54 protein-coding genes and 1 other annotated feature (2 of these 55 running past the window's edge) are annotated in these 57,671 nt (G+C 54.9%); of the genes, 15 read left to right on the forward strand and 39 right to left on the reverse strand.

The genetic code is table 11. The features are described 5' to 3' along the window. Positions 1-615, reverse strand: the beginning of a protein-coding gene (locus tag HC757_RS06175) for an alanine/glycine:cation symporter family protein (protein ID WP_169563442.1). It extends 849 nt beyond the left edge of the window; 615 of the gene's 1,464 nt are visible here — the first part of the coding sequence; the start codon lies at positions 613-615; its stop codon lies off the left edge, out of view. 714 nt (positions 616-1,329) lie between these two features. On the opposite strand from HC757_RS06175, the gene HC757_RS06180 reads away from it, so the two are divergent. The 4 genes from HC757_RS06180 to HC757_RS06195 all read left to right on the forward strand — a co-directional run bounded on the left by HC757_RS06180 (position 1,330) and on the right by HC757_RS06195 (position 5,678). Continuing rightward, positions 1,330-2,442, forward strand: a complete 1,113-nt coding sequence (locus HC757_RS06180; RefSeq protein WP_169563443.1) for an OmpA family protein — start codon at positions 1,330-1,332, stop codon at positions 2,440-2,442. Between the two features lie 253 nt (positions 2,443-2,695). Beyond that, entirely contained in the window at positions 2,696-3,652 is a 957-nt protein-coding gene (gene tal, locus HC757_RS06185) for a transaldolase (RefSeq protein ID WP_169563444.1), read from the forward strand. 18 nt (positions 3,653-3,670) lie between these two features. After that, positions 3,671-5,308 carry a glucose-6-phosphate isomerase gene (gene pgi, locus HC757_RS06190; protein WP_169563445.1) on the forward strand — a complete coding sequence of 546 codons (1,638 nt, stop codon included), beginning with the start codon at positions 3,671-3,673 and terminating at the stop codon, positions 5,306-5,308. 184 nt (positions 5,309-5,492) lie between these two features. Next, positions 5,493-5,678, forward strand: coding sequence for a DUF3545 family protein (locus tag HC757_RS06195; RefSeq protein ID WP_169563446.1), 186 nt, complete (start codon positions 5,493-5,495; stop codon positions 5,676-5,678). 60 nt (positions 5,679-5,738) lie between these two features. Here HC757_RS06195 and HC757_RS06200 read toward each other — a convergent pair whose 3' ends face one another. The 4 genes from HC757_RS06200 to thrA form a co-directional block, all read right to left on the reverse strand. Then, positions 5,739-6,278, reverse strand: coding sequence for a hemerythrin domain-containing protein (locus HC757_RS06200; protein ID WP_169563447.1), 540 nt, complete (start codon positions 6,276-6,278; stop codon positions 5,739-5,741). 247 nt (positions 6,279-6,525) lie between these two features. Next, a complete protein-coding gene (thrC, locus tag HC757_RS06205; protein WP_169563448.1) occupies positions 6,526-7,812 on the reverse strand; it encodes a threonine synthase in 1,287 nt (428 codons plus the stop codon). A gap of 37 nt (positions 7,813-7,849) precedes the next feature. After that, a complete protein-coding gene (thrB, locus tag HC757_RS06210) occupies positions 7,850-8,788 on the reverse strand; it encodes a homoserine kinase (protein ID WP_169563449.1) in 939 nt (312 codons plus the stop codon). Next, the gene (gene thrA / locus HC757_RS06215) at positions 8,785-11,250 is read right to left on the reverse strand and encodes a bifunctional aspartate kinase/homoserine dehydrogenase I (protein ID WP_169563450.1); all 2,466 of its coding nucleotides are present in this window, start codon (positions 11,248-11,250) and stop codon (positions 8,785-8,787) included. The genes thrB and thrA overlap by 4 nt, the downstream gene beginning before the upstream one ends. 621 nt (positions 11,251-11,871) lie before the next feature. Here thrA and HC757_RS06220 point away from each other — a divergent pair. Then, entirely contained in the window at positions 11,872-12,387 is a 516-nt protein-coding gene (locus HC757_RS06220; protein WP_169563451.1) for an FKBP-type peptidyl-prolyl cis-trans isomerase, read from the forward strand. 117 nt (positions 12,388-12,504) lie between these two features. Here HC757_RS06220 and trpR read toward each other — a convergent pair whose 3' ends face one another. Then, positions 12,505-12,780 carry a trp operon repressor gene (trpR, locus tag HC757_RS06225; protein WP_169563452.1) on the reverse strand — a complete coding sequence of 92 codons (276 nt, stop codon included), beginning with the start codon at positions 12,778-12,780 and terminating at the stop codon, positions 12,505-12,507. Between the two features lie 195 nt (positions 12,781-12,975). Here trpR and HC757_RS06230 point away from each other — a divergent pair, with 195 nt between their 5' ends. Further along, the gene (locus HC757_RS06230; RefSeq protein ID WP_169563453.1) at positions 12,976-13,425 is read left to right on the forward strand and encodes a c-type cytochrome; all 450 of its coding nucleotides are present in this window, start codon (positions 12,976-12,978) and stop codon (positions 13,423-13,425) included. Between the two features lie 72 nt (positions 13,426-13,497). Here HC757_RS06230 and HC757_RS06235 read toward each other — a convergent pair whose 3' ends face one another. Further along, a complete protein-coding gene (locus HC757_RS06235) occupies positions 13,498-14,175 on the reverse strand; it encodes a cytochrome b/b6 domain-containing protein (RefSeq protein ID WP_169563454.1) in 678 nt (225 codons plus the stop codon). A gap of 313 nt (positions 14,176-14,488) precedes the next feature. Between HC757_RS06235 and hpf the strand changes: the two genes are divergently transcribed. Beyond that, positions 14,489-14,851, forward strand: a complete 363-nt coding sequence (gene hpf / locus HC757_RS06240; protein WP_169563455.1) for a ribosome hibernation-promoting factor, HPF/YfiA family — start codon at positions 14,489-14,491, stop codon at positions 14,849-14,851. Positions 14,852-14,966: 115 nt separating this feature from the next. Beyond that, positions 14,967-15,088, forward strand: a sequence feature (Phe leader region). 42 nt (positions 15,089-15,130) lie between these two features. After that, positions 15,131-17,101, forward strand: coding sequence for a chorismate mutase (locus HC757_RS06245; protein WP_169563456.1), 1,971 nt, complete (start codon positions 15,131-15,133; stop codon positions 17,099-17,101). A gap of 16 nt (positions 17,102-17,117) precedes the next feature. Here the strand turns inward: HC757_RS06245 and HC757_RS06250 are convergent, their stop codons facing one another. From HC757_RS06250 to ffh, 9 genes are all read right to left on the reverse strand, one after another. Further along, positions 17,118-18,434 (reverse strand): cation:proton antiporter, encoded by a 1,317-nt coding sequence (locus HC757_RS06250; RefSeq protein ID WP_169563457.1) that lies wholly within the window; start codon positions 18,432-18,434, stop codon positions 17,118-17,120. 46 nt (positions 18,435-18,480) lie between these two features. After that, positions 18,481-18,816 (reverse strand): hypothetical protein, encoded by a 336-nt coding sequence (locus HC757_RS06255; protein ID WP_169563458.1) that lies wholly within the window; start codon positions 18,814-18,816, stop codon positions 18,481-18,483. Between the two features lie 149 nt (positions 18,817-18,965). Continuing rightward, positions 18,966-20,105, reverse strand: coding sequence for a bifunctional chorismate mutase/prephenate dehydrogenase (gene tyrA / locus HC757_RS06260; protein WP_169563639.1), 1,140 nt, complete (start codon positions 20,103-20,105; stop codon positions 18,966-18,968). Positions 20,106-20,210: 105 nt separating this feature from the next. Next, positions 20,211-21,302, reverse strand: a complete 1,092-nt coding sequence (locus tag HC757_RS06265) for a 3-deoxy-7-phosphoheptulonate synthase (protein WP_169563459.1) — start codon at positions 21,300-21,302, stop codon at positions 20,211-20,213. Between the two features lie 274 nt (positions 21,303-21,576). Next, positions 21,577-21,930, reverse strand: coding sequence for a 50S ribosomal protein L19 (gene rplS / locus HC757_RS06270; RefSeq protein WP_169563460.1), 354 nt, complete (start codon positions 21,928-21,930; stop codon positions 21,577-21,579). A 34-nt stretch (positions 21,931-21,964) separates the two neighbouring features. Next, positions 21,965-22,711, reverse strand: coding sequence for a tRNA (guanosine(37)-N1)-methyltransferase TrmD (gene trmD, locus HC757_RS06275; RefSeq protein WP_169563461.1), 747 nt, complete (start codon positions 22,709-22,711; stop codon positions 21,965-21,967). Between the two features lie 15 nt (positions 22,712-22,726). After that, positions 22,727-23,257, reverse strand: coding sequence for a ribosome maturation factor RimM (gene rimM / locus HC757_RS06280; RefSeq protein WP_169563462.1), 531 nt, complete (start codon positions 23,255-23,257; stop codon positions 22,727-22,729). A 20-nt stretch (positions 23,258-23,277) separates the two neighbouring features. Continuing rightward, positions 23,278-23,529, reverse strand: coding sequence for a 30S ribosomal protein S16 (gene rpsP / locus HC757_RS06285; protein ID WP_169563463.1), 252 nt, complete (start codon positions 23,527-23,529; stop codon positions 23,278-23,280). Between the two features lie 217 nt (positions 23,530-23,746). After that, a complete protein-coding gene (gene ffh, locus HC757_RS06290) occupies positions 23,747-25,120 on the reverse strand; it encodes a signal recognition particle protein (RefSeq protein ID WP_169563464.1) in 1,374 nt (457 codons plus the stop codon). A 284-nt stretch (positions 25,121-25,404) separates the two neighbouring features. Here ffh and HC757_RS06295 point away from each other — a divergent pair, with 284 nt between their 5' ends. Beyond that, a complete protein-coding gene (locus tag HC757_RS06295; RefSeq protein WP_169563465.1) occupies positions 25,405-26,196 on the forward strand; it encodes a cytochrome C assembly family protein in 792 nt (263 codons plus the stop codon). 100 nt (positions 26,197-26,296) lie between these two features. Further along, the gene (locus tag HC757_RS06300) at positions 26,297-27,574 is read left to right on the forward strand and encodes an HlyC/CorC family transporter (RefSeq protein ID WP_169563466.1); all 1,278 of its coding nucleotides are present in this window, start codon (positions 26,297-26,299) and stop codon (positions 27,572-27,574) included. Positions 27,575-27,634: 60 nt separating this feature from the next. On the opposite strand, the gene HC757_RS06305 is transcribed toward HC757_RS06300, so the two are convergent. The 12 genes from HC757_RS06305 to rpoE form a co-directional block, all read right to left on the reverse strand. Further along, complete coding sequence (locus tag HC757_RS06305) at positions 27,635-28,171, reverse strand: Mpo1 family 2-hydroxy fatty acid dioxygenase (RefSeq protein WP_169563467.1); 537 nt, start codon at positions 28,169-28,171, stop codon at positions 27,635-27,637. A gap of 201 nt (positions 28,172-28,372) precedes the next feature. Continuing rightward, positions 28,373-28,759, reverse strand: a complete 387-nt coding sequence (acpS, locus tag HC757_RS06310) for a holo-ACP synthase (RefSeq protein ID WP_169563468.1) — start codon at positions 28,757-28,759, stop codon at positions 28,373-28,375. Next, positions 28,759-29,496, reverse strand: a complete 738-nt coding sequence (gene pdxJ / locus HC757_RS06315) for a pyridoxine 5'-phosphate synthase (RefSeq protein ID WP_169563469.1) — start codon at positions 29,494-29,496, stop codon at positions 28,759-28,761. The genes acpS and pdxJ overlap by 1 nt, the downstream gene beginning before the upstream one ends. A gap of 113 nt (positions 29,497-29,609) precedes the next feature. Continuing rightward, on the reverse strand, positions 29,610-30,305 hold the full coding sequence (recO, locus tag HC757_RS06320; protein WP_169563470.1) for a DNA repair protein RecO: 696 nt from the start codon (positions 30,303-30,305) through the stop codon (positions 29,610-29,612). A gap of 42 nt (positions 30,306-30,347) precedes the next feature. Then, positions 30,348-31,361, reverse strand: coding sequence for a GTPase Era (era, locus tag HC757_RS06325; protein ID WP_169563471.1), 1,014 nt, complete (start codon positions 31,359-31,361; stop codon positions 30,348-30,350). Beyond that, positions 31,358-32,038 (reverse strand): ribonuclease III, encoded by a 681-nt coding sequence (gene rnc / locus HC757_RS06330; protein WP_169563640.1) that lies wholly within the window; start codon positions 32,036-32,038, stop codon positions 31,358-31,360. Before rnc ends, era begins: the two co-directional genes overlap by 4 nt. A gap of 2 nt (positions 32,039-32,040) precedes the next feature. After that, positions 32,041-32,958 (reverse strand): signal peptidase I, encoded by a 918-nt coding sequence (gene lepB / locus HC757_RS06335; protein ID WP_169563472.1) that lies wholly within the window; start codon positions 32,956-32,958, stop codon positions 32,041-32,043. A 173-nt stretch (positions 32,959-33,131) separates the two neighbouring features. Beyond that, a complete protein-coding gene (gene lepA, locus HC757_RS06340; protein ID WP_169563473.1) occupies positions 33,132-34,922 on the reverse strand; it encodes a translation elongation factor 4 in 1,791 nt (596 codons plus the stop codon). Between the two features lie 173 nt (positions 34,923-35,095). Continuing rightward, positions 35,096-35,569, reverse strand: a complete 474-nt coding sequence (locus HC757_RS06345; RefSeq protein ID WP_169563474.1) for a SoxR reducing system RseC family protein — start codon at positions 35,567-35,569, stop codon at positions 35,096-35,098. A 12-nt stretch (positions 35,570-35,581) separates the two neighbouring features. Then, the gene (locus tag HC757_RS06350) at positions 35,582-36,514 is read right to left on the reverse strand and encodes a MucB/RseB C-terminal domain-containing protein (protein WP_169563475.1); all 933 of its coding nucleotides are present in this window, start codon (positions 36,512-36,514) and stop codon (positions 35,582-35,584) included. Positions 36,515-36,526: 12 nt separating this feature from the next. Then, on the reverse strand, positions 36,527-37,132 hold the full coding sequence (locus HC757_RS06355; protein ID WP_169563476.1) for a sigma-E factor negative regulatory protein: 606 nt from the start codon (positions 37,130-37,132) through the stop codon (positions 36,527-36,529). A gap of 23 nt (positions 37,133-37,155) precedes the next feature. Continuing rightward, on the reverse strand, positions 37,156-37,734 hold the full coding sequence (gene rpoE, locus HC757_RS06360) for an RNA polymerase sigma factor RpoE (protein ID WP_169563477.1): 579 nt from the start codon (positions 37,732-37,734) through the stop codon (positions 37,156-37,158). Positions 37,735-37,921: 187 nt separating this feature from the next. On the opposite strand from rpoE, the gene nadB reads away from it, so the two are divergent. Continuing rightward, positions 37,922-39,532 carry an L-aspartate oxidase gene (nadB, locus tag HC757_RS06365; RefSeq protein ID WP_169563478.1) on the forward strand — a complete coding sequence of 537 codons (1,611 nt, stop codon included), beginning with the start codon at positions 37,922-37,924 and terminating at the stop codon, positions 39,530-39,532. 22 nt (positions 39,533-39,554) lie between these two features. Here the strand turns inward: nadB and HC757_RS06370 are convergent, their stop codons facing one another. From HC757_RS06370 to rppH, 9 genes are all read right to left on the reverse strand, one after another. Next, positions 39,555-39,971 carry a protein YgfX gene (locus tag HC757_RS06370; RefSeq protein ID WP_169563479.1) on the reverse strand — a complete coding sequence of 139 codons (417 nt, stop codon included), beginning with the start codon at positions 39,969-39,971 and terminating at the stop codon, positions 39,555-39,557. Beyond that, positions 39,952-40,200, reverse strand: coding sequence for an FAD assembly factor SdhE (locus HC757_RS06375; RefSeq protein WP_211164299.1), 249 nt, complete (start codon positions 40,198-40,200; stop codon positions 39,952-39,954). The genes HC757_RS06370 and HC757_RS06375 overlap by 20 nt, the downstream gene beginning before the upstream one ends. Positions 40,201-40,272: 72 nt before the next feature. After that, positions 40,273-41,184 carry a transcriptional activator NhaR gene (gene nhaR / locus HC757_RS06380; RefSeq protein ID WP_169563480.1) on the reverse strand — a complete coding sequence of 304 codons (912 nt, stop codon included), beginning with the start codon at positions 41,182-41,184 and terminating at the stop codon, positions 40,273-40,275. Between the two features lie 20 nt (positions 41,185-41,204). After that, positions 41,205-42,398 (reverse strand): Na+/H+ antiporter NhaA, encoded by a 1,194-nt coding sequence (gene nhaA, locus HC757_RS06385; RefSeq protein WP_169563481.1) that lies wholly within the window; start codon positions 42,396-42,398, stop codon positions 41,205-41,207. Between the two features lie 128 nt (positions 42,399-42,526). Next, positions 42,527-43,321, reverse strand: coding sequence for a thymidylate synthase (thyA, locus tag HC757_RS06390; RefSeq protein WP_169563482.1), 795 nt, complete (start codon positions 43,319-43,321; stop codon positions 42,527-42,529). After that, positions 43,318-44,127 carry a prolipoprotein diacylglyceryl transferase gene (lgt, locus tag HC757_RS06395; RefSeq protein WP_169563483.1) on the reverse strand — a complete coding sequence of 270 codons (810 nt, stop codon included), beginning with the start codon at positions 44,125-44,127 and terminating at the stop codon, positions 43,318-43,320. Before lgt ends, thyA begins: the two co-directional genes overlap by 4 nt. 43 nt (positions 44,128-44,170) lie before the next feature. Further along, a complete protein-coding gene (locus HC757_RS06400) occupies positions 44,171-44,971 on the reverse strand; it encodes a sulfite exporter TauE/SafE family protein (protein ID WP_169563484.1) in 801 nt (266 codons plus the stop codon). 54 nt (positions 44,972-45,025) lie between these two features. Then, complete coding sequence (gene ptsP, locus HC757_RS06405) at positions 45,026-47,260, reverse strand: phosphoenolpyruvate--protein phosphotransferase (protein WP_169563485.1); 2,235 nt, start codon at positions 47,258-47,260, stop codon at positions 45,026-45,028. A gap of 28 nt (positions 47,261-47,288) precedes the next feature. Further along, a complete protein-coding gene (gene rppH, locus HC757_RS06410) occupies positions 47,289-47,807 on the reverse strand; it encodes an RNA pyrophosphohydrolase (RefSeq protein ID WP_169563486.1) in 519 nt (172 codons plus the stop codon). Between the two features lie 690 nt (positions 47,808-48,497). Here rppH and mutH point away from each other — a divergent pair. Further along, positions 48,498-49,169 (forward strand): DNA mismatch repair endonuclease MutH, encoded by a 672-nt coding sequence (gene mutH, locus HC757_RS06415; protein ID WP_169563487.1) that lies wholly within the window; start codon positions 48,498-48,500, stop codon positions 49,167-49,169. 154 nt (positions 49,170-49,323) lie between these two features. Beyond that, on the forward strand, positions 49,324-50,406 hold the full coding sequence (locus tag HC757_RS06420; protein WP_169563488.1) for an adenylate/guanylate cyclase domain-containing protein: 1,083 nt from the start codon (positions 49,324-49,326) through the stop codon (positions 50,404-50,406). Here the strand turns inward: HC757_RS06420 and oxyR are convergent. Further along, the gene (oxyR, locus tag HC757_RS06425) at positions 50,403-51,305 is read right to left on the reverse strand and encodes a hydrogen peroxide-inducible genes transcriptional activator OxyR (RefSeq protein ID WP_169563489.1); all 903 of its coding nucleotides are present in this window, start codon (positions 51,303-51,305) and stop codon (positions 50,403-50,405) included. The genes HC757_RS06420 and oxyR overlap by 4 nt on opposite strands. Before the next feature lie 169 nt (positions 51,306-51,474). Between oxyR and HC757_RS06430 the strand changes: the two genes are divergently transcribed. Continuing rightward, positions 51,475-53,187, forward strand: a complete 1,713-nt coding sequence (locus HC757_RS06430) for a GGDEF domain-containing protein (RefSeq protein ID WP_169563490.1) — start codon at positions 51,475-51,477, stop codon at positions 53,185-53,187. Positions 53,188-53,192: 5 nt separating this feature from the next. Here HC757_RS06430 and HC757_RS06435 read toward each other — a convergent pair whose 3' ends face one another. Further along, positions 53,193-53,558, reverse strand: a complete 366-nt coding sequence (locus HC757_RS06435) for an Hpt domain-containing protein (protein WP_169563491.1) — start codon at positions 53,556-53,558, stop codon at positions 53,193-53,195. A gap of 620 nt (positions 53,559-54,178) precedes the next feature. Here HC757_RS06435 and gltB point away from each other — a divergent pair. Next, positions 54,179-57,671, forward strand: partial view of a glutamate synthase large subunit gene (gene gltB, locus HC757_RS06440; protein ID WP_169563492.1) — the 5' portion only. Its footprint extends 974 nt past the window's final position; the window shows 3,493 of its 4,467 coding nt (coding positions 1-3,493); its start codon is at positions 54,179-54,181; the stop codon falls past the right edge of the window.

The raw sequence follows: 57,671 nt of genomic DNA on the forward strand, positions 1-57,671 counted from the left end.
GGACACCCTGGCCACCTTACGCATGCCGCCTGTGATGACAAAACCACTGAAGACGACCAGGGCAAGACCCACATACATGGGATTGAAACCGAAGACTTTATCCATGGCACCTGTAATGGTGTTGGCTTGGACGGCATTGAAGACCAGGCCGAAGGCGAGGATCAGGAACAGGGAAAACAAGATCCCCATCCAACGTTGCCCCAGGCCCTTCTCCATGTAGTAGGCCGGCCCGCCACGGAATTGGCCGTCACTATCCTTCACCTTATAAATTTGAGCCAATGTCGACTCTATCATGGCCGTCGCCATCCCCAGTACGGCAATAAGCCACATCCAGAAGACGGCGCCCGGCCCGGCAGCCCCTATGGCAACCGCAACCCCGGCCATATTACCAGCGCCGACGCGGGCCGCCATGCTGGTACAGAAGACCTGAAACGATGACAGGCCACTCTCACAGCCGTCACGGCTCATGGCGAGCACTTTAATCGAATGACCGAAATGGGTTAGCTGAATGAATGCCAACCTGAGGGTGAAATACAAACCGGCTCCCACCAGCCCGTATACCAACAACTTGCCCCAAAGCAGCGCATTAAGAAAATTAACTATGGTTTCTAACATATTATTCTACTTCTTCCCGTAACAAATCCCGCCCAGGCTAGTGCCTGAACGACATTGGTGGTGAATGAATTCTTCTCATCTAACCTGGTGAATAGCGGCTGATTTATCTTTTAAGTTATACATCCGCGATCGGCAACGCCGAAATTCAAGCCATGGCGCCGCTAACCGGTCAGCAAAATAGCACAGTATTCGAAGCTGTCCATGTGATCAAGATCACACAAGAGCATTTGAGCAACATTCAAACAGAGCAAAATATACAAGTCCAAGTCGTTGTTAAACTTGTATTAACAATAACGTTACCCGGCTAATCTCCCAGTTCCGGACTCAAACATCCAATCAGGCGATACCCGACATAACGAGCTTGCCGACAAGTCGGTCCCGAACGCCTCCAGTCAAAGAGGCATTAAACCAAACCAAGCCTACACTAGGCCCAGGTCGACGGCAAACCCGGATGAGAGTGCCCCTTGGCGAGTCCGTCACTGCCACCCTGTTCGGCTTAGATTGGTTTTATGTAAACATTTGGTTCTTAAAGCGTAACAATATGCTGTTTCAATGAAATATTTCAGCCGTCGAGTGGCAAAATGCGCCGGCTCAATAGATAATTATGCCGGCTGGCGACTAAATCTAAGGATCCCCACACTAAGGGCCAGCGGTGTTTTGCAGCAAGTTGCAGAGCAGAAATGGCGGAGCAATATGATAATGGACTTGGAGATTATGATGAAGAATACCTTAAGAGCAGTACTGCTTTCCTCACTCTTGCCCCTCGCGGCAAACGCATCTCAAGAACTCAGCCCTTGGTATCTGGGCGCAGGTGTTGGCGTCAACAATTACGAGCCTAACTGCGATCAAAAAAGCATGAAAGTATGCGGTGAAGATGACCCTTATGCCTGGGACATATTTGCCGGTTACTTATTCAACGACTATCTGGGTGTTGAATTAGGCTACAGAGATCTGGGCAGAGCGGAATGGACCGACTATAGCGATAAGTTCAACGATGTGGGTGTCAAGGGCCCGACCCTGGGCTTGGTCGGCTTCTGGCCATTGGCCAATCGCTGGAGCCTATCGGCCGAAGCGGGTGCCATCAACTACCTCATATACAATGACAAGGCTCATGGCAGTGAGTATTACAGTGACACAGACCTTGCCCCCTACTATGGCGCCGGCGTAGGCTACAACTTTACCGACAACCTGAAGTTGCAGGCCAAGTATCGCCGCTATGAAGGCCTGGATGAAAACAAGTGGGACACCCTGGACATGGACAGCAACTACTGGGGTCTGGAACTGAGTTACCGTTTCGGTCACAAGGCCATGGCCGCCCCCGCTGCTCCGGCGCCAGCCCCTGTCGTCATGGCACCGATAGACACAGATAAAGACGGCGTGACAGATGATATGGATCTCTGCCCTGACACGCCCATGGGGCATAAGGTTGACGGCAAGGGCTGCTCCCTCTATTCGGAGATGACCCACAATCTGGCTATCGATGCCAAGTTCGGCAATGACTCGGCGGTGGTGAAAAACGATTCCTATGCCGAAGTTGAAAAACTGGCCAACTTCATGAAGCGTTTCCCCCATACCCAGGTCAAGATCGAGGGTCATGCTTCCAATGTGGGTGCAGCCGACTACAACATGATGCTGTCGCAGAAACGTGCCGATGCCGTCGCCAAGCTCCTGACCGACAAGTACGGCATAGAGCCGAGCCGGGTCACGACGCAGGGCTATGGGGTCACCCGACCTCTGATACCGGGTCGTTCCGCGGCCGCGAACGCGGCTAACCGCCGGATAGAAGCGCAGATCACAGTGAAAGAGACAGCCCCTCTGACCAAATAATGAGGCTCAACTCAGGCCTTGAAGTCGCTGCCATGCAGCGGCTTTTTTCATTTATGGGCCGGCTGCGGCAGATTAGAAATTATGCCCTACTGGGCGTACACTCAGGTTAGAAGCTATCCAAGACACAAATTGACCTCATTCAATCATTTTTGTAATTTTTTTACATTCAAGGTTGGAAAAGTCGATAAAATCGCTTCTAATACCCACAAGCAAATTATCGAGCTTAGGCTGTTACTTGAGAAGGATGTTTTCCATGGCTACTACACTAGAGCAACTCAAATCCCTGACGACCATCGTTGCGGATACCGGCGATATCGAAGCCATCAAACGCTATCAACCAGAAGATGCCACGACCAATCCGTCACTCATTTTAAAAGCGGCCCAAATTCCTGAATACTCGGCACTCATCGATGATGCTATCGCCTGGGCTCAATCCCAGAGCCAAGAGCTGGCACAACAGCTCGAAGATGCCGGCGACAAGCTTGCCGTTAACATAGGCGTGGAAATTCTCAAGTTGGTGCCGGGACGTATCTCGACCGAAGTCGATGCTCGCCTTTCTTTCGATAAAACCGCTTCGATAGCGAAAGCCCACAAATTGATCAAGTTATATCAGGATGCCGGGATAGATAAGTCACGCATTCTGATCAAGTTAGCCTCTACCTGGGAAGGCATCTGTGCCGCCAAAGAGCTGGAGAAAGATGGCATTAACTGCAACCTTACCCTGTTATTCAGCTTTGCCCAGGCCCGTGCCTGCGCCGAAGCCGGGGTTTATCTTATCTCGCCTTTCGTCGGCCGCATCCTGGATTGGTACAAGAAAGACACTGGCCTGGACTATAGCGCAGCCGAAGATCCGGGCGTGGTTTCCGTGACGGAGATTTATAACTTCTACAAACGCCACGGCTATCACACGGTCGTCATGGGCGCCAGCTTCCGCAACATAGGCGAGATCATCGAACTGGCCGGCTGTGACCGCCTGACGATAGGCCCTGCACTGCTCGAAGAACTGGCCAATAGCGATATTGACATAACGCAAAAACTCACCCCGGCCACAGAGACCGTCGCCCCGGGTGCCCAGCTGACCGAAGCCGAATTCCGCTGGGAATTCAACCAAGATCCTATGGCGGTAGACAAGCTGGCCGAAGGCATTCGCAATTTTGCCTTGGATCAGGGCAAACTCGAGGTTATGTTAACCGCCAAGTTAACCCGATAACACAGCTAGGACGGCAGAATGACGCACTTGACTGAAAGTTCCATCTGGCAGGCTTTAGCCAAACACAGCCTGCAATTACCTCATATGAGGGAAATGTTCGCCAAGGACTCTCAAAGATTCGAGGCCATGTCCTTGTCGGCCTGTGGTCTGTTTCTGGATTACTCCAAGAATAGGGCGACGACCGAGACCTTGGAGTTATTATTCAAGCTGGCCGAAGAGACTGAACTCAAAGATAAAATTTGCGCCATGTTTGCCGGCGATCTCATCAACACCACAGAACAGCGTGCCGTGCTGCATACGGCGCTCAGGGCCGATGCCGACCAGGAGATCCAGGCCGAAGGCCGGGACATAGTGCCTGAGGTGCAGCAAACGCTGGCCAAGATGGAGGCTTTCGTCGACTCGGTAGTCTCTGGACAATGGCGTGGCTATACGGGCAAAGCCATTACCGATATCGTCAGTATCGGCATAGGCGGCTCCTTCCTCGGCCCCAAGATCATCTCCCAGGGACTGCGGCCATACTGGAATACCGGCTTGGCATGCCACTTCGTCGCCAACGTCGATGGCACTGCCATCAGCGAGAAGCTGAAGCTGCTCAATCCGGAAACCACGCTGTTTGTGATGTCATCCAAGTCCTTCGGCACTCAGGAAACCCTGACAAATACCCTGTCCGCCAAGGCCTGGTTCCTGAAACTGGGTGGTTCGCAGTCGGAGGTGGCCAAGCACTTCGTCGCCGTGACCTCCAATGTCACCAAGGCGACAGAGTTTGGTATTGCCACGGATAACATCTTCCCCATGTGGGACTGGGTCGGCGGGCGCTATTCACTCTGGTCGGCCATAGGCTTGCCTATCGCGCTCCTGGTTGGCATGGATAACTTCCGGGCCTTGCTGCGTGGCGCCCATGAGATGGACGAACATTTCGCCAAGGCGCCGCTGAGAGAAAACATGCCCGTCATCATGGGGTTACTCTCCTTATGGTACGGTAACTTTTTCAATGCCCAATCACATGTGGTCTTGACGTACGATCACTACCTGAGGGGATTGCCCGCCTACTTCCAGCAGCTGGATATGGAGAGCAACGGCAAGTCGGTCACGCTCGATGGCACCCGGGTCGACTACAGCACTGGGCCCGTGATCTGGGGCGGCGAAGGTACCAACGGCCAACATGCCTACCACCAGCTGCTGCATCAAGGCACTGCCTTGATCCCGGCCGACTTCATCATGCCGTTGAATAGCCATAATCCTCTGGGCGAACATCATGCCCAGTTGGCGTCCAATTGCTTCGGCCAGACCCAGGCACTGATGCAGGGGCGCACCTTGGATGAAGCCATGGCGGAACTGGCGGGGGCGCAACTGAGCGATGAAGAGAAGCTGCTGATAGCCAAGCATAAGGTCATGCCGGGCAACAAACCCAGCAACACCCTGCTGATGGACAAGCTCACTCCGCAAACCCTGGGGGCGCTGATAGCACTGTATGAGCATAGAACCTTAGTTCAAGGTGCCATCTGGCAGATCAACTCCTTCGATCAATGGGGTGTGGAACTGGGTAAAAATCTCGGTAACGACGTACTGGCGCGCATAGGTGCACCTCAGGCGGCGACAGAACTGGACGCCTCCAGCAATGGGCTGATTAACTTGTACCGTCAGCGGCAGATTTAGCCAAATAGATAAAGACCGGCCCTGGCCGGTCTTTTCATTTCCCGGCTTTCCATGGCCCCCAGACTCCCCCCGACATCATCTAAATGTCACCCTCATTTAACACAATTGAAACATAATTCTTGCACCCTGTTTTGTAAATATGTTATTTAACTGATGACAAAAAATACAAAGACAGGAGGTTGCCATGGATCGCTTAGATTATGGTTGTGCGCTAGATGAAGTCATTGAAAGGCCCGGACGTTCACGAAGCTCCAACAAGAAACGCAAATGGCGTGAGATAGAAGCGTTAAAGGATAAACGCCGTCTACTCAAAGAGCTTCAGGACATAGATAATAATTTTGACTGTGATCTCGATGCTATCCTCTTATAGAGGTATCCGGCAACAGCCTGATTATCGATGAAAAGAGCGCCCTTGGCGCTCTTGTTATTCTTACTCTGCATTCAGCAGGTAATCCCTGAGCTCCTCGAACACTTGCTTGTCGTTGTCGCTGAAGAGAGGATCATCCACCAGCCTCTGCATAGATGACGCCGAGATATCCGCCCAATCCTGTGCATTCAAGTGTTCGGAAAATAACGGGAAAATCTCTGTTTCTTCAAACTCCATATGATGCCTTTGCAGTGCGACATAATTTTGTAAGTCGGCGATCAACTTATCCCTGGACATCACCACATCACTCAAGATCAAATTCAGACTCGCCATCAGCACGCTGGACGCCTCAAACAGGCGTTTATGCTCGGCAGCCAACTGCTCGGTTTCCACCGCCGCCGACACCTTATTCAGATAATATTCATAGACGATCTCTTCCAGGGGATGATGACTATGCTCGACATAGACTTGCATATATTCGAGTATGTCGCGGATCAGGTTGAAGTTAACCGCCTCACCATCGGCAAGCTTCATGCATTTTTTTTCTAATAAGCTTACCAAAATCCCTATATGCTTATGATCATTGATTAGCCTCTGCAACATAACCACCCCACAAAAAAACCGTCTAAGCCCGATGCCTTAATAGTAGTCAAACGAACTATTAATGCCCAATATGCCAAAAGGCTGCTGCCGGCGATATGCTGTGGGTCACAGAAAATGCCGGCAGGCTCGCAAGTTATCCATGTGATCTTGAACAGGAAGGCAAACGAGGAGGCATAGCCTCCCCACGGCTAACTATGATGGCCGAGCGGCCAAGACGCTAATGAGCCGCGCTAAAGCCTGCTGGGCACTAGCGTGACAAGCAGTCGAACATGTGGGCCTTGAGCGCTGCAAAATCGGCAGCGAGCCGCGCCGATAGCAGCGGCTTTTGCGCCACCGCCGCCAACTCAGGCGGCAGGGGTAAATCCAGTTGCAACTCCCGGTCCACCACATCCTTGAATTTTGCCGGGTGCGCGGTACCGAGAAAGATCCCCTGTTCAGCGGCGTCCAGGCTCAGCGACAAAGCCCTGGCTGCGATGGCCGCATGTGGCTCAGACAGATAGCCGTCGTCATGCAAGCGGGCCAGCGCCTCCGACGTCTCGGCCTCGGACAAGGCGACGCCCGTGATGTCGGTTAACGGCCAGCCCAGCTGCGCGCAGATGGCTTCGACCCGCGGCCAATTGCTCGGCTCGGAAACATCCATGGCATTGGACATGGTCGCCACCGTCGTTTCGGGTACCCAGTCCCCGCTCTTCAGGTAACGTGGCACCGTATCATTGCTGTTGGTGGCGGCAATGAAGCGTTTTATCGGTAATCCCATGGCCTTGGCCAACAAGCCAGCGGTCAGGTTACCGAAATTACCGCTGGGCACGGCAACCACAGGCTCGGCAAATCCCAGGGCTTGCGCCTGGGCAACCGCCTCGAAGTAATAACATACCTGCGCCAGCAGGCGGCTGATGTTGATCGAATTGGCCGAATTCAGATGCAGCCCTTCGCGTATGTCCTCGTCGTCGAAGGCCTGTTTCACCAGGTGCTGGCAGGCATCGAAGTCGGATGCGACCGCCACAGTATGTATGTTGCCGCCCAAGGTGGAGAACATCTTTTCCTGCAACAGGCTGATCTTACCCTCGGGATACAGCACCATCACCTTCACCTTCTCCAGCCCGAAGAAGGCATCGGCCACGGCGGCACCCGTGTCGCCCGAGGTCGCAGTCAATATGGTCAGCACCTTGTCGCCGGCGAGCCGGTTGATGCACTGGGCCATGAAACGGGCACCAAAATCTTTGAAGGCCAGAGTCGGGCCATGGAAGAGCTCCAGACAGGCGCGCCGCTCATCCACCTTGACCAGGGGCAAGGGAAAATTGAACGCCCCTTCAACCAAGGCATCCACCGCCGGCTGCCCCAGCTCTGACGCCAGCCAGGCACCGAGCACTTTCTTGCTGCGCTCGACGAAAGGCAATGCCAGCAGGCTATCCATGTCTTCCAGTACAGGGATCTCGGTCGGGAAGAAGAGTCCCCTATCCTTGCCCAACCCCAATTGTACCGCCTCACTGAAACTCACCAGCTGTTGCGGGTGTTTTAAGTTATATAACTGCATCTTATTGTATCCTATGTCTTATTCCGATAATCGAGACTCAATCCACCCTGCGGGCACCCTGTTTATCCAGGCGGCATATATGGCTGAAACCACCGGGGCCGGACAGGTAATGCTGCTCGAGCCAGTCCCTGGCCGCCTGTGCCGTCGCCAGGGTGTCGGTGACAGAAAACAGCGTAGGGCCGCTGCCGGAAATCCCGGTAGTCAACATGCCGAGCTCCGCCAAGCCCGCCCTCGCCTGGCGGTAACCTGGAATGGCATCGGCACGATAGGGTTCGGCCAACACATCCTTGAGCACCTCGATGGCCAGCGCAGCATCCTGTTTATAGGAGGCATGCACGAAGGCACTCAGGTAACGGCCAAAATCTATCGCAACGCTCCTGTCATAGTGTTCCGGCAGCAGGGCCCGCATCTTGGCCGTCGACAGGGAAATCCCCGGATAGGCCAGCACCCAATACCAGTCATCGAAGCCGGGAATGGTGTCGCATACCCTTCCCGGCACATTCAACATGAGTTGCATGCCGCCCAAATAGCAGGGCGCGACATTATCAAAATGCACCGAGCCGCTGATCTTGCCTTCGAACTCGCCCATCAACAGCAGCAGCTGTTGTGGCGAATAAGGCTCGTCGAAATACAGGTTGAGGGCGTACAGGGCCGCCACGACCGAGCTGGCGCTGGATCCCAGGCCACTGCCCACCGGCAGGTTCTTCTCCAGCGTCAAGGCCAGGCCGACAGAGGGTTTCCCCAGGGCCTCAAGAAAGAAACAGGCGCACTGATAGACGATATTCTGCTGCTGAGACTCGGGCAGCTTATGGGCCCAGGGACCGGTCAACGTCAGCTTGACCCCGGAAGGCGCCGCCTCGATGAAGACTCTGTCCCCCAGCAGACTGCCGTCGAGCGGTGCCAGGGCGGCGCCGAGCAGATCGAAGCCGACACCGACATTCCCCATGGAGGCGGGGGCGTATACCTTAATGCTCATAGGCTCACCTCGCGGGTCCAGTTCAGGGTCCTGAGCACGTCGGCGAAGGCACCGGCGGCGGTCACCTCGGTGCCGGCGCCATAGCCACGCAATACGAAAGGCAATGGCTGATAATAGCGACTGTAAAATGCCAAGGCATTCTCGCCCCCCTTGACGCTATAGAGAGGATCTGCGGCATCGACCTCGACGATGCGCACCCGGCAGCGCCCCTCCTCTATCTGGCCGACATAGCGCAGCAACTTGCCTTCGGTTTTAGCGGCAGCGACGCGCATCGCCATGGCATTGTCCAGTTGCGGCAGCCTTGCCATGAAAGCGTCGACATCACCCGAGGCATCGAAGTCCAGTGGCAACACAGACTCCACCTCCACATCATCCAGCTCGAGCTGCAACCCCACTTCCCGCGCCAGGATCAACACCTTGCGGGCCACATCCATGCCACAGAGATCGTCCCTGGGATCGGGCTCGGTGAAACACTTGTCCCTGGCGATGGCCGTCGCCTGCGACAGTGTCATCCCTTCATCCAGCATGCCGAAGATAAACGACAGGGAGCCGGACAATATGCCGTTGAACTGATGTAACTTATCGCCGGCAAACAACAGCTTCTTGAGGTTGTCTATGACAGGCAGGCCGGCACCTACCGTCGTCTCATACAGAAACTGACGCCTTTGTTTCAGTGCCGTCTGACGCAATGCCTGATAATAGCCAAAGTCACGGGTGTTGGCTTTCTTGTTGGGGGTCACCACATGCAGGCCAGCGTTCAGTACCTCGAGATAGCCGTCTGCAACCAGGCTGCTGGAGGTGCAATCGACCAGCACGGGATTGAGCAGCTGCTGCTCCCTGGCCCATGCCAGCATCAGGTTCAGATCATTGGCCTGCTGGCTGTCGGCAAGCAAGGACTGCCAACGGTTCAAATCTATGCCGGCGCTGTCGAGCAACATGGTGCGTGAATTGGCGATGCCGCACACCCGCATGCAGATGTGTTGTGCCTTGAGCATCTGGGCCTGCTGTTTGATCTGTTCCAGCAGCCCAGTGCCTACGTTGCCACAGCCGACCAGGAATACGTCCAGATACTGCAGCACATCGAAGAACCCCTGATGGCAGGCGCCTATGGCGTGCTTGGTCTTACGCTGCTCTATCACTGCCGAGATGGAGCGCTCAGAGGATCCCTGGGCGATGGCGATGATATTCACACTCGCCTGGGCCAGAGATTGGAAGAACTTGGCGGCAACCCCCTTATGGGTGCGCATGCCATCGCCTATCAGCGACACTATCGCCAGCTCATGGCGGCATTCTATCTGCTCTATGAGCTCACTCTTTATTTCCAACTCGAACTCTTGTTCCAGTGCCCATTTGACCTTGGCGGCATCCTGGGTCGCCACACAGAAACTGATGCTGTACTCGGATGAACTTTGGGTGATGAGGGATACGGATACCCCGCTGTGGGAAATGGCTGCCAGGGTACGGCTGGCCATGCCCACCATGCCCTTCATGCCAGGGCCCGAGATATCGAACATGCTCTGGCTATCGAGATTGGAGATGGCCTTGACCTGCAGCCCTGTCTCATCCGGCTGACTGGAGACCAGGGTGCCGGGCGCCTCTGGGTTGAAACTATTCTTGATATAACAGGGGATGTGATACTGGGCTATGGGGGTGATGGTCTTGGGGTGCAACACCTTGGCGCCGAAATAAGATAACTCCATCGCCTCCTGATAGCTCAACTGAGTCAGTAGCTTGGCATCGGCCACCACCCTGGGATCTGTGTTATACACTCCGTCGACGTCGGTCCAGATCTCACAGCTGCTGGCATCGAGACAGGCAGCCAACACGGCCGCAGAATAATCTGAGCCGTTGCGCCCCAGGGTCACCACCTGACCATCGACATTGGCGGCGGTGAAACCCGGCATCACCCATACCCGCTTCTCATCCAGCGACAAGAGGCTGAACCTGGGTTTGCTGATGGCGATATCGACTATCGATTCCAGTGGCTTGCCATGGGCCAGGAATAAACGCCTGGGATCGAGCTGTCCTGCGGTGACGCCCTTAGCCTGCAGCACTTGCTCCATCAGGGCTGCCGACAGGCGTTCCCCGGCAACCACTATCTCGGCACGCACATTATCCGGGCATACCCCGAGTAAGCTGACGCCATGTAACTTGTCGCGCCAGATGCCGAGCTGGGTGGCAAGCTCCGCCGACAAATGCTGGCTCTGTGCCTCGGACAGGAGTGCCGCCGCCTCCTGAAACAAGCCGGCGAACACTTGTTCGACCCGAGACAGCACAGCCCGGTAGTCCCCGGCGGCAACGGCGACGTCGGCCATGTCCAACAAGGCATTGGTCACAGTTGCCGGTGCCGACAAGACGGTGGCGACAGCTTCATTCCTAGCGGACTGGGCCACTATCTCTGCCGCCATCAGGAATCGCTGCCAGTTGGCGAGCGAGGTACCACCAAACTTCATCACTTTCATCTTCATATCTCCTTAGTACCGCACCCGCTAAGAAACAAAAAAGCCCGCTTCTTGGTGGGAAGCGGGCTTGTAGTTTAATTCTTTCAGGGTGTAATCAGCCCGCCCCCACTTTGATAATAGTGGTGGTTGTAATAATGGTGGTTACAACTGGGCTGAGATTAGGCATTTGGCTGCGCTTAGTTAGCTTCGATTACTTGGTAAACAGAATTGCCTTTTTTGCCTGTCCTTGTCAACCCCGGGAAGCGAGTTATACATGAGGAATAATAAAGATGTTCGCCGTTCCAGGTGTTTTCCTCAGTTTTTACAGGCTATTTTTGCATTTAATGCAACACAACAGGGTTTACGTAAAGGTAACCCCAGGTATCTCGCATAAGTAAAAATATTTTTAATTCAAATGGTTAAGATATTTATTGATATGTAGCCATCAGAATTTTGTATTTAAAGTGCTATTTGCTACCTATTTCATTGCCAAGGGGATGAATTCAGATGTTTTGCCCATGACAGTCAGCCTGCAACGCCCCTGTGGCTGAAAAATGCAAAAGGGCAATTTGTCCACAACAGATCATCGCCAACGACATAAAAGCACGTTACTATGCGCCCACATTCAGCTCTGGAGGCAATATGAAAATCACTCGACATAGCGCGGTAACCCTTCATTACCGTTTAACCGATGACCAAGGCAGACTGCTCGAAAGCTCTTTCGATGCCGAGCCTATGCAGTACATACACGGCACCGAAAACCTGATCCCGGGTCTCGAAGCCGCGCTGGACGGTAGAGTCAAGGGGGATACCCTGGAGGTGACTATCGCCGCAGCCGAAGCCTATGGTGAGTATCATGAGGGTCTGCGCCAGGAAGTGCCAGTCGACGCCTTCGGCGACATCGAAGACATAGTCCCTGGCATGCGTTTCATCGCCGAGACTGAGATGGGCCAACGCCCGGTTCAAGTACTTGAAGTCAAAGATGATCTAGTCGTTGTCGACGGCAACCATCCGCTGGCCGGTCAGGCATTGAGTTTCAGTCTGGAGATCATGGATGTCCGTGAAGCCAGTGCCGACGAACTGGCCCATGGTCATGTCCACGCCCCCGGTGGTTGCGGCAGCCATGGTCATGACCATGATCATGATGGACACGAATAAAGGCTGCGAGACACAGTGAGCCCCGAGGTGACTCGGGTTGCCACTGTCCCTTAGCGCTAAAAAAAACGCGGCGCCGGCTCGGGCCGCGGTTTTGAAACATTAACTGCCTTGGCTTGACTAGGAGATCAAACCCTTGATCTTCTCTCTATGCTCAACCGACATGTGCTTCAGATAATTAGAGCAGCGGGTGATGGTGGCTATGCTCACCTGATATTCGGCTGCAATTTGCCGCTGGCTCAAGTCCCCACTGAGCAGGAGTTGAAACACTTTCAGTCGCCCAGCGATGGCACTGCGCTCCTCTTCTGTGAGTAACAATTGGAACAGGGCGATGAGTTCATCATGTTCGGCATGACTCAAGACTTTCTCTAATACTAATTCCCAATTTGCCCGCATGTCGCCTTTCTCCGGTACTGTTACAGCATTACATTTGCCAGTTTAACAAAACGGCTGCCAACACAAAACCTCTTATCCGAGCCGCCGTGGCTTTACACACAATCAGTGACAAAATAGCTTCTAGTACACGGGGTTAATATGTGTAGAATGGCCTGGCAATGTCACTCATATGCCTTATTGAACAGTGGAAAACAGATGAAAAAGAGACTATTAATCTTAATCGCCAGCACAGCATTGACTGCCGGTGCCCAAGCCAATGATTTCAAAAATACCGATGCTGCCATTCATTATCGTCAGTCGGCATTCGACTTAATCGCCCATAACTTCGGTGACATGGGTGCCATGCTCAAGGGTAAGAAAGCCTTCGATGCAGATACCTTCGCCATGCGGGCGACCCATGTTGCGGCATTGGCAAAAATACCTTTCGAAGGTTTCGTTGCCGGTTCGGATCAGGGCGATACCGACGCATTGGCAAAAATTTGGCAGGACAGAGCGGATTTTGATGCCAAGATGAGTCGCTTCCAGGAAAATGCCGCCAAGCTCGCACTCGTTGCCCAACAAGGCGAAAAAATGGCTATCAAGCAAGCCTTCATGGAAACAGGCAAGAGCTGCAAGGGCTGCCACGACAGCTACAAGAAAGACTGACAAGCCTGAGCCTCAAACAAACCCTAAAGCCTGCACTCAGATGCAGGCTTTTTTGTGGCTGTTATTGATGGCTCACAGACTCTGGAGCACGGGTCGCATCAGGGTAACAAATACCAGACTCCCCAAGATGCTCAACAGGGCTATCGCGACCAATACAGAGGTAAATCTGAGCCGGGTATCGCCACACCCGTTATGCTTCTTATAACCACTCACCATGGCCCACACCAGCTTATCTCCCTTAAACCAATGCAACGCCACGGCGGCGATGTGTATTGCAGCCAGTCCAAGGATGAGTAAGAAATTTTGCTTATGCAGCCAAGTCAGGGAGGATGCCGTCTCGGCACTCACCCAGGAATACAGGGGTCCCTCGGTAAAGATCTCATCTGTGGCGAACAGACCTGTGGCCAACTGCAGACTCAGGGTGGAAATAAGCGCCAGCACCATATAGCCCCCCAGGGGATTATGACCCAAGGTCGCAGGCAGCTCCCCCCTGCGACCGGACTTAAGGTAATCTACTACCCTCTTGGGGCCGTGAACAAACTGTTTGAATCTGGCGGTATCACTGCCCACAAATCCCCAGAGGATCCGAAAGCCAATAAAAACCAACAGGGTATAAGCCAGAAGTTGATGCCACTGCATTTCCCCCGCATCGGCACTCCACCAGAGACAAGCCAGCAGCAACACCATACCCCAGTGGAAGACCCGGGTCGGGAGATCCCATACCTTGATCTTAATCTCTTTCGCACTCATATATTGGCTCTCATCGACACCACCTACAGCGGTTTTGTGATCTATACTCATCGAAGGCAGTTTATATGAAAGCTTACGGCAGGCAATGTTTCTATGGGGTAAATTTAAGTAAAGCTGGCAGGGTTATCCACTCGAATATGCGCTGGTTTCAAGCCGATAACAAGACCTTTGCTTCGTTTTTCAGCCGAAAATGTCTAAGTGTTCAAATATGCGCCTAACAGTCTGGAGGGAGCCGGAAAGTGTGATTTAAATCACATTATACAAGACTAAGCTTGATAGTCTGAACACAGGGAAACAACAGAAGGTTCGACATATGATAAAAATCACAAGCAAGCAACTTGAAGTCACCCCCCCTATTCGTGAGCGTGTCGAGAGCCGATTTGACAAGCTGGCACGGCACCAGATCCACTTGATCAACCCTCATGTCATCATCAACCAGGAGAAAAGCCTTTTTAAGATTGAAGCCTCTGTCGGTGTTCCAAACGGAGAGTTGTTCGCCCAGGCGAAGCATGAAAACCTCTATGCCGCAATTACGGCGGTGGGACAAAAGCTGGAGAAGCAGCTAAATCGCCTGATCCACAAGCCTGAAGCTCAACGCCATATTTCACTTGAAACTGAGCCTGAAATACTCGGCACTGACTTCGATGAACAGTATGAGGAGGTATACGCAGCTTGATATTATATTCAACGTTCAGCCGGCGCACCTTAGGGTGCGCTTTTTATTGAATAAGCGCCAAGTTGAGCAAGTTTCCATTGACAGCGCAGGAGCCGCGCTTTAGCTTTAATGGCATGAATAGTCTAATCCCGGCCTTTTTTGCTTTCTTTTTTATTCCCCCCTCGGATGGCGGCGGATTTTCGGTGTAAAAACGAAAGTGAAAAATCCAAAGCCTCCCAAGTGGGAGGCTTTTTTGTCTGTAGCCATGACAGGTACCCCCAGAGTAACGATGAGGTCAGCATGCCCAATCCACAACCGTTAAACCAGACCCGAGAACAGATCACCGCATTGGACAAAGATCTCTTGGCCTTACTGGCAAAGCGCCGCAGTCTCAGCCTGGAAGTGGCCCGCAGCAAGGAAGTCGATGTGCGACCCATCAGGGATACTCAAAGAGAGAAAGATCTGCTTGCCCGATTGGTGCAACAGGGCAAGGCCCAGGGACTGGATGCCCATTTCGTGCTGTCACTCTATCAAAGCATAATAGAAGACTCGGTGCTCAATCAGCAGGCCTATCTCCATGGCAGGGCCAATCCCGATACCCAGAAACCCGCCTATTGCATCGCATATCTGGGCGCCAGGGGCTCCTACTCCTACCTGGCCGCGACCCGCTATTGCCAACGGCGTCAGGTCGAGATGCAGGATCTGGGCTGCAAGAGTTTCGATGACATAGTGCAGGCCGTCGAGCTGGGCCATGCCGACTATGGTTTCCTGCCGATCGAAAACACCTCCTCCGGCTCCATCAATGAAGTCTACGACGTGCTGCAACACACCAGCCTGTCCATAGTAGGGGAAACCACCATAGAGGTTGGTCATTGCCTGTTGGCAAAGGCTGGCACCAGTCTCAGTGAGATCAAAACTGTGTATGCCCATCCCCAGCCCATCAGTCAATGCAGCCGCTACCTTAGCCAACACCCTGAGTTCAAACTGGAATACTGCTCCAGCAGTGCCGAAGCCATGGAACGTGTGACCCAGGCCGACGACAAGAGTGTCGCCGCCATAGGCAGCGTAGAGGGCGGCAACTTGTATCGGCTGGAAGCCATAGAGGACAAGCTGGCGAACCAAAAAGTCAATCAGAGCCGTTTCATCGTCGTCGCCCGCAAAGCCGCAGAAGTGCCGGAACAGCTGCCGGCCAAGACGACGCTCATCATGGCAACGGGTCAGAAACCGGGCGCCCTGGTCGAAGCCCTGTTGATACTCAAGGCGCAGGATTTGAATATGAGCAAGCTCGAATCCCGGCCGATCCCCGGCACCCCATGGGAAGAGATGTTCTACCTGGATATAGATGCCAACCTCGCAGGTGATGCCATGCAGGCGGCGTTGAAGCAACTCGAGCGGATAACCCGTTTCATTAAGGTGCTGGGGTGTTATCCAAGCGAAACCGTTAAGCCAACCCAACTGAATAACAGCCAGTTACTGATCGAACCCCAATCCCAGGCCGAACAAACCACAGCTGAACCGCCGCAGACGACCCTGCTCAGGTACAGCAAACACTACAAGCCCGAGGCAACCGAGATCAGCCGAGGCCCATTGCAACTGGGCACGGGTCAGTTTGCCGCCATAGCACAGCTGAAATTACCCATAGAAGCGGCCGAATTAGAGCAGTTGGCCAAGACGGTGAAAGCATGCGGTTTTCAAGCCATGATAATCGACGGCCTTAGCCGCCAGAGTGAACCTAGCCAGAGTCTGGCGCACATAAGACATAGGCTCAATCAGTTCGATCTCTGCTGCATACTGACAGTCGAGCATGAGTCTGAATTGACTGCCGCGAGCCAGGAAGCCGATATCCTGCTGCTAAGCGGTAAGCTGATGTTCAATCAGGCATTGCTGATGCGTGCCGGCTCCTTGCCTATCCCCCTGATCCTGGAAAGAAATGCTCTGGCAAGTTCTGAGGACTACCTGGCGGCGACAGAAACCATCTTAAGCCAAGGCAACCAACAGCTGATCTTATGCGAGGCCGGCATTAATACCTTTAACAACGCCAGCCACCCGTCGCTGGACCTGGCCAGTGTCGTCAACCTCAAGGCCGACAGCCACTTACCTGTGCTGGTTAATCCGAGTCATCTCGTCTCGCCACAGGCCCTGCCGGCGCAGGCCCTCGCCATAAAACGCCTCGATGCCGACGGCATCATACTCAGTCTCGACGCCTTGGGAGGCATAGACAAGGACAGCCTGGCGTCACTCGCCGGCTTGGTCGAGGCGCTGTACCGCTAGTCCCTGCCACCTGGCCTCATGGCGTCTCCTTGAGGTCCTGTGACGGACGTGCCTGCGCAGCAACAGGCTTGGCCCTGTTGCTGCGCTTGATCAAGCCGGGAATGGTCGAGCCCTGCACCAAGATGGAGAAAAGCACCACGGAATAGGTCATCACCAACAGCAGATCCCGCACACTCAGCTCACTGGCCGCGCTCAGGGTCGTGCCTTCGGGCAGACTCATGGCCATGGCGATCGCCAGCCCACCCCGCAGCCCACCCCAGATCAGAATGCCCTCGGCATAGGGGTTATAGGATTTAACCAGCCGAAAGCCCAGATAGGGCAAGAGTACGCTCACAGTCCTGGCAAATAAGACCAATGGGATAGCCGTCAACACGAACCACCATAGCTCAGTGTCGAAGTGCACCAACAAGAGAATTAACCCCAACAGCAGAAATAACAGATCATTGAAGAAGGCTTGGATCAGTGACCAGAACACCCCGAGCTTCAGCCGCTCGAAGTGACTGAAGTATTTGGGGATACACACATTGCCTATCAGTATGCCGGCACTCACCATGGCCAGGGGGCCGGACACGCCCAGGGTCTCGGCAAACACATAACCCGCCGTGGGTATGGACAGGGTGATCAGCATCAGCTGGGCATCGTCCTCACAGAGCCTAAACAGCAGATACAGGGCGCCGGCGAGCAATGCCCCATAGAGGATGCCGCCCAGGGCCTCCCGCAGGAACAGGTTCCCCACATCGGCCAAGGTTAAAGGTTCGGTCGAGAAGGCCAATTGAAAAATAGACACGAAGATCACCAGGCCGATGCCGTCATTGAACAGGGACTCCCCCTCGACCTGAATGGCAATATCCTCGGGGGCCCCCAACTTCTTGATGATGGCCAGCACGGCGATGGGATCCGTCGGGGAAATCAAGGCACCAAACAGGAGGCAATGGCTCAGTTGCAATGGCAGCCCCAGCCAGGGTGCTATCCAGAACAGCACACCGCCGACCACGCAAGTGGAGATCCCTGTGCTCAACAGGGAGAGGGTCAAGATCTCCCACTTCTGATGGCGCAACACCTTCAAGCGTATCTGCAAGGCACCGGCAAACAGCAGGAAACCTAGCATGCCCTTGAGCAGCACGGCATCGAAATCCAGCTGTTGCAATCCCTGCACCAGGGGGGCATAGATGTCATCGCCCAGGCCCTTACCCACCAACAGGACCAACAGGCTCAGGCAGAGGGAAAAGGCGGTGATGGCCACTGTCTCTTGTAATCTATGCAGGTGTGAAGAGATGAGCGAGGTGGCCAACGCCAGCGTCGCCAACAAACAGAGTATCTGGTAGCTTGTCATCTAAGGTCTCAAAAATCCTTTAATAATGAGACTCTAACATAGATAACTAGATTTCCAAGCCGTCGAGCAACGACAACCAGCCTTTGAGCAGCCGATAGCAAAACCAGCCCAGGGCCATCAGGTAGACCAGCAGACTGAGCCAGAGTTGAGGTAACCAATACCCCAAAGCCAGCAACAGGAACAAGCCCATGTTCGCCTGGCGCTGCCAGCGCAGATGCGACGCCAACAGGGGGCTCAGCTCCTCCTGTTTCTGAGTCAGATTGATCAACAGACTCAGGAGTACGGGAATAAGCAGCAGCGGAAATCCACTCATAAGCCCATACAATAGATAGCCTAAACTGCGGTCTTCCAGTTGCGCATCATAACCTGTTGTCGATGTCATTCGCATACTCCAGCCGGCTCAAAAGGCGCCGGGATTGACGATCAAGACAAAGCGCGCCCCGGCTCTTTAACCTTACTTTCTCGCCTAAAAAAGCGCAATGCAGCGGCACAAAAAATCATCGGAGACGATCCGCAGCCCAGCAGAAACGGCTAGCTGCACTTCATGTCATTGACAGATTGCAGCATGACCCGGCTCTCCTGCTGAAACTGCGGCGCGAAATCACCGAACCACAGGGCGACACGACGAAACTGGGCGATGAACTCCTCCCTGTTGCCCGTCTTGAGCAATTCGAGGGCCTCGCGGTAATTATCCAGGTAGTCACAGATCACCTGCTCACTGCCCTGCTGGGCAAAGATGATGTCGGCATAGAGTTCCGGGCTCTGGGCAAAGAGGCGCCCGACCATGGCCAGTTCCAGCCGATAGATGGGCGAGCTGAATTGCAACAGGCTATCTATATCCGCCGCCTCTTTATACAGATTCAGGCCATAGACGAAGGTGGAAAAATGCCGCATCGCCTGCACCAACTGCATGGCATCATCGTGTCGCTTAGGCTCGGCTTCCACTACCCTGGCACCCCAGATCTCTATCTGCTGTAACAACCACAGGTAAGCCTGTCGCTGACGGCCATGACAGACGACCACCACCTGTTTGGCGAGACTGCCGACATCCGGGCCAAACATGGGATGCAAGCCGACAACGGGTCCCTCATGCGCCGCCAGCATGGCCTGCATCGGCGCTTCCTTGATGGAAGTCAGATCGGCCAGGATGCAGTCCTCTGGTAAGTGAGTCAGTTTTTCCCGGATAAGTTCGCAGGTCACAGAAATGGGCACTGTGACCAACACCAGGCCGGCTCCCGCGAACAGATCCGGCGCCCGCTGCCAATCGTCTTTATCCAGCGTCTCTACCCGATAGCCGGACAAACTCAGCATTTGACCGAATAGTCGCCCGAGTTGGCCTTCGCCGCCCACTATGACTACCTGTCCCAGATCCGGCTTGATTTGCTTGAAACCGACATCTTTCTCGTTCAGATAAGACTCGCGCATCAGACGCCGCAATATATCTTCGATCAGCTGCGGCGCGACCCCCATGGCGCCGGCTTCTTCACGGCGTTTGGCCAACATGGCCGCTTCGCGTTGAGGTGCATAGATAGGCAGGCCGGCGGCATGCTTGACCGCGCCGACCCTGGCGACCAGATCCAGGCGCTTGCGCAGCAGCCGCAACAACTCCTGATCTACGCCATCGATAAGGCCGCGCAGCTGTTCCAGCTCAGCCGTGGTTTTCTCATTCATCACAGACATCTCTCATTCTCAATTCTTCCCTGCCCAGAAGCCCATAGCCAGGCTGGCATACACCCGGACTCGGCTCACTATGACTCACTATGGCTCACTACAATATCAGGCATTGGCCAGGCGCAACCTGTCGAAACGAGTCGGCAGCACCCTGGTCAATTGGGTGGCCCCCCGGCGCAGCAGAGCCTCGGTTGTTGCCCAATCTATGCAGGCATCCGTCACAGAGACGCCGTAAGCGAGTTCACCGAGCGGCTTGTCGCAGCTCTGATTCCCCTCGTTGAGGTGGCTCTCGAGCATCACACCTATGATGGACTTGTTACCCAGGGCTATCTGCTGGAAGACATCTTCACAGACGCCTGTCTGACGCCGGTGATCTTTGGATGAATTGCCATGGCTGCAATCTATGATGAGCCTGGCGTTGAGCCCGGCCTCATGCAGCTGGGTCTCGCACTCGGCAACGCTGGCAACATCATAGTTAGGGGTCGCGCCACCACGCAAGATCACATGGCCGTCCGGGTTACCTGCCGTCTGTAGCAGGGCGACCTGACCTTGCTGGTTGATGCCCATGAACCTGTGGCTGCTGGCGGCCGACTTCAGCGCATTGATGGCCACCTCCAGCTTGCCGTCGGTACCGTTCTTGAAGCCAACAGGCATGGACAGGCCAGAAGCCATCTCCCTATGGGTCTGGGACTCTGTGGTACGAGCGCCAATCGCCGACCAGGTGACGAGTTCGGAGATGTACTGAGGGCTGATGGGATCCAATGCCTCGGTCGCCACCGGCAGCTCCAGCTCGGCCAACCAGAGCATCAGCTCACGCGCCATCTTGAGCCCCTTCTCCACATCGAAAGACTCGTCCATGTCGGGATCGTTGATCATGCCCTTCCAGCCCACTGTGGTGCGGGGTTTCTCGAAATAGACTCGCATCAAGATGTAGAAATCATCCTTGAGTTCGTCATGGAGCCGCTTCAGTTTGAGTGCATACTCCTTGGCAGCCTCCATGTCATGGATAGAACAAGGCCCCGTGATGACCAATACCCTTTTATCGCGCTTGTGGACTATGTCCGCCACAGTTTGCCTGGCATCGAGAATATATTGATAAGCATGCGCCGACAAAGGTAATTCCCGCTTGAGCTCTTCCGGGGTGATCAACACCTTTTCCGAACTGATATGCACATTGTTGATGGTATCTTGTTGCATGCTATCCGCCTGTTCTGTCCGTTCAATTAGCCATTCAATTAGCCATTCAATTAGCCATAGGTGCCGACGCCTGGTCATAGTGCCAACATCTAGTAATAGTGCCAATGCACCATTATCGCAATAGCGTAACGCTACAGCATTACACTGAGAGGCTACTATGCCTCGTCCGAACCGGGAGATCAAGCCTTAAGTCGTTTTTCAGGGCAAACAAAAACCCGCCACTAGGGCGGGTTGATGTGCGAACACTGCGTCTTTTTTTCTGTAGCTGTAACTATTACTTAGTTGCCAGCTTCTCACGGATACGTGCAGACTTACCTGAACGATCACGCAGATAGTACAGCTTGGCGCGACGAACGCGGCCACGACGCTTAACTTCAATGCTTGAGATCAGTGGGCTGTGCGTTTGGAATGCACGCTCAACACCTTCACCATTAGAGATTTTACGCACTGTGAATGCAGAATGCAGACCGCGGTTACGCTTAGCGATAACCACACCTTCAAACGCCTGCAGACGCTCTTTTTCACCTTCTTTAACACGAACCTGAACCACTACTGTATCACCAGCACCGAAAGCAGGTACGTCTGTTTTCATTTGCTCATCGTTGAGCATTTTAATGATGTTGTTCATAACTTACTCCATTCTAGTATTAACTGAGCTACGACTAAGGACGCTTGTCCGTTGTTTCAACAAACTGCGCTAATAGAGTCGCTTGTTCGTCAGTCAGAGCTAGATTTTCAAATAATTCCGGTCGTCGCAGAAAAGTCCTACCTAGGCTTTGCTGTAGACGCCAGAGTCTAATTTGTTCGTGGTTGCCACTCAACAAGACTGCCGGTACAGCTAATCCATCCAGGCTTTCGGGGCGAGTATAGTGGGGACAATCCAGTAAACCGTCAGAGAAGGAGTCCTGCTCTGCCGAAGCTTGTTTTCCCAGCACGCCGGGAACCAACCTGGATACCGAATCAATCAGAGTCATGGCAGGTAGTTCGCCGCCCGAGAGCACGTAATCACCTATCGACCACTCTTCATCCACTTCAGTTTGTATGATGCGCTCATCGATACCTTCGTAACGACCACACACCAATACCAAACTGGGTGATTCTGCCAGTTCAGCAACGCCACGCTGAGTCAGCTTGCGTCCCTGAGGAGACAGATAAATCACTTTCGCACCTTCGCCTGCCGCAGCCTTAGCCGCGTGAATGGCGTCGCGTAACGGTTGCACCATCATCAACATACCCGGGCCACCGCCGTAGGGGCGATCATCCACAGTGTTATGTCTATCATGGGTGAAATCACGGGGATTCCACGTGTGCAACTCAAGCAGGCCGTTTTTCACGGCACGACCCGTAACACCAAAGTCTGTAACGGCACGAAACATCTCTGGAAACAGGGTAACTACCCCTAACCACATATGTTATACCTCGACTTAGAAGTCAGGATCCCAATCCACTGTTATCTGTTTACCTTGCAGATCCACCTTGACGATGAATTGCTCGGTGACAAAGGGGATCATACGTTCCGCTTTGCCGAAGCCATCTTTTTCGTTGGCCTTAACCAGTAACACGTCGTTCGATCCTGTTTCCACGATCTGATCGACTATGCCCATGTTATAGCCATTAGTATTCACCACTTCACAACCTATGAGATCGCGCCAGTAGAACTCGTCTTCCGGCAGATCATTCATTTGCTGTGGCAGTATGCCAATCTCACAATTAGTGAGCATTTGCGCCTGCTCGCGAGTGTCGACCCCTTCGAGTGCGGCCACGACAGCCTTACCCTGGAAACGCCACTGAGTGACTTTAACTTCACGCCATTCGCCCTGCTCTTTTATCAACCAGGGTGAATAGTCAAAAATGCCTTCAACAGAATCGGTATAGGCGGTGATTTTCAACCAACCTTTAATGCCGTGACAGGAGCCTAATTTGCCCAGTACAACTGGCTGTTGGTTACTGCTCATCAATCTATACCTTAACGCTATTAAGCAGCAGCTTTACGCGCGTCTTTGATCAGTTTCGCTACGCGATCTGATGTTGCTGCACCTGTGGCAACCCAGTGCTCAACGCGATCCAGGTCTAAACGCAGAGTTTCTTCCTGGCCACGGGCCAGTGGGTTGAAGAAACCAACACGCTCAATGAAACGACCGTCACGAGCGTTACGGCTGTCAGCAACAACGATGTTGTAAAATGGACGCTTTTTTGCGCCGCCACGAGCTAAACGAATGGTAACCATGCGTTTTCAATCCTCTAATGATTTGCCTGAAGCAAAAATAAAAACTGGAACCCCGTGTTCGCGAAGAGTCCCAGTAGAAAGCCGGAAGATTTTACCTGACTTTCCACCGAATGCAACCAAATCTGGCGATTATTAAGGCTGCGGCCACTTGGCATCTCGGATGAAAATCGGGAACAACCGACTGATAGCCAATAAAATTGTCTATCCCTTGGCCGAATTAACGTCCGGGTAATTTCATTCCCGGTGGCATCATGCCACGCATACCGCGCATCATTTTCTGCATCCCACCCTTGGCAGACATTTTTTTCATCATCTTCTGCATCTGGGTGAATTGTTTCAGCAGGCGGTTAACATCCTGGATCTGGGTGCCGGAACCGGCGGCGATGCGACGCTTGCGCGAGCCCTTGATCAGATCCGGATTCTTGCGTTCCTTGGCCGTCATGGAGTTGATGATGGCCTCCATCTGGCCGGTCATCCTGCCATCCTGTACCTGCGCCAGGGCTTCCGGAGGCAGTTGACCGACACCGGGCAATTTTTCCAGCATGTTCATCATGCCACCCATGTTCTTCATCTGCTGCAGCTGTTCACGGAAATCTTCCAGGTCGAAACTGCCGCCTTGCTTGACCTTGGACGCCAGCTTCAGCGCCTTTTCCTTGTCTACGCCACGCTCGACTTCTTCGATGAGCGACAAGACGTCCCCCATGCCCAGGATCCGCGAAGCGATACGGTCCGGATGGAATGGCTCCAGGGCATCAGTCTTCTCGCCCACACCGAGGAACTTAATCGGCTTACCCGTGATATGGCGAATAGACAAGGCCGCACCGCCGCGGGCATCACCGTCGACCTTGGTGAGTATCACACCTGTCAGTGGCAATGCTTCGTTGAAGGCCTGGGCGGTATTGGCCGCATCCTGACCCGTCATGGCATCGACCACGAACAGGGTTTCTATCGGGTTAACCACCTGGTGCAGATGCTTGATCTCTTCCATCATGGCTTCGTCGACGTGCAGACGGCCGGCGGTATCGAGCAGCACCACATCGATGAACTTGAGCTTGGCGTGCGCTATGGCCGCCTTGGCAATATCCACGGGCTTCTGGCTGACATCGGATGGGAAGAACTCGACTTCGACTTCCCCCGCCAGGGTCTCCAGCTGTTTGATCGCCGCCGGACGATAAACGTCGGCACTGACCACAAGCACGGACTTCTTATGCCGGGTACGCAGGAATTTCCCCAGCTTGGCCACACTTGTGGTCTTACCGGCACCTTGCAGACCGGCCATCATGATCACTGCCGGCGGCTGGGCGGCGAGATCCAACGCCTCGTTGGCCTCGCCCATGGATTTTTCCAGTTCACTCTGGACTATCTTGATGAAGGCCTGACCAGGACTCAGGCTCTTTGAGACTTCCTGCCCAACGGCTCTTTCCTTGACGCTGTTGACGAATTCCCGCACCACAGGCAGGGCGACATCCGCCTCCAGCAGCGCCATACGCACTTCGCGTAGGGTTTCCTTAACATTTTCTTCAGTTAAGCGACCACGGCCGCTGATATTTTTCAGCGTGCGTGACAATCTGTCGGTTAGGTTCTCAAACATGGTCCTGTTCTATACCCTTAAGAATTTACATTATTGGCCTGTATTATAGCGATGCCTGCATATTATGCTACTGCCGCGCCGCACTTGTGCCAGTATGCACCCGGGCGCCGATCCTGGGGCATTTTTCACCTGAGCGTAAATAATTTAGAGTTAAGCGTCAGAATCTGTTAAATTTTGCAATCCAGGTCACCGCCCGCTATCCGGGGGACATGTTAGTCTGGCAACTGACATGGATGAACTCGTTTTCACGGTCACATACAAACAACACGATAGGTTAATTCCAGATGGTCATTTTTTCTGCCGCAGCCATGTTTTTTTACTGCATCGCCTTGGTATTAGTGACGAGCCGCCTGTTTCATGCCCAGGGGCCCAATCGCGGTGCCGTGGCCATTTTTGCCACCATAGGGGTGCTGCTGCATGGCGCCGCCTTATCCCAGGCGATCATGACGACAGACGGCCAGAATTTCAGCCTGACCAATGTCATCTCCCTGGTCAACTGGATCATCGCCTTTACCTTTACCGTGCTGATATTTCGCATTCGCGTCATCGTCTTGATGCCGGTGATCTACGCCTGCTCGGTGATTTCCGTGGCGCTCCTGTGGTTGCTGCCACCGGAGTTTATCACCCATTTCGAACTCTACCCCAAGGTGCTGGTGCATGTGGTCCTGTCCCTGATGGCTTACAGCGCCCTGATGATCGCCGCACTCTACGCCATTCAGCTGGCCTTGATCCAGAACAAGCTGAAGAATAAAAAGACTCTGGTCCTGAGCCCGGCCATGCCTCCGCTGATGACGGTCGAGAAACAGTTATACCACCTGGTCATCATAGGGGTGGTCCTCCTGAGCCTGTCGCTGGTCACAGGATTCATTTTCCTGGACGATATGTTTGCCGGCGGTACGGCCCATAAGGCCGTGCTGTCGATCATCGCCTGGTTTGTCTATGTTGCCATGCTGTGGCAACACTATCGGGTGGGCTGCAAGATGCGCACCGCGGTCATTTATACCCTGACGGGGGCCGGCTTGCTGACACTGGCTTATTTCGGCGCCAGAATTGTCAAAGAATTAATATTATCTTAACCTTATAGCCTGTCGGTTGAAGGCCGGACCTTCGACCGCCAGTTTCTTATTCTAACTTGTCGGCACGGACGCAAGCTTGCCGGCTATAACGGAGCCCTTTTTGGACGCGATATCGACAAGCGCACTCCTCATATTCCTGTTGGTGTTAATCTTAACCTCTGCCTATTTTTCCGGCTCAGAAACCGCCATGATGACACTCAATCGCTATCGGCTGCGTCACCTGGCCTCCAACGGCCATAAGGGTGCCCTGAGAGCGATCAAACTGCTCGAGCGCCCGGACAGACTCATAGGGCTGATCCTCATAGGCAACAACCTGGTCAACATCCTGGCCTCTGCCGTAGCCACCATCATAGGCACGCGCCTGTGGGGCGACTTGGGGATAGCCATAGCTACCGGCGTGTTAACCATGGTGGTGTTGATATTTGCAGAGGTCACGCCCAAAACCATCGCGGCATTGCATCCGGAACGCATCGCCTTCCCCTCGAGCTGGCTGCTGCGTATCTTGCTCATTGTCTTGTCACCACTGGTCAAAATTATTAACTGGATTACCTCGGGTTTCTTACGCCTGTTTGGGGTTGGTTCGGTCAACAGCGATGACGCCCTGAGCCAGGAAGAGCTGCGCACTGTGGTACACGAGGCCGGCGCCCTGATCCCCCAACGCCATCAGGAAATGCTGCTGTCGATTCTGGATCTGGAGAAGGTCACGGTCGAAGACATCATGGTGCCGCGCTCGGACATCTACGCCATCAACATGAATGATGACTTCAAAAATATCAATAGGTTGGTAGTGCAAAGCCCCCATACCCGGGTCTTGGTATATCGCGATACTGTAGACGATGCCGTCGGTTTCATTCACCTGCGCGATGCGCTGCGACTGCAATCCAAGGAACAGTTCAGCAAGTCTTCCTTGCTGCGGGCGGTGAAGGAGCTGTATTTCGTCCCCGAAGGCACACCGCTCAATGTGCAACTGGCCAACTTCCAGCAGAATAAACAGCGCATCGGCCTGGTGGTCGACGAGTACGGTGACATTCAGGGGCTGGTGACACTGGAAGACATTCTCGAGGAAATCGTCGGCGACTTCACCACTTCAATGCTGACCACCGCCAGCGAAGACATCAATGTGCAGCAGGATGGCAGCTATCTGATCGATGCCAGCATCAACATTCGCGATCTGAACAAGGAAATGAAATGGGACTTTCCTACCGACGGTCCCAAGACACTCAATGGCCTCATTCTCGAATACCTGGAAGAGATCCCTGCCCCGAACACCAGCCTGAGATTGGCGGGCTATCCGATAGAAATCGTCGACGTCGCCGACAATATGATCAAGACGGTACGGGTGATGCCCCAGTATTTTCAGCCGCCGGGCACCCACTAGCCCTTTGGGCTCACTTGTCCGAGCATAGTCCAAAGCAGCTGAAATCCGAGACAGCTGGAACTAGGACAGCCCTTGCCTGTGCGCCTTATCCAGCGCCTGGCGTCTGGCCAAGGCCAACGGGGTGATGGCTTGGGCGAGTGACTGTTCCAGCCCACATTTGAAATAGACTTCGGCCATCAGAAAGAAAGGCCCGATCAGGAGTTGACTCAGGTCCTCCAGGAAAGCCGGCTTGGCCTGCTCATACCTATGGCCGAGCAACTGGAATAGCCAACCGACCACGAAGGCCCCGCTCGCTGTCGCGATAAGATGAGGGGTTTGCGTCATCCACTCGGCACTCAGCAGCAGAGGCAAGAAGACTAAGGTCATGCCCAATGCCAGGCGCCAATGCAGCCTGAAGTAATAGAGCAATACCACAGGCGTTAGCAGCATGGCGACACTGAGCCTATGCCCTTCGGCGCCAAGGCGGAAGTCCAGCGACGCCAGCAGTAGCATCAGGGCCCAGAGGATCAGCGGCACCCCGATGAAGTGAGTGCCGATATTGCGAGGGTCCAGATGCACACTCTTATAGCGAGCCAATTGTTCTACTGCCGATTTCATGGCGCGACTCCCGTTGCAGTTCAAACTTGCTGCCGTAAACCAAGACTTCAATCCATGAGAGCGGCCGCTGCCGGGTTCACGTGGATCACAGTTATACCACTCCTTATAAATATCTGATCAATTCGGGCCGAGCACAAAGTAGAAAATAACAAAGGAGCCTGGCGGCTCCTTTGATGCTAGGGCGAGATACGGCAAAACTGCCTAGTCAGAGGTTTCCAGGATCACTGTCGCCACCGCGTAACGCTGCTCGTCGGCGATAGACACATGCCCTACCACGGCCCGCAGCACCTGCATCCTGGCCAGCGCCCCATCGCTGAAGCTTATTGTCGGCGCCCCATCGGCATTGTTGCCTATGTGGATATGCTGGAAGGATACCCCCCTGCCTATGCCTGTGCCCAGGGCCTTGGCCGCCGCTTCCTTGGCGGCGAAGCGCTTGGCCAGATAGCGCCCGGGTTGCCCCATGCCATGGTATATCGCCAACTCGGCCTCGGTCAGCACCCGCTTGGCGAGCTTATCGCCGCCCCTGGCAAGCTGGGCCTCTATGCGTTCAATCTCGACAATATCCGTGCCTAAACCGACGATCGCCATTATTCGCCCCTGCGTCCTTCGAGCATCAGGGTCTTCATGTCCTTGACCGCGGTCGCCAAGCCGTCAATCGCCGCCCTGGCGATGATCGCATGGCCTATGTTGAGCTCGTACAGCTCGGGGATCGCGGCTATGGGTTTGACATTGTGATAGTGCAGGCCATGACCCGCATTAACCACCAGGCCCTTGCCGTGGGCGTATTGTGCCATCTCGCTGATGCGGGCCAGTTCTTGCGCGGCCTGCGCATCGGTTGTCGCATCTGCGTAGCAACCCGTATGGATCTCGATAACCGGGGCGCCCGCGGCAACGGCGGCATCGATTTGCGCCTTATCGGCATCGATAAACAGCGATACCTTGATGCCCTGCTCCGCCAAGCGAGCCACGGCAGCGCTGATCTTCTCCAGCTGCCCGGCGACATCCAGGCCACCTTCGGTGGTGACTTCCTGGCGCTTCTCCGGCACGAGACACACATAGGTGGGCTTGACCTCACAGGCTATGGTCAGCATCTCTTCGGTGACGGCAATTTCCAGATTCATCCGGGTCTTGAGGGTCTTGGCCAACAGATACACGTCTCTGTCTATGATGTGACGTCTGTCTTCACGCAGATGAATAGTGATGCCTTCGGCACCCGCATGCTCGGCAACGGCCGCCGCATGGACAGGATCTGGATAACGGGTGCCACGGGCCTGACGCAGGGTGGCAATATGATCTATGTTCACGCCCAATAAGATACCACTCACCGGGAACTCCTTTTTAATGACGGCTGATTGCGGCTTATTGTATACCTAAACTCGGCCGCATTGCAGGTAATAAACCGCCATCTGAGCGCAAAATCCCCGCCAAGAAAGCGAATTTATTTCACGGCTTTGGCATGCACACTGCGGCTGAAAAGCTGCCGACTGAGGAGGGGTTTATTTCCCAACAGGGGGTGTAACAACAAGCGCATCAGCTGCTTTAGCTCGGCAAAGTGAGTGGCTTCTATTGTATGTTGCTCGAGTGCCATCAGGGATGCACCGGAGAAACTGTTGCTCGCATGGGTTGCCAGCGTCGGCCAAAAGCCTTCTTCCGCTACCCAACGATAATAGATCACTGCCTCCAAAGGGTCGCCGGCCGCATCCATGGCCAACGAAGGCATGGCGCCGAGCTCATGCAAGAGTGACTGCTCGAAATAACGCAGCTGGCTCTGACAAAACCGCGCGGCCATCGCCATCAGTGCCTGATGATAGGTGATGAACAGGTTTTCGGCACCATGATGCACCGACAGGGTACGCACCAACAGTTCGTTGAGATACATGCCCGCATACAGGCCATGGCCGGCCAGGGGCACGGGCGGGGCGCCGGCCTCCACTTGGGTCAGGTTCTTTAATTCGGACTTGCCGGAAAATTCAAAAATGAGCGGCTGGAAGGGTTGCAGGATACTCTTGATCGAGCGTCTGCCGCTGCCCAGCCTGGCAACGGCATCGATACGCCCATGGCCATCGACCAGGAGGTTCACCAGGACGTTGGCCTCCTTATAGGGTCTATGGTGCAGCACATAACCGCGTTCCATGGGCTTTAGCCTAGGCGCGTTGCCGGGCGAGTCTTCACCGGCTCAGTCTTCACCGTAACCCAGGCTGCGCAGCGCCCGCTCGTCATCGGCCCAGCCCGACTTGACCTTGACCCAGACCTCGAGGAAGACCTTGTTGTCGAACAGGGTTTCCATGTCGAGACGCGCCTGGGTGGCTATGGTGCGGATACGTTCGCCCTTGTTGCCTATCACCATGCGTTTCTGACCCTCGCGCTCGACCAAGATCAGGGCGTTGATCTGGTAGACGCCATTCTCCATCATCTTGAACTGCTCGATTTCCACCGTCGCATCGTAGGGCAACTCGTCGCCGAGGAAGCGCATCAGTTTTTCCCGCACTATCTCGGACGCCATGAAACGCTGGGATCTGTCGGTCACATAGTCTTCCGGGAAGAAGTGTGGCCCCTCGGGCAGAGACTCACTCGCCAGCTGCATGATGCGCTGCACATTGGTGCCTTTGCTGGCGGAGATGGGCAGTATCTCATCGAAGTCATATTTCTTGGCTATCTCTTGCAGATAGGGAAACAAGGCTTCCTTGTCTTTGATGTTATCGACCTTGTTGATCGCCAACACTGTCTTGCGCTCCTCACCGCCACGGCGCAATTTGCTGAGCACCATTTCATCGTCGGCGGTCCAGGTCATGCCATCGACCACGAAGATCGCCATGCTGACATCGGCCAGTGAGCTGGCGGCGGCACGGTTCATCAACCGGTTGATGGCCCGCTGCTCTTCGATATGCAGCCCTGGGGTATCGATAAACACTATCTGCCGCGGGCCATCCGTGTGGATACCCATGATGCGGTGGCGTGTGGTCTGGGGTTTCTTGGAGGTGATACTCACCTTCTGTCCCAGCAAGCGGTTCAACAGCGTCGACTTGCCGACATTGGGACGCCCAACTATGGCGACCATGCCGCAGTAACTGACATCATGTTGCGCCACCGGCGTCGGTGTCGACTGATTCATCTTAGCCAGCAGTTCATCCAAGCTGGGCTCGGTCGCCTGCTGTGGCTGAACGTCAGTCAAACCTTTCTTTTTACTCATTTCTTCAACAACTCCAATACCTGTGCTGCAGCGAGCTGCTCCGCTTTTCTTCTCGAGCTGGCCACCCCTATGGTGCTCTGGCTCAAGCCATCGACCCGGCACTCGACTGTGAAGGTTTGATCATGGGCTTCGCCCTCGATATTGATCACCTGATAGTCGGGCAAGGGTTTCTTAAAGCCTTGCAGGTGCTCCTGCAGCAAGGTCTTGGGATCTTTCTGACTTATCCCGGGTTTAATTTCCTGTAAGCGTGCCTGATACCAGTTTAGAAGCAAGTCCCGGCAAACATCCAGGTTGGCATCCAGGTAGATGGCACCTATGATGGCCTCGACGGCATCGGCCAGGATAGACTCGCGCCTGAAACCACCGCTCTTGAGCTCTCCCGGGCCCAAGTAGAGGTAATCGCCGAGCTTGAACTCCTTGGCGATCAGGGTCAGGGTATCGCCACGCACCAGGGTCGCCCGCATCCGGCTGAGATCGCCCTCGGTCGCCTTGGGGAACTGGTGATACAGGGCATCGGAAATCACGATAGACAGAATCGAATCGCCGAGGAACTCGAGCCGCTCGTTGTGCTTGTTGGCGGCGCTCCTGTGGGTCAATGCCTGGGTCAGCAAATCCATGTTGCTGAATTCGTAACCCAAGGTGCGACACAGGCGCGGCAAATTTTTAATGGGCTCCATCATCAAATGATCCCACCCACACGTTCGAACCTGATGCCGGTTGGGACCCAAGTCGGCAGTATATCCGCCGGGGTACGCTCGAATTCGAAGCTGATCCAGATAGCCACAGCCTTGCCGACCAGGTTAGCCTCGGGGACGAAGCCCCAGAAGCGGCTGTCGGTGCTGTTATCCCTGTTATCACCCATCATGAAATAATGGCCTTCAGGCACCACAAACTCCCCCATGGCATGCCCTGGCTGATGATGGAAATAGCCCAGCATGTCGGGGCGGGTCGGGTTGAGCAGTATGTCGTGGCTGACATCCCCCAGCTGTTCCTTATATCTCAGCAGGGGCACGCCATCCTGAGTAAAGTCGCCGCGGCTGACGTCCACGTGTTTGACCAATTCGGGCCCAGGACATTGGGTCTGCACCGAGGCACAGGCCTTCTGCAGAAACAGCTGTTTATTGCGGTAAATGATACGATCCCCAGGCAAGCCGACCACCCGCTTGATATAGTCTATCTGCGGGTTGTCCGGATACTTGAACACCACCACATCGCCGCGCTCAGGTTCGCCTGTCTCGATAAGCTTGTTGCGCCAGACGGGATCCTTCAGGCCATAGCTGAACTTCTCGACCAGGATAAAATCCCCAACCAAAAGCGTTGGCATCATGGAGCCCGATGGGATCTGAAATGGCTCATAGATGAAAGAGCGCAATATCAGCACGAAGGCGATCACGGGGAAGATGGAATGGGCCGTCTCGACCAGCGCCGGCTCACGTATGATCTTATCTATTGCGTCCTCGCTCAACTCTGCCTGGCTCGCCTGCGCCAATGCCAGATTGGCACGGCGTTTAGGTGCCATCAGGAGCGCATCCAACATCCAAATCAGTCCGCTTCCCAGCGTAACCAGCACTAATATCAGCGAAAAATAGGCTGCCATAGTTACAAACTCCTGCCTCAAAATATAAATCAATAGGGAACATTGCCCGGCGAACAGGCTTTAGTTAGGTTACCCATGGCCCGGCGCCGCGACGCCGCTGTTGCTGCGGGTAAACTAACTAAAGCGCCGCAAACTGCGGCGCAATATCTGACTCAGCGGTAACACAAAATCTGTTATTCGTTAAGCTTCAGCACCGCCAGGAAGGCTTCCTGTGGCACTTCGACGTTACCGACTTGCTTCATACGTTTCTTACCTTCTTTTTGTTTATTAAGAAGTTTTTTCTTACGAGAAACGTCGCCACCATAACATTTAGCCGTCACATCCTTACGCAGCGCCTTCACGGTAGAGCGCGCTATCACCTGGCTGCCGATGGCCGCCTGAATGGCGATATCAAACATCTGCCTCGGGATAAGCTCCTTCATCTTCTCCACCAACGCCAAACCACGGTGACGTATGTTTGAACGGTGGATGACCATGGCCAGGGCATCGACCCTGTCACCGTTGATCAGGATGTCCAGGCGTACCATGTCGGCCGGCTCGAAACGTATGAAGTTATATTCCAGCGAGGCATAACCCCGGCTGGTCGACTTCAGACGGTCGAAGAAGTCCATCACCACTTCCGCCATGGGGATCTCGTAGGTGATCGCCACTTGGTTGCCGTGGTAGACCATGTTTTTCTGCGAGCCGCGCTTCTCGATACACAGGGTGATGACGTTACCCAGGTAGTCTTTCGGCACCAGGATATTGGCCTCGACTATGGGCTCACGAATTTCGGCTATGTTGTTAATCGCCGGCAGATCCGATGGATTGTCGACATAGACGACCGAGCCATTGGTCATCTCGACTTCGTAGACCACGGTTGGCGCCGTGGTGATCAGCTCCAGATTGTATTCGCGTTCCAAGCGCTCCTGGATGATCTCCATGTGCAGCAGGCCCAGGTAACCGATACGGAAACCAAAGCCCAGCGCCGATGAGGTCTCGGGCTCGAAGAACAAGGAGGCATCGTTGAGGCTGAGTTTGTTCAGCGCGTCACGGAAGTTCTCGTACTCGTCGGTGGAAATGGGGAACACCCCGGCATAGACCTGAGGCTTGACCTTCTTGAAGCCAGGCAAGGGCTTGTCGGCACCATGTTTGGCATGGGTCAAGGTATCGCCCACAGGAGCGCCGTGGATTTCTTTCAAGCCGGCGATCACATAGCCTACTTCACCCGTGCCCAGCTGCGGTCTGTCGGTTTGTTTCGGGGTGAAGATACCGACGCGATCTGCGGTATGGGTTTGTCCGGTCGACATCACCTTGAACTTGTCGCCCTTCTTCAGGACGCCGTGCATCACCCGCACCAAAGATACCACCCCTAAATAGCTGTCGAACCAAGAGTCGATGATCAAGGCCTGCAGTGGTCCTTCCGGGTTGCCTTGCGGCGGCGGGATCTGTGCCACTATCACTTCGAGCACCTCATCGACGCCTACGCCGGTCTTGGCCGAACAACGCACCGCGTCCATGGCATCTATGCCGACTATGTCTTCGATTTCCGCGGCGACACGCTCGGGATCGGCTTGGGGCAAGTCGATCTTATTCAGTACCGGCACCACGTCCAGATCCATTTCCAGCGCGGTATAGCAGTTGGCCAGAGTCTGGGCTTCTACGCCCTGACCGGCATCGACCACCAGCAAGGCACCTTCACAGGCGGCCAACGAGCGCGAGACTTCATAGGAGAAGTCGACGTGGCCGGGCGTATCGATGAAGTTGAGCTGATAGGTCTCACCGTCTTTGGCCTTATAATCCAGAGTCACACTCTGGGCCTTGATGGTGATGCCACGTTCACGCTCCAGATCCATAGAGTCCAGAACCTGTGCAGCCATTTCACGGTCGGTTAACCCGCCACAAACCTGAATAAGGCGATCTGATAAGGTAGATTTGCCATGATCGATATGGGCAATAATCGAGAAGTTTCTAATGTGTTTCATTATGCTGCAATGACTAATTCTGAAAATGGATATGGATTAAAGGAGCGAAATTGTACCTGATTGCAGTGTCAATACCAATCAGATTCAACGTTAGTTGCCGTTAAGCGCTAAGACCCAAGAGCTAAGGGCTGGAGATATCTGCCGTGACTCAGAGCCCTTAACAAGGGCTGGCTTCAATCAGGCTGGCGCTGCAGGCTGACAGCCGCGCCTAAATAGGCCAAAACCACGGGTTGAGCCTGGGCTTCGAGTTTCCCCGCCAGACGCCGCCCCCAATACCAGCTGAGCAGCGCCCCACAGGCGCCGAAGACAATGGCAGTCGGATCCTTGGCCAGCGCCAATCCGGAAGCCATGAGTAGCCCCATGCCGGCACCGACGAACAACCCCAGCAAGGGCAGGAGATAAACCAGCGCCGCCGCCTTCAGGATCACGCTCTCCGGCAGCCCGAGTTTCAACAACTCGCCGGGACGACAGGCCTGGTCGCAGGGAATTGAGAATTGCTGGGTCTTGGGAGAAAAGGCCTTGGCCACGGCCGAGGTGCCGCAAGACTCACTGCTGGCACAGTGATTACAGCCACTCTTAATCTCGACCTCGACGGTCGCCCAGCCAGAGGCATCATAACTGACCACTCTGGCTATTTCTTCCATCATACTCGGCTCCCGTTACTCGAGCGTCAGGCTCTTGGCTATGCGGCTCAAGGTTTCCATCGGCACCTTGCCCAGGGCAACGACTTCGGCATTACCGACCTTCTCCGTCACCAGGGAGAGTCCATTTCGAGTGAGTAACTCTTCCGGCAACGGGCTGCTGCCGGCCCTGGCTACATAGACGGAAATACTCGCCATGCCATCGCTCAAACCTATATATTCCACCGCCTCATGGCTGCCGATTAACCTGTGATGATCCCGGATCAACACGCTGAAGCCCTTGGGCAGCCAGGCAAACTGCCAGTTCTGCCCTTCCTGACGTTCGGCCTGATCTATCACAGGCGGCCACTCATGTTTGTAGGCTTCGAGCAACAGCGCCGGCGGCTCCTGCAGTTCCAGCAGTTCTATCACCATCAGCTGTTCCAGCAGCTGCCTGTCTTCGGTCAGCATGTCGAAACGCAGTGGCAAATAGGTCTCCATATCCAGCCACACCTGATAACCATAGCGTGAATTATCATAGGGTAGCAGACGGATCATCTGTCCAGGACGGCCGGCAATACGGGAACGGCCGCCGAGGATAAACTGGTAGCTGGTTTCCAAGGCGCCGATGTCACCGGCGAAGGCGGCGGGCCATATGCCCTGCAGTCTGCCGGCAACCACGCTGTAAGGGGCTTGGTCATGTTCGATAAAAGTCACTGTATTACCGACTCTGACCGCGTTCTTCGGCGGACCATTGAGGTATTCGAGGAAGGCGATCTCCTGGCCGTTTACTATGCCATGCAGGTAAACCAACGGACGCACATGACCGGCCTGGAGCTGAATGAGAGAGGCTTTAAACTCTTTATCCCGCAGTGCCTGACTCATGTTGTTCAGCCAGGTCTTGGCTGACATATCTTCTTGGGCTGCCGCGGGAAAGACCAGGGCCGCCAACACCAGCAGGATTACGCGCAAGTTAACTCCTTGTTATTGATTGACAGAAACGGGGGTATCCTCGCTATTGTCATCGATAACCACCCCGGTATTCAATCTCTGTTGCAACATATGATCTTGGATATAGGCGTTGATGCGACGGCGCTGCTCTATCACTTGCTCGTTGGTGTACCCCTGAGGCTGTTTCACTGCACCCGTCTGGAAGCTGACGGGTGAAGCACTGCCTACCAAGGGACGGGTCACCAATACCGGCGACAGAGACTGGCCATTGTCTGCATCCTGACTGTAATTCTGCACGCCAACGATAGCAACCAGGGCGACGCTGGCAGCTATGGCATATTGGCCGAACTGCTTGAGCGACTGTGTGAAGAAAGGCACCACCTTGCTCTGGGCCGCCTGGGTGGCAACCTCGGGCTCGGATGCCACCAATGCCGGCTCAGACTCGATTGCCGCTGCAACCCTGGCCGCAAAATCCAGGTCAATAGTCTGAGGCAGCTCGCCCCGCATGGCATCGCCTATCAGGTGATACTTTTGCCACTGACCATGCGAATGTGTATCGGCAGACAAGGCCGCCAACGTCTGCGCATCTGTCTCATCATCGACCGCGGCAGATACCCATTCCGGATTTAATTTATCCATTATTCACCTGTAAAAATAGGTTGTTACTCTTCCAGCATAGGCTGAAGCTTTTTATCTATGGCCTCACGGGCACGGAAGATACGCGATCTCACGGTCCCCACGGGGCAATCCATTATGTTGGCGATATCTTCGTAACTCATGCCATCGAGTTCACGCAGGGATATGGCCATACGCAATTCTTCGGGCAAGGACTCCAGGGTATCGAAGATCACTTTCTTGATCTCATCCGATAACATCAGCCGCTCCGGGGAGGCAAACTCCTTGAGCGCGTCGCTGCCTTCATAGTACTCGGCATCTTCGGCATCGACATCGTTGGCAGGCGTCCTGCGCCCCTGCGATACCAGATGATTCTTTGCGGTATTGACCGCTATGCGGTACAACCAGGTATAAAACGCACTCTCACCACGGAAGTTGGGCAAAGCCCGATACGCCTTAATGAAGGCTTCCTGTGCCACATCGGCAATGTCGGCCTGATTTCGCATATAGCGGGAAATCAAACTGAACACCTTGCTCTGATATTTAAGCACCAGCAGGTTAAAAGCGTTTTTATCTCCTTGCTGTACGCGCTCAACTAATTGTTGATCACTTATTGGTCCACTCATCCGAGCCGACTTCTCCCAAATCTAAAATGCTGATTTCTCAGTCGCTCGAATCATATTCACTTATGTAGACTAGCGTGCGTTGAAAAAGTTCTTAAAATTATAAAAATAGCCAAAACCACAGGAAAGTACCCATAAGACTAAAGTTGGTTTACCATAGTTGGCACTCCCAGCCACACCATGATACCTGATGAAACAAGTAGTTGAACACCAATCTGATATTCTGATTATTGGCAGCGGTGCCGCCGGTCTGACGCTCGCATTGCATCTCGCTGAAAAATCAAAAGTAATCCTGCTCTCCAAGGGGCCACTCTGCGAAGGTTCGACCTATTATGCCCAGGGCGGCATAGCCTCGGTGTTCGACGAAGGCGATACCATAGAGTCGCATGTCGCCGACACCTTAGTCGCAGGCGCCGGCCTATGTGATAAATCTGTCGTCACCTACACGGCCGAAAATGCCAAGGCGGCCATGCAGTGGCTCATCCAATGCGGTGTCGCCTTCGACAAGGAAGAAACCCCCGAGGGGGACACGGGCGATGCCCCCTACCACCTGACCCGCGAAGGCGGTCACAGTCACAGGCGCATACTGCACGCCGCCGACGCCACGGGTAAGGCGGTCCAGACCACGCTGCAAGAGCGGGCACTCGCCCACCCCAATATTCAGGTGCTCGAGCGTTACAATGCCATAGATCTTATCACCAGCCGCAAGCTGCATCTGCCGGGCAACCGGGTCCTGGGTGCCTATGTATGGAACCGGGATCAGGAACATGTGGAGACGGTCAGAGCCAAGTTTGTCGCCCTGGCAACGGGTGGCTGCTCCAAGGTCTACCAATATACCTCCAATCCGGACGTCGCCAGTGGCGATGGTATCGCCATGGCCTGGCGCGCCGGTTGCCGGGTGGCCAACATGGAGTTCAACCAATTTCATCCGACCTGTTTGTACCATGTCGATGCCCGTAACTTCCTGCTGACCGAGGCCCTTCGCGGCGAAGGCGCCTACCTGCGGCGTCCGGATGGCAGCCGTTTCATGCCGGAATTCGACGAGCGCGCCGAGCTGGCGCCGCGGGACATAGTCGCCCGGGCCATAGACTATGAGATGAAGCGCCTGGGGGCCGATTGTGTCTATCTGGATATCAGCCATAAACCGGCGGATTTTGTCATCAAGCACTTCCCAACCATCTACAGCCGCTGTCTGGAGCTGGGGATAGACATCACCACGGACAGGATCCCCGTGGTACCCGCCGCCCATTATACCTGTGGCGGAGTGATGACGGACCTGCATGGCCAGACAGATCTCAATGGCCTCTACGCCATAGGCGAAGTCGCTTATACCGGTCTGCATGGCGCCAACCGCCTGGCCAGCAACTCGTTGCTCGAGTGCCTGGTCTTTGCCCGCGCCGCCGCCCAGGATATCGACAGCCAGCTCGGCAAGATAGCCATGCCTGGCATGCTCCCACATTGGGATGAGAGCAAGGTCAGCAACTCGGACGAAGAAGTCGTGATAGCCCATAACTGGCATGAGCTGAGGCTGTTCATGTGGGATTATGTCGGCATAGTGCGCTCGGACAAACGTCTGGAGCGGGCGCTGCGCCGCTGCGCCATGCTGCAACAGGAGATCCAGGAGTATTACAGCAACTTCAGGGTGAGCAATAACCTGCTCGAACTGCGCAACCTGGTACAGGTTGCCGAGCTGATCATTCGCTGTGCCATGCAGCGCAAGGAAAGCCGCGGGCTACACTATAATATCGATCATCCGAGCAAGAACGACGCCCCCCGCCCCACCATACTCCAGCCAGATTGACAGGCCAGCTCATGTGAATGAGCTAGCCTGGTCTGTGGCTGAGCAAGAGACGACACAGCCGGCGATAGTCGGCGTCGTCCAACATATCCGCCCAGACGATCAACAAGCGCTTCCCCGAAGGTGCATGCAGATAGATGAGGCAGGCAAAAGGCGTGACCCAAGGTTTCCCCTGCAGTCGACAGCTCTCGCCCGCCCCCAGGTTGACGGCACCTCGGTCGTCGAGCACCAACAGTAGCTGCCAATGACCGAGTGACCATAGCTGGTAACTAAAAAATATCAGGGTGGCGAGAAACAGCAGTAATTGCAGCAACCGATACCAGAATAAATCCAGTTCGGGCCAGGCAAGAAAGGAACTCAGGCAGACACAGGCGAGCACGACCAACGACAGCCGCTGGTCGAAAGAGGCTTCGAGGCGAAAACTATGGCGCCTCGCGTCCACGTACCTGCACTACCATGCGGGCCAGTTCGGGATCCGGACAGGTTTCATGTCCCATGAACCAGGCAAACAACTCGGGATCCTCGCCCTCGAGTAAGCGGATAAACAGCGCCTTATCGGCATCAGACAAGTGCTGATACTCATGCTCGACAAACGGCTGAAACAAGACATCCAGCTCCAGCATGCCACGACGGCAAGCCCACCTTACTCTGGCGATGTTCATTAATTCCAACACTCTTCTCCCTCACGGCTAAATTGCCGCTAGTTTACCGTTCGCGGCCCACAGTGTCGATTCCCTTTATGCTTATATCGAGGCCTGCACCTGCCGATCCCGTCCGGCAAACAGCTCGGCAAAATCGGTTGCCAACAGGCGCTTGACCGCCGGATGCTGGATCATACGCTCGGCAAACATCACATGGTACTCTTCCTTGATGTCGCAGGTTTCGCCCAAAAGGTGCATCCCATGGGAGAGGATCTCCTGGCGATAGATGGAAGGCGCCACGAAAATCCCCCGCCTGAAATAGCCGAAGGCCTTCATCATGGCGGCATCATCGAACTCCCCCAGAATACTGACCTTGAGACCCTGCTCGTCGAACCAGCGATACAGTTGTTGCCCCAGGGAAGTGCGCCGCCCAGGGATCAACAGAGGCGCAGCTTCCAGGCAAGCGGGGAAGGCGGCAGGATAGGATTCGGAGGAGAAAAAACTGACCCCACACTCGCCGAGTTTCTTCGACAGTATCTCCGGATACTTGAGCGACTCCCCGGCACAGTCGGATAAGATCATATCCAACTTATGCTCCCGCAGCCGGGTCATCAAGTCGTCGTGGGAAGACTCATAGCAGGCTAAATGCATGGAGGCATCGCCCGGCACCACGCTGAGCAGGACCCGACTCACCAGCGCCTTGGACAAGGCATCGGCGATGCCCACCTCGAACAGTGTCGCGGCGTCCTTTTGATAGTTGAGCAGGTCGAGCATTTCATAGCTCAGACTGAACATCTTGTCGGCGTAACGAAATACCAATTCCCCCAGCTCGGTCGCCTCCAGTGAACGGCCGACCCGAGTGAACAGGCTGCCGTTGAGCCGCTGCTCCAGGGCCCGGATTTGTCCTGTGACTGTCTGGGGCGTCAGGCAGAGCACCTCGGCGGCACGAACCACGGAACCAGACTTCTTCACCATCCAGAAATAATACAAATGGTTATAGTTCAGATGCGACATAACAAGCTATCCCATTCGCCTCAGACTTTGTCCGCATCGGACCGACGCAGCGCGGCGGCAGGCAGCACCCTGGCGAGCCAGAAATAACCTATTCCCGCCGCCAGCATGGAGCCCAACAAGATCCCCAACCGGGCAAGGTCCCCATAGTCCCTGCCCGAGTGTTCGAAGGCCAGTGAGGCAATAAACATGGACATGGTGAAGCCGATACCGCACATCACGGCTACGGGCATTATCTGGCGCCAGCCGATACCTGAGGGCAACTCGGCCAGCCTCAACTTGACCGCCAGATAACTGAAGCCGAGCACGCCCAGGGGTTTGCCCAGCAACAGGCCGAGCGCTATGCCAACCGGGACCGGCGAGACAATATCCGTCAACGCCATGGCGCCGAGGGCGACCCCGGCATTGGCGAAGGCGAACAGGGGCAAGATCAGGAAGGTGCTCCAGGGGTGCAGGCTATGCTCCAACTGCTCCGAGGGTGAGCTGCCATCTTTGGCTCGCAGCGGAATACAGAAGGCGATGATCACCCCGGCGAGGGTCGCATGCACCCCAGATTTCAACACCGCGACCCAGAGAATGAAGCCGAATAGCCCATAAGGCGTGAGCGAGGTCACGCCGCTGCGGTTGAGAATCACCAGCACCAGGATCGCCAAGGCGGCAATCGCCAGGCTCAGCATGGACAAGTCGCTGCTGTAGAACAGGGCGATGATCACTATCACGCCGAGATCGTCTATGATCGCCAGCGCCAACAGAAACACCTTCAAGGCAACCGGCACTCGACTGCCGAGCAGGGCCATGATCCCGAGCGCGAAGGCGATGTCGGTCGCCGCCGGGATGGCCCAGCCGACCTGAGTCACAGGATCGCCATGGTTAAACAACAGGTAGATGGCCGCGGGAAACAACATGCCGCCCAAGGCTGCGAAGCTGGGCAAGGAGGCCTTGGTCACACTCGAGAGCGCACCTTCGAGCAACTCACGTTTGACTTCCAGGCCGATCAACAGGAAAAACAAGGCCATCAGACCATCGTTGATCCATAACAACAAGGGCTTGTTTATGTCCAGCTCACCCAGTCGCAGCTGGAACTCGGTGCCGAGCAGGCTCTGGTACAGAGCGGAAAGCGGTGAGTTGGCGAAGAGCATGGCCAAGGCCACCGCCACTAACAAGAGGATGCCGCCGGCCGACTCCTGACTGAGAAAATCCCTGATTGCCTTTTGCATAAATAGACTCCTTAAACCCGAATGCTTCGAGTGTAACCGAATCTATTCTACTAAGATAATCGTATGTTTCTGCCCAATACCTCAGTTATTCCGAGGTATTGGGCGAACAGTCACTGAGAACATTCCTATCAGATGGCGACAGGCGCCTTGATATGGGGATGGGATTGATAGCCTGTGAGCTCGAAATCCTCGAAGCGATAATCGAAGATAGACTCGGGTTTGCGCAGGATCTTCATCTGCGGCAAGTCGTAAGGCCGACGGCTGAGCTGCAGCTCGGTCTGCTCCATGTGGTTAGAATAGAGATGCGTGTCACCGCCGGTCCAGACGAAGTCACCCAGCTGGAGATCGCACTGCTGGGCGACCATCATGGTCAGCAAGGCATAGCTGGCGATGTTGAATGGCAAACCGAGAAACACATCACAGCTGCGCTGATACAACTGGCAGGACAGCTTGCCGTCGGCGACGTAGAACTGAAAGAAGGCATGGCAAGGCGCCAACGCCATCTTATCGAGTTCACCCACATTCCAGGCCGAGACTATCAGACGGCGCGAGTCCGGCTGCTGCTTGATCTGCTCTATGACTTGGCTTATCTGATCTATGGACTCGCCGCCCTGGGTCGGCCAGCTGCGCCACTGGGCGCCGTACACTGGCCCAAGATCGCCCTGCTCATCGGCCCACTCGTCCCAGATGCTGACCTTGTTGTCCTTCAGGTAGGCGATATTGGTGTCCCCCTTCAGGAACCAGAGCAACTCATGCACTATGGAACGCAGATGGCATTTCTTGGTCGTCACCAGGGGGAAGCCCTGATTGAGATCGAAACGCATCTGATAACCGAATACCGAACGTGTCCCGGTACCTGTGCGATCCGTCTTCTCCGTGCCCTCGGCCAAGATGTGCTGCATTAACGCTAAATATTGTTTCATGACGCCTTACCCTGTTTACGCATAAGCAAATACAAACCACACAAGATCATGGGAACAGACAAGATTTGCCCCATGGTCATCATCCCCCAATACAGGCCCAGTTGGGCATCGGGCTGGCGCACGGTTTCGACAACCACCCTGAAGATGCCGTAGCCCAGCAGGAACATGCCTGAGACGGCGCCGGTTTTGCGCGGCGTCTTACTGAACCAGTAAAGCAGCAGAAACAGGGCCACCCCTTCGAGGGCAAACTGATACAACTGGGATGGATGGCGGGGATAAGGGCCGCCGTTGGGGAATACCATGGCCCAAGGCACATCCGTGACCCTGCCCCACAGCTCGCCGTTGATGAAGTTGCCGATGCGACCGGCTCCCAAACCTATGGGTACCACGGGTGCCACCATATCGGCCACGGCGAAGAAGTTGCGTTTTTGCTTCCAGGTGATGTACAGCATGCCGGTGATCACCCCTATCAGGCCACCATGGAAAGACATGCCGCCTTCGGTGATCTTGAACAGGTACAGGGGATCGGCGAGGAAGAAGTCGAAATGATAGAAGAGCACATACCCTATTCGCCCACCGAGCACGACCCCGAGGAAACCGTAGAAGAGCAGATCCGAGACTTGCTCCCGGCTCCAGATGCCATTGGAGTCATCGGCCTTGCGATTGAGTAGCCACATGGCGGCGATAAAGCCCACCAAGTACATGAAGCCATACCAGCGCAGCGCAGGCTCAAAGGTCTGGCCAAAAACATGAAAGGGGCCAAACGACACTATGATGGGATCAATATTCGGAAAATTCAACGCCATAACTAAATCCATTATTCCCTCTGACGAGGTACGAGAGTAAAAATCAGGTCAGAATCAACTTAAGACCCAAACTAAAGAGCAAGACTGCAAATATCCGCTTGAGCACCAGTGTCGGCCAATGGCTCGCCGCCCTGACGCCCACCGGCGCCATCAGCATGGAGGTCAGCACTATCCCCAGCAAGGCCGGCAGATAGATGAAACCCAAGGTCCACTGGGGTAAACCCGGCACGTCGGCACCGGCCAGCACATAGCCCAGGCTGCCGACCAATGAAATGAGCAGGCCTGTCATGGCGGAAAAACCGACAGCATGGCGCATCTGCAGGCCACACCAGGTTAAAAAGGGCACCAATAATACCCCGCCACCTATCCCCATCATGCCGGCGAGCAAGGCTATCGAGACTGACACCCAAAACAGCACCCAAGTCCCGGGCAAGCTGCGCCCGGCCTCGGCCTTCCTGGGAAAGGCCATCTGCGCCGACATCAGCAGCACGAATAAGGCGAAGCCTTGCTGCAACCTATGGGCCGGGATCTGCTCCGAGATAAAGGCCGCCGCCAAGGCACCGACTATGATGCCGGGCATCATGGGCTTAAACAGCGCCCAGGGAATATTCCCCCTGTTGTAGTGCGCTCTGGCAGAGGAGGAAGAGGTCAGTATGATGGCCGCCAGGGAGGTGGCGATGGCGATATGGGGCAGTTGCTCGGCGTTGATGCCGACAGATGGCAGGAGGTAGATCAGGGCGGGGACGACGAGCAAACCGCCGCCAATGCCCAGCAGACCGGCCAAGAAGCCAACCAGAGCTCCCAGGACTAAACAGTCAACAAACACCCACAACACACTGTCCAATGAATACCTTCGCTCTGCCGAATTTTGGCGACTAGCTTAAATCAATTCCGCCAATTAGTTAAGAATAGATCCCAGGTTGCGCGCATTTAGGTATTCGGTGACCAATTGGCGCACCTGGCCGCCATTGGCCAGTTTCAGCGCCTGTTCGAGCAAGCACTTCAGCTCACTCTTGGACACCCTGCGCAGCAGATAGTTGATCCGCGCCAGACTGCCCTGGTTCATGCTCAGTTGCTCGTACCCCATGGCCACCAGCAGCAGTGCCCCCATGGGTTCCCCCGCCAGTTCACCACAGACACTGACGTCCAACTTAAACTTCTCACAATCGAACCAGGCCCGCTTCAGCGCCCTCAGGATCCCCGGATGGTAGCTGTCAAACAATGAACTCACCCTGGGATTGTTGCGATCGACGGCCAACAGATACTGAGTCAGATCGTTGCTGCCGACCGACACGAAGTCGACCCGCTGCGCCACTTCATTGAGCTGATAGAGCAGCGCCGGCACTTCCAGCATGATGCCGATTTTCGGACGGGTGATATCCTGGTTAACATCGACCTTAAGCTCCATATAGGCCTGATCCAGATACCCCAGCGCCTGATCTATCTCATCCAGACTGCTGACCATGGGCAAGAGGATCCTCAATTGCTCACCACAGCCCCCCGCCTGCAACATGGCCCTGAGTTGCACCAAAAACAGCTCGGGATGATCCAGCGACAGGCGGATCCCCCGCCAGCCGAGAAACGGGTTATCTTCATTGATGGGGAAATAGGGCAAGGGTTTATCGCCGCCAACGTCCAGAGTGCGCATCACCACTGGCCTGCCGGAGGCCGCCGCCAGGACCTGCCGATAGACCTTGATCTGCTCGGACTCGCTGGGAAAACGTTGCTGCAACATGAAGGGAATTTCGGTGCGATACAAGCCGATACCATCGGCACCTTCGGCAATTTCGGTCGCCAAGCCGCTCAGGAGACCGGCATTGAGGTATAAACGGATCCGCTCGCCATCCAAGGTAGCGGCCGGCAGACTCAGCTCCTGAGCGTACTGGCGTTGCAACGCCTGGTGGGCCGAGATCAGGCTGCGGTACTCGTCGATCACCGCGGCAGAAGGCGACACCATGAGATGACCACGGCTGGCATTCAATACCAGCAGCTTCTGATCTATCTCGGTCGACAGTATCTGCTCGACGCCCGTGATCGCCGGCACCTCGAGCGCCCGCGCCAATATCGCCGCATGGGAGTTGACCCCACCCATCTCAGTCACTATGCCTGCGAGTTTTTGTCGCGGAAATTCGGCCAGCAGGGTGGCGTCGGCTTCCCTGGTCACCAAGATCACGGGTTTATCCGGCTCCTGTGCCAAGCGTCCCGGCTCTATCAGCTGCCTGAGCACCTTCTGGCCCAAATCCCGTATGTCGCTGGCACGCTCCTTGAGGTAGGGATCTTCCATCGCCAAAAACTGCTGGATATAACGCAGGGATACCCGGCTGACCGCAGACTCGGCGCTCCACCCCAGCTGGACCTCCCTGGCGTACTCGCCGCCGAGACTGGCATCGTCGAGCAGCAGCTGCAACGCGGTGAAGATGGAAACCACTTCCTCGTCTTGCTCCCGGTCGAAACGTTGTGACAAGGCGGCGAGCGCTTCCTTGCAGCGCCCCATGGCGAGAGACAACCTGTAGACTTCGGGCGCAACATCGTCGCAGGCCACTTCGGGTTGTTCCAGGGAAATTTCCCCGCCTATCACCAATGCCTGGGCGATGGCGATACCGCTCGAAGCCGACGTGCCCTGAAACAGGATCTGATGTCCATGACTCCGGACTTCGGCTTTCTGTTTATGTCCTTTGACTGCCATGGCCAGCTGGGCAGCCAGGGTCATCAGGAAGGCTTCTTCGCCTTCGCTGAACTGGCGGGTGTTGGCCTGCTGCACCACTATGACGCCAAGCACTTGTTTTTGGTAGATGATGGGTACGGCGAGGAAGGCGCGATATTCTTCTTCGGCAACCTCAGGGAATAATTTGAATCTGGGGTGAAGACGGGCATCTGCGAGGTTAACCGCTTCTTCGCGCTCGGCTACCAAGCCGACCAAGCCCTCGGACAAGGGCATTTTCACCGTGCCGACGGCACCTTTTTCCAGGCCATCGGTCGCGGACAACACCAATTGCTGCTGTTCGAGAATATAGATGGAACAGACCTGGGTGTTCATTGCGGTTTTAGTCTGGGTGACCAGCAGCTCCAGCGCACTGTCGAGATTGCCGGCCGAGGCCACCGCCTGGGTAATGTCCCTGAGGGTATTCAACACTTTTAGCTATCCCCTTCTAAATCTGCACTTATCCCCTTTGACGCATCCGCTTTCGTGGCATTTCCTGAACCTGGAATGCCAATGCCGTCGCCGCAAACTCCTTCATCACCTTACGATAGACGTCACGCTTGAATGACACCACTTGCCTGACAGGATACCAATAGCTCACCCAGCGCCAATCATCAAATTCAGGATGGCCGGAAGAATTCAGATTGACGGCACTGTCCTGACTCTTCAGCTGTAATAGGAACCACTTCTGTTTCTGCCCGATACAGACAGGTTTACTCTCTTGGCGCACCAAACGTTTGGGCAACCTGTAACGCAACCAGGAACGGGTCGAGGTCAGGATCTGCACATGCTCGGGCCTGAGGCCGACTTCCTCATAGAGTTCCCGGTACATGGCTTCTTCTGCCGACTCACCATCGTCGACGCCCCCTTGGGGGAATTGCCAGGAGTGCTGGCCGAATCGTCTGGCCCACATAACCTGGCCGAATCTATTACAGATTATGATGCCCACATTTGCGCGAAAGCCGTCGCTATCAATCACATGGACTCCGAATACACAAAAATGCTAATGATCCGATTGTTTCACAAAGCCAGTCTATCGGCAAACCTCTATTTCACCCACAGCGTTGGATAAAAATCAGAAACACACACAATTATCAACAGCAGTTTCCAGAGCGTCGACTGGATATCCACATTTTCTGTGGATATCTCTGTTTGAAACTCGATTAAACTTATGGAAACGTTTAAAAAACGGCTCAATCCCGGGTTAACGCATGTATTCCAAAACAATTAAAAACCAATTAAATTCAGATATATATATAAACATAGAATAAAACAAGCTAGAAGCCAGCAGCAAAAGCGCACTTTTTAAGCAGTCGAATACCCTTGAATAACTCGCCCCCGGATCCGCTTGGGTTATACACAGAACACCCCGGAGTTTCGTTTGAAACCGGCTAAAAAAGCCCTTTTATCCGGTTGACTAGGGCTTTTTTATCGGTTAAAGACACCAACTTGATAAGTTATCCATAATTTCTGTGGATAAATAGGTTGAAAAAGCTGGGGAAATACCCGGGTAACTTTCCCCCAAAGCGGCACAAGTGACACAATGCCAATATATTCCATTTTAATTCAGTCAGTTATATCAGGGCTTATTCAAAAATGTTCAACGACACCCTGGCGTACACTTTTTAACCGGGATTGATCAACCTAAGATCTCAGGTAAAATCCCGCCATGGAAAAAATATCCCCTCCCCAAGATCTCGCCGAGTTGATGTCCAGGGCCAATATGATGGCCGGCTTAACCTTGGCACAAATTGCCGCGCCCCACGGGCAAGCGGTGCCGGCCGATCTCAAGCGTGACAAAGGTTGGGTCGGGCAGATGATAGAGACTGAGCTGGGGGCAAACGCCGGCTCCAAACCCCAGCAGGACTTCCTCCACCTGGGGGTGGAACTCAAGACCATCCCCATAGATGGTGCGGGGCGGCCACTGGAAACCACCTATGTCTGTGTCGCGCCCTTAATCAACATCCAGGGGCTGAGCTGGGAACAGAGCCTGGTATGCCACAAGCTGGAAAAGGTCCTGTGGGTACCGGTCGAAGGTGACAGGCAGTTGCCGATAGCCGCCAGACGGGTCGGTACCCCCATACTCTGGCAACCCGACGCTCGAGAACAAGCGCTGTTGCGTCAGGACTGGGAAGAAATAATGGAACTCATCAGCCTGGGAAAGGTGGAACAAATCAGTGCCCGCCATGGCGAAGTACTGCAACTTAGGCCCAAAGCGGCCAACAGCCAGGCCCTGACCCAGAGCATAGCCGAGGACGGCAGCATCAAACTCACCAATCCCAGGGGCTTCTATTTGAAGACCCAATTCACCGCCCGGATACTGGCCCGGCACTTCGGCTAGCAGGCTCATGCCGGACTATTGGCCTAAAAAGGCTTGAAAACGCCTTAAAAGGGGGCGGACAAGATTGAGTGACTAATAGTCCTGGCCCAAGCGGGGGTGTTTTCTATAAACTAGCCCATCCTGAAATACAGCATATCCGGATACCTTAACCACAGTGAAAGCCCGTCGACAGGCGAAAAAATTACTCTTTGCAATAGTGGCATGGGCTGCGGCCATGGGCGCGTTTGTGTTTTTTCGCTACGCCCAAACCCCGGAATTGCCACAATGGGCCAGAGGCAACGCAGATCTGGCGACCTTGGCCGTCTACATGGGGGTCATTTTTGGCAGCCTGCACTGGATGTCCAATCTCATCACGGATTTTCGCATCATCAATCGCCTGCCCTATATTTTCTCGGTCACTTTCAAGGGACTATTCTTGCTCTTGGGGGCAATCACACTCGCCTATATGATCCAATACCTCAACATGTGGGCGATAGAACACCACATGGTCCCCCTGAGGCAGATGTTAACGGCACAAATACTCTATAGCCCCTCGTTTCAGGCCCTGCTGATTTATCTCGTGGTGGTGCGCCTCGGCCTGGCTTTCATAGAGCAGATGGCCTTGCTCATGGGCCCCAGAATATTGCTCAATATCGGGCTGGGGAAATACCATAAGCCCAGGTATGAACAGAGGCTCTTCCTCTTCCTCGACATGGTTGCATCCACCTCACATGCCGAGGCGCTGGGTGATTATCGCTTCAGCCGTCTCATCCAGGACAGCTTCAACCTGTTGTCGGACACAGTGACCAACAATGACGCCGAGATCTACCGTTATATGGGGGATGCAGTGCTGATCCACTGGCCGTTGGAGACGGGAATAGTGCATGACAGGTGCATGAATGTTTATTTCGAGTTCAGCCAGCAACTGCATTGGCACAGGCACTATTTCGAGAAACACTACGGCTTCGTGCCTGAATTCAAGGCCGCGGCCCATTGCGGTCAGGTGGTGGCGGCCGTCGTCGGCGTGCATAAACAAGAGATCAGCTTCTTCAGCGACGTGCTCAACACCCTCACCCGCTTGCAAGATCAGTGCAATCCGCTCGGCCAGCGGATGCTGATCTCAGGTGCCCTGTCCGGACGCCTGGACAACCAGGAATCCCAGTATAAGCGCACTAACCTGGGCCCCATTAAACTCAAAGGCAAACAACATTCCATCGAGGTGTTTGCCGTTTCCCCCAAGCTGGCCTCAGCCAATTAGCCTTGGAGCAGAGTTTGGATCTCCAGCCCCAAGGTACGGAAGGTCAGGATGCGGCTGGTCGTCTGCCGCCATACCAGGCCTATGTCGCGGTAGGGGGCTTTCCCCGGCGGCGTCATAACCACCAGGTCCGTGTCATTCAGGATACCTGCGTCTATCGCCATTTGCGGCAGGAAGGTCGTGCCCAGCTTACTGTTCACCATCTGCACCAAGGTATGCAGGCTGGTGGCGGCGAAGGGGTTGATCTTATTGCTGTCTCCCAGCTCACAAGCACTGATGGCATGGCCTGTGATGCAATGCTCTCCCTGTAGCAGGAAGATGCTCTCGTCCGGCAGGGACTGGTAATCCAGCGGCTCATGCACATCTCCCAACAAATCCTTATGCATCACCATCTTAAAAGGATCTATGCCCACCTTCATGCTGTGATACCCACCGGTATCTACGGGTAAAGCCAGAATGAGCAAATCCAGTTCTCCCTTACCCAGGGCCTCCAACAGCCGCTCTGTGGTATCTTCCTTCAGCAGCAGACTCAAGCCGGGGTAGGCCTGCTGGCACTGGCGCATGACCCGGCTCAGCAGGAAGGGGGCTATCGTAGGTATGCACCCCAGGCGTATGTCGCCTGTCATGGGGTCACCCTGATTCTTCACCAACTCGACCAGGTCGTCGACCTCGGTGAGGATCTTCCTGGCACGCAGCACCACCTCTTCGCCTATGGCGGTAAAGATGAAAGACTTATGATCTCTCTCTATCAATTGATGTCCGAGTTGCTCTTCCAGGTTCTGAATGCCGCTCGACAGGGTCGATTGGCTGACGAAACTCACTTTGGCCGCCCGATTAAAATTCTGCTCTTGATGCAGATTAACCAAATAATAGAGATTTTTCAGACTGGGTAAGTTTTTCATTTAATCGATTACCATGTGCTTAATTAATTCAATAGTTGAAACTACTCTACCACAGTCAGGGATGACTGCCAGCAGCGCTAAATAACGCCTGCCGTTAGCCTCACATGGCTTGCCAATACAGGGGGGGCATCTATACTTTTTGAGTCGTTTCCAAATGGGATATAGAGGAATGAAGGGGGTTGTCGCTGGACTATGCTTACTCCTGCTGCTGCCATTCGCCTATGGCAAAGTGAATCTTTCCGAAGGAAATCGACTCTTACCCCTGGCCTCGCTATACAGCCCCCTGAACGTTGGCAACGCCCACGCACTGAGTCTGTATCTGGATAGCCAGGCCACCGAAGCCCAATTCCACTCGGGCCCCTGGCAAAGTCTTACCATCACCAATACCCAACAGAAAACCGGCCTCTGGTATCTGACCCAAGCCGATGCCCGCCAGGTATCCCCCCTGTTGGTACGCTCGGGAGACAAGCTGACCCCGCTCGCGGGGAAAACCTTCATCTGGCCCATGGCAACCCATGTCTATTTGCTGACCCTGGGTCCCAATGAAACCAAACAACTCTTGGTTCAGCATGATAACAGCCCGACCCAACTCTGGTCTGCGGCTTGGTGGCAAGACTGGCAGGACACGGCATCCGCCTGTGGTTACTTGCTGATCGGGGCCTTGAGTGGTCTCTGCCTCATGCATCTGGCCCTGTGTCTGCTACAGGGGGGCAGGTGCGGCGATTTACTGCTCTTGCAGGCGTTGAATATCACCTTTTTAATCAACAACATCTGGGTTGCGGATAAACACTTGTCTTTCTTTATCAACCTGCCGCTGCCTCTGCTGGCCTTCTCACTGGTGCTGCTCTTCAACCAGGCCGAGCCCCATCTGGCCAAGACAATGTCGGAACGAGCGCTGCTCAGCGTCAGGCTATTCCTCTGTGCCTGTCTGGCATTAGCCATAACCTCGTTATTCTTCGTGAACTCAACCTGGTATGACGCCATGCTTTTTATCCTGTTATTCAGCATAGTGAGCCTGACCGGCTTGCTGTTGCACGGAATGAAACAGCACTTCCAGCCCCATTATTTGCCCCTCATAGGGATCTGCTTATGTCTGGCCAGCATGACTGTGACTCAGTATCAACTGACGCTGGTCACCGAACGCTTGTATCTGTACTTGCCCCTGCTGGCACTCAATCTGCTGGCGCTGACACTGACCATGCTCAACTCAGCCCCCCAGAGGCAAGCACGCCTGAGTCGGGACAACATGAGTCCGGCCGAAGCCCTCAGCAATAATAGATTAAGGTACGAAACCTTAGTGCAACAGCTGGCCGAACTGCAGATAAATTACAAACTCCTGCTGGAGAAAAATGCCATAGATTTCCTCACCGGCTTGAAGAACAGGCAATTTTTCAACGAAAAATACCACCGTGAGCTGACCCAGAGCATGCGGGAACAACAGGCTCTCAGCCTGATCATCATAGACATAGACTTTTTCAAGAAAGTGAACGACAAATACGGTCATCAGACGGGAGATGAGGTGTTGCAAGCCGTCGCCAAGCGGTTTTACGCCGTGCTCAAGCGTCCGGCAGATTCAATCTGTCGTTACGGTGGCGAAGAGTTTGCCGTGCTCCTGCCGAACACAGAACTGCAGGGCGCCGCCCACGTTGCCGAGCTCATTCGCAAGAGCGTCAAGAGCAAACCCATACTGACCAATCAGGGGGAAATTCACGTCACGGTCAGCCAGGGCATAGCCTCAATGGTGCACTCTGCCGAAACACCCACAGACAAGCTCCTGAACAGTGCAGACAAGGCACTGTATCAGGCCAAAAACTTGGGCAGGGACAGGATAGAACTGGCGCCGACAAAACCTTATATAGTCACTGCCGGGCGCCAAAGTTGATGCCATCAGGCTTTGGCTTGCAGGAATTGCTTCAACTGTTGCAAATCATCGAAGGCATGTTCGACTATGACATTGAGCCAATTCGCGTGGCCCGCTTCCCATTCGGCTTCCTCGCCATGTTGCAACAACTGGGCATACTGCTGGATGCGTTTCAATCCAACCGAGCCCGCCGCCCCCTTGAACTTATGCGCTTCGCCGCACAGGGTCTCCTTATCGCCGCTATCATAGGCTTTTTGGAGGTTGGCGACATATTCGGGCATCAATTGCTCAAATAAAACCACACTTTTCAATAAGGTACCTGCACCTATCGCACTACAATATTGATCCAGGGTATTCAGATCCAGGATTGCTTCTAATTCCATTGTGGCCATGAAGGCACCTCTTAAAGACTGTCAAATGCTTAATACCGATTCACCCCATAATACCCACTAAAATGTCAGGTGCAACTTAATAGCGGCAACAGAGTCCAGATAGCGCCAGATTTAACCCATGTGCTTGCGGTTAGCGCCTGTTGTGGGCAACAGCCGTGAGCCCAGGCATAAATGCGCCGGCCGTCGAAGGCATGACACAGAGCCGCACCGCCGCGGCCTGGGCTCAGGCTATCGGGTGCGCCACTATCGCATAAAAAAATGAATAATTAAGCAAAAAGGGTAATTTTTTAACTATTCTTCAGTATCTGTAATGAAAATCACTGTCCGTGAATTTAAAAAATTCGGCATAAAATGTTGCCAAAGCGTAAATCAAAAGTCTCACCAATTTTAAAATTCTTTTTATTCATAATGTTATACAAGCACTTCCACAGTTTACGTTAACGTAAATCAACTATATTTACTGCAAAAAATCTGCTGAAACGCCATGAGTATAGGCAAATTTATGGTTTGACCTTTGCTGAACCCCAGGCTAATTTGGGTGGTTCGGGTGCATATCTATATAGAATGTCTGTTACATTTCTCCCGAGTCGTATTTAGCCGAGGTTTAGGGAGGTTTCTGTATGAGCTTATATCATCCCAGTTTTGAGCGGGACAACTGTGGTTTTGGACTGATAGCACAGATGGATGGCGAAGCCAGCCACAGGATAGTGCGCACAGCCATCCATGGTCTGGATCGCATGAAGCATAGAGGTGGTATTGCCGCCGACGGTCGCACGGGAGACGGTTGCGGCCTGTTGATGCAAATGCCCACCCAGTTTTTCGAAGCGGTCGCCGCCGAAAATGACTGGCACCTGAGCCGCAAATTTGCCGTCGGCATGCTATTCCTCAGCCAGGACGAAGACAAGGCCCAACTGGCCAAGCACCTGCTGGAGCGTGAGTTGGAGCGGGAAACCCTCAGCATCGCCGGCTGGCGCAAGGTGCCGGTCAATCCCGAGGTGTTGGGTGAAATAGGCAAGGCCAGCCTGCCGCAGATAGTACAGGTGCTGATCAACTCCCCCATAGGCTGGCGCGAGAAAGATCTCGAGCGGCGCCTCTATATGGCCCGCCGTCGCTTGGAGCAGCAGATAGTCGACGACAGCGACTTCTATGTCGCCAGTCTCTCGGGCCAGGTCATAGTCTACAAGGGCCTGATGATGCCGGTCGACCTGCCGGCCTTCTACACGGATCTGGCCGATATCCGCCTCAAGAGCGCCATCTGCCTGTTCCACCAGCGCTTCTCCACCAACACTTCGCCCAAGTGGCCGCTGGCACAGCCTTTCCGCTTCCTGGCGCACAATGGTGAGATCAACACCATCACGGGCAACCGCCAATGGGCCAGGGCTCGCGCCTACAAGTTCAACTCGCCGCTGCTGCCGGATTTGCAGCAGGCGGCGCCCTTCGTCAATGAAACGGGTTCAGACTCCTCGTCGCTGGACAACATGCTGGAGATGCTGCTCAGTGGCGGCATGGATCTGTACCGTGCCATGCGCCTGTTGATCCCGCCGGCATGGCAAAGCAACCCGGAGATGGATGATGAGCTCAAGGCCTTCTACGACTTCAACTCCATGCACATGGAGCCCTGGGACGGTCCGGCGGGCATAGTCATGACCAATGGTCGCCATGCCGCCTGCGCCGTCGACCGTAATGGCCTGCGGCCCTCGCGTTATGTGATCACCAAGGACAGGATACTGACCCTGGCCTCGGAAGTGGGCATCTGGGACTATGCCGCCGATGAGGTGATAGAGAAGGGCCGTGTCGGTCCCGGCGAGCTGCTGGTGCTCGACACCCTCAACGGTCGTCTGTATCAATCCTTCGAGATAGACAACGATCTCAAGCGCCGTCACCCCTATAAGGAGTGGATGGCGAAAAATAGCCGCACCCTAATTCCCGCCGAGCAACTGGCCTCGGAGCAACATGGCGCCAGCGAATTCAGCCCGCAGACGCTACTGAGCTACCAGAAACTGTTCGGCTATAGCCGTGAAGAACTGGAACAAGTGATCTGGGTGCTGGCCAAGCAAGGCGAGGAAGCCACAGGCTCCATGGGTGACGATACCCCCATGGCGGTACTGTCGAGGCAATCCCGTTCCCTGTACGACTATTTCCGGCAGAAATTTGCCCAGGTAACCAACCCGCCGATAGATCCGCTGCGCGAGAAGCACGTGATGTCGCTCACCACCTGTATCGGCCGGGAGCAGAACCTGTTCAACGAGACCACGGGTAACGCCTATCGGGTGATGTTCGACTCCCCCATATTATTGTTCAGCGATTTCAATCAATTGCTGGGCCTGGACAGCACTTACTATCGCGCCAACAAGGTGGATCTCAACTATGATCCCAGCGAAGGCCTGGAGCATGCCATTCGCCGCATCACGGACGAGGCCGAACGCCTGGCCCGCTCCGGCACTACCCTGCTGATCCTCTCGGATCGCGCCATCGCCAAGTCGGCACAAGTCATCCCGGCCGCCATGGCCGTGGGCGCGGTGCAACAGATGCTGGTAGACAAGAGCCTGCGCTGCGACACCAACATCATAGTGGAGACGGCATCGGCGCGGGATCCGCACCACTTCGCCGTGCTGCTGGGCTTCGGCGCCACCGCCATCTACCCCTATCTGGTCTACGAGTCCATCTCGGATCTCGCCAAACGCCATGGTGCGGGCGACGGCGCCAACACGAGTGACACCACGGCCCTGATGCTCAACTTCCGTTACGGCATAGAAAAGGGCCTGCGCAAGATCATGTCCAAGATGGGCATCAGCACGGTCGGTTCCTACCGCTGCAGCCAGCAGTTTGAAGCCATAGGTCTGGCGAGCGATGTCATCAGCCTCTGCTTCAAGGGAGTCATCAGCCGCATCGAAGGAGTCAGTTTCCAGGGTATTGCCGATGATCAACAGCTGCTGCATAAGGCGGCCTTCAGGCCCCATGTGCCCCTGCCCCAGGGCGGACTGCTCAAATATGTCGAGGGTGGCGAATACCATAGCTTCAACCCGGATGTGGTCAACAGCCTGCAGGCCTCGCTCAAAGACAAGGACTATGGTGCCTACAAACAATTTGCCCAACTGGTAGATCAGCGCCCGGTCGCGACCCTGAGAGATCTCATCGGCATCCAGGGCGACCAGGCACCCATCTCCCTGGCAACCGTCGAAGCCGCCGGCACGCTTTACCCGCGTTTCGACAGCGCCGCCATGAGTATCGGCGCCCTCAGCCCCGAGGCCCATGAGGCATTGGCCATCGCCATGAACCGTCTCGGCGGGCGCTCCAACTCGGGTGAAGGCGGCGAAGATGCCCGCCGCTTCAACAGCGAGCGCAACTCGGCCATCAAACAGATAGCCTCGGCACGCTTCGGGGTCACGGCCCATTATCTGGTCAACGCCGAAGTGCTGCAGATCAAGGTCGCCCAGGGCGCCAAACCGGGCGAAGGCGGACAACTGCCGGGTCACAAGGTGAGTGTCGAGATCGCCGGCCTGCGCCATGCCAGACCCGGGGTGACACTGATCTCGCCGCCGCCACACCATGACATCTATTCCATCGAAGACCTGGCGCAGCTGATCTTCGATCTCAAGCAGATCAACCCCAAGGCCCTGGTCTCGGTGAAGCTGGTGTCCGAGCCAGGTGTTGGCACCATCGCCACCGGCGTCGCCAAGGCCTACGCCGACATGATCACTATCTCAGGTTACGACGGTGGCACTGGGGCCAGCCCCATCACCTCGGTCAAGTATGCCGGCAGCCCCTGGGAATTGGGGCTGGCCGAAGTCCACCAGTCGCTGGTGGAAAACGGCCTGCGGCATAAGATACGCCTGCAGGTCGACGGCGGCCTGAAAACCGGCACGGACGTCATCAAGGCGGCGCTGCTCGGCGCCGAGAGCTTCGGCTTCGGCACTGTGCCCATGATAGCGCTCGGCTGTAAGTACCTGCGCATCTGTCATCTCAACAACTGTGCCACCGGGGTCGCGACCCAGGATAAGCATCTACGGGATAACCACTACCATGGCTTACCCGAGCGGGTGATGACTTACTTCGAATTCGTCGCCGAGGAAGTGCGCGAATGGATGGCGAAACTCGGCGTGGCGCGCTTCG

The organism is Shewanella salipaludis (assembly GCF_012911865.1).
Classification (GTDB): domain Bacteria; phylum Pseudomonadota; class Gammaproteobacteria; order Enterobacterales; family Shewanellaceae; genus Shewanella; species Shewanella salipaludis.

Excerpts from the sequence above, each read along its gene's own strand:
- HC757_RS06235 (WP_169563454.1), bottom strand. The coding sequence starts at position 14,175 with ATGAGTGCGAAAGAGATTAAGATCAAGGTATGGGATCTCCCGACCCGG.
- lgt (WP_169563483.1), bottom strand. The coding sequence starts at position 44,127 with ATGGCGTTGAATTTTCCGAATATTGATCCCATCATAGTGTCGTTTGGC.
- HC757_RS06230 (WP_169563453.1), top strand. The coding sequence starts at position 12,976 with ATGAAAAAGAGACTATTAATCTTAATCGCCAGCACAGCATTGACTGCC.
- HC757_RS06250 (WP_169563457.1), bottom strand. The coding sequence starts at position 18,434 with ATGACAAGCTACCAGATACTCTGTTTGTTGGCGACGCTGGCGTTGGCC.
- lepB (WP_169563472.1), bottom strand. The coding sequence starts at position 32,958 with ATGGCAGCCTATTTTTCGCTGATATTAGTGCTGGTTACGCTGGGAAGC.
- nhaA (WP_169563481.1), bottom strand. The coding sequence starts at position 42,398 with ATGCAAAAGGCAATCAGGGATTTTCTCAGTCAGGAGTCGGCCGGCGGC.
- tal (WP_169563444.1), top strand. The coding sequence starts at position 2,696 with ATGGCTACTACACTAGAGCAACTCAAATCCCTGACGACCATCGTTGCG.
- HC757_RS06195 (WP_169563446.1), top strand. The coding sequence starts at position 5,493 with ATGGATCGCTTAGATTATGGTTGTGCGCTAGATGAAGTCATTGAAAGG.
- nhaR (WP_169563480.1), bottom strand. The coding sequence starts at position 41,184 with ATGTCGCATCTGAACTATAACCATTTGTATTATTTCTGGATGGTGAAG.
- rnc (WP_169563640.1), bottom strand. The coding sequence starts at position 32,038 with ATGGAGCCCATTAAAAATTTGCCGCGCCTGTGTCGCACCTTGGGTTAC.
- HC757_RS06295 (WP_169563465.1), top strand. The coding sequence starts at position 25,405 with ATGGTCATTTTTTCTGCCGCAGCCATGTTTTTTTACTGCATCGCCTTG.
- hpf (WP_169563455.1), top strand. The coding sequence starts at position 14,489 with ATGATAAAAATCACAAGCAAGCAACTTGAAGTCACCCCCCCTATTCGT.
- HC757_RS06435 (WP_169563491.1), bottom strand. The coding sequence starts at position 53,558 with ATGGCCACAATGGAATTAGAAGCAATCCTGGATCTGAATACCCTGGAT.
- thyA (WP_169563482.1), bottom strand. The coding sequence starts at position 43,321 with ATGAAACAATATTTAGCGTTAATGCAGCACATCTTGGCCGAGGGCACG.
- rpoE (WP_169563477.1), bottom strand. The coding sequence starts at position 37,734 with ATGAGTGGACCAATAAGTGATCAACAATTAGTTGAGCGCGTACAGCAA.
- oxyR (WP_169563489.1), bottom strand. The coding sequence starts at position 51,305 with ATGAAAAACTTACCCAGTCTGAAAAATCTCTATTATTTGGTTAATCTG.
- HC757_RS06305 (WP_169563467.1), bottom strand. The coding sequence starts at position 28,171 with ATGAAATCGGCAGTAGAACAATTGGCTCGCTATAAGAGTGTGCATCTG.
- thrB (WP_169563449.1), bottom strand. The coding sequence starts at position 8,788 with ATGAGCATTAAGGTATACGCCCCCGCCTCCATGGGGAATGTCGGTGTC.
- acpS (WP_169563468.1), bottom strand. The coding sequence starts at position 28,759 with ATGGCGATCGTCGGTTTAGGCACGGATATTGTCGAGATTGAACGCATA.
- ffh (WP_169563464.1), bottom strand. The coding sequence starts at position 25,120 with ATGTTTGAGAACCTAACCGACAGATTGTCACGCACGCTGAAAAATATC.
- HC757_RS06355 (WP_169563476.1), bottom strand. The coding sequence starts at position 37,132 with ATGGATAAATTAAATCCGGAATGGGTATCTGCCGCGGTCGATGATGAG.
- rimM (WP_169563462.1), bottom strand. The coding sequence starts at position 23,257 with ATGAGCAGTAACCAACAGCCAGTTGTACTGGGCAAATTAGGCTCCTGT.
- recO (WP_169563470.1), bottom strand. The coding sequence starts at position 30,305 with ATGGAACGCGGTTATGTGCTGCACCATAGACCCTATAAGGAGGCCAAC.
- pgi (WP_169563445.1), top strand. The coding sequence starts at position 3,671 with ATGACGCACTTGACTGAAAGTTCCATCTGGCAGGCTTTAGCCAAACAC.
- HC757_RS06220 (WP_169563451.1), top strand. The coding sequence starts at position 11,872 with ATGAAAATCACTCGACATAGCGCGGTAACCCTTCATTACCGTTTAACC.
- thrA (WP_169563450.1), bottom strand. The coding sequence starts at position 11,250 with ATGAAAGTGATGAAGTTTGGTGGTACCTCGCTCGCCAACTGGCAGCGA.
- HC757_RS06265 (WP_169563459.1), bottom strand. The coding sequence starts at position 21,302 with ATGCAACAAGATACCATCAACAATGTGCATATCAGTTCGGAAAAGGTG.
- HC757_RS06430 (WP_169563490.1), top strand. The coding sequence starts at position 51,475 with ATGAAGGGGGTTGTCGCTGGACTATGCTTACTCCTGCTGCTGCCATTC.
- mutH (WP_169563487.1), top strand. The coding sequence starts at position 48,498 with ATGGAAAAAATATCCCCTCCCCAAGATCTCGCCGAGTTGATGTCCAGG.
- HC757_RS06345 (WP_169563474.1), bottom strand. The coding sequence starts at position 35,569 with ATGATGGAAGAAATAGCCAGAGTGGTCAGTTATGATGCCTCTGGCTGG.
- HC757_RS06200 (WP_169563447.1), bottom strand. The coding sequence starts at position 6,278 with ATGTTGCAGAGGCTAATCAATGATCATAAGCATATAGGGATTTTGGTA.
- lepA (WP_169563473.1), bottom strand. The coding sequence starts at position 34,922 with ATGAAACACATTAGAAACTTCTCGATTATTGCCCATATCGATCATGGC.
- rpsP (WP_169563463.1), bottom strand. The coding sequence starts at position 23,529 with ATGGTTACCATTCGTTTAGCTCGTGGCGGCGCAAAAAAGCGTCCATTT.
- rplS (WP_169563460.1), bottom strand. The coding sequence starts at position 21,930 with ATGAACAACATCATTAAAATGCTCAACGATGAGCAAATGAAAACAGAC.
- era (WP_169563471.1), bottom strand. The coding sequence starts at position 31,361 with ATGAGTAAAAAGAAAGGTTTGACTGACGTTCAGCCACAGCAGGCGACC.
- HC757_RS06255 (WP_169563458.1), bottom strand. The coding sequence starts at position 18,816 with ATGACATCGACAACAGGTTATGATGCGCAACTGGAAGACCGCAGTTTA.
- nadB (WP_169563478.1), top strand. The coding sequence starts at position 37,922 with ATGAAACAAGTAGTTGAACACCAATCTGATATTCTGATTATTGGCAGC.
- trmD (WP_169563461.1), bottom strand. The coding sequence starts at position 22,711 with ATGTGGTTAGGGGTAGTTACCCTGTTTCCAGAGATGTTTCGTGCCGTT.
- trpR (WP_169563452.1), bottom strand. The coding sequence starts at position 12,780 with ATGCGGGCAAATTGGGAATTAGTATTAGAGAAAGTCTTGAGTCATGCC.
- thrC (WP_169563448.1), bottom strand. The coding sequence starts at position 7,812 with ATGCAGTTATATAACTTAAAACACCCGCAACAGCTGGTGAGTTTCAGT.
- HC757_RS06245 (WP_169563456.1), top strand. The coding sequence starts at position 15,131 with ATGCCCAATCCACAACCGTTAAACCAGACCCGAGAACAGATCACCGCA.
- HC757_RS06180 (WP_169563443.1), top strand. The coding sequence starts at position 1,330 with ATGATGAAGAATACCTTAAGAGCAGTACTGCTTTCCTCACTCTTGCCC.
- tyrA (WP_169563639.1), bottom strand. The coding sequence starts at position 20,105 with ATGAATGAGAAAACCACGGCTGAGCTGGAACAGCTGCGCGGCCTTATC.